The organism is Microvirga makkahensis, assembly GCF_009830105.1.
Taxonomy (GTDB): domain Bacteria; phylum Pseudomonadota; class Alphaproteobacteria; order Rhizobiales; family Beijerinckiaceae; genus Microvirga; species Microvirga makkahensis.
The window spans coordinates 54125-110989 of sequence record NZ_WURB01000014.1 but is presented as its reverse complement, the minus strand read 5'-3'; the positions used below and the strand labels follow the sequence as shown (position 1 = coordinate 110989).

Sequence of the window (56865 nt, the reverse complement as noted above, 5' to 3'; positions counted from 1 at the left end):
GAGGTCGCCAGCCGCAGGTTCACCACCGGCTCGCCGTTGTTGAGGCGGCGCACCTCCGGGTCGCGCCCCAGATTGCCCACCAAAATCACCTTGTTCACGCTGCCCGCCATCGGACCATCTCCTGTTCACATGGCCCTGTTCTGGGCCCAAACAGGGACCAGGACAAGCCCGGGATCGGCCTGTCCCCAGAAAGCCCAGGCCAGTCCGCAGCCGATCAACAAGGGAGACGACGGCCCCCGAACGCCGCTTCAGATGATGAGGAACCCGCAATCGTCCGTCCACGTCACCTTCGTCGCCCGGGAAGCCTGACGGGTCGCCTGGCACCAGATTGGTGGCTTGGCTCGTAAAGGTCACGTAACGCCCGTCGGCGCTGACGGAAGCGAAAAAGCTATTGCCGTTTCCCCCTTCGCCGCTCGCGCTGGCCGAGACCTTGACGATCGAACCGTCCGTCAGGTCCTTGCGGAAGATGTCGAAAGTCCCCGTGTCGCCGGGAACGAGGGTCGCATCGCTCTGGAAGAACACGTGACGCCCGTCGGCGCTGATCCGGTTGGCAAATCTGTGAGGTTGCTCGCTGCCCACGCCTGCCCCATTGCCCTCCGTACCCTCTTTGTTCTAAATTCCTGCGGGAATCATCCGCCGCATTGCATCCGTGGGTGAGACGTCACATATGCCGGGCTCGGCCGCTCAAGGCCGTTTCCCCCTTTTTGAAGGCACTTGAAGGCCATGGCTAAACTCGACGAGCTGTTCAACCGCGCCAGGGCGGGTGACCCGAATGCGCGCGTGATCTCCGTGCGCGGGGCGCGGGAGCACAACCTCAAGAACGTCGACCTGATGGTGCCTCGGGACAAGCTCGTGGTGTTCACGGGCCTGTCCGGCTCGGGTAAGTCGTCCCTCGCCTTCGACACCATCTATGCGGAGGGGCAGCGGCGCTACGTAGAATCCCTCTCGGCCTACGCCCGCCAGTTTCTGGAGATGATGCAGAAGCCGGACGTGGACCAGATCGACGGCCTGTCGCCCGCCATCTCCATCGAGCAGAAGACCACCTCGAAGAACCCGCGCTCGACGGTCGGCACGGTGACCGAGATCTACGACTACATGCGCCTGCTCTGGGCTCGGGTCGGTATTCCCTATTCGCCCGCCACGGGCCTGCCCATCGAGAGCCAGACGGTCAGCCAGATGGTGGACCGGGTCCTGGAGCTGCCGGAGAAGACGAGGCTCTACCTGCTCGCCCCCGTAGTGCGCGGGCGCAAGGGCGAGTATCGCAAGGAGATCGCCGAGTTCCAGAAGAAAGGCTTCCAGCGTCTGAAGATCGACGGCGAATATTACGCCATCGACGAGGCCCCTGCCCTCGACAAGAAGTTCAAGCACGACATCGACGTGGTGGTGGACCGCATCGTCGTGCGCTCCGACATCGCCGCGCGCCTGTCGGAGTCCTTCGAGACCGCGCTCGAGCTGACCGACGGCATCGCCGTCATCGAATACGCGGACGAGAAGGACGAGAAGGGACAGGCAAAGCGCATCGTCTTCTCCTCCAAGTTCGCCTGCCCGGTCTCCGGCTTCACGATCCCCGAGATCGAGCCGCGCCTGTTCTCGTTCAACAATCCCTTCGGCGCCTGCCCCACCTGCGGCGGCATCGGCCACGAGATGCGCATCGACCCGGCCCTGGTGGTGGACGAGACCCTGTCCCTGAAGCGCGGCGCGATCATGCCCTGGGCCAAGTCGACCTCGCCCTATTACGGCCAGACCCTGGAGGCGATCACCAAGCATTTCAAGGCTTCCATGACGAAGCCCTGGACCGAGCTGCCGGAGAAGGTCCGCGACGTGATCCTCTACGGCTCGGACGGCGAGCCCATCCGCATGGCCTATGACGACGGCCTGCGCGCCTACGAGGTGAAGAAGCCCTTCGAGGGAGTGATCCCGAACCTGGAGCGCCGCTACAAGGAGACGGAGAGCGACTGGGCCCGCGAGGAGATCGGCCGCTTCATGAGCGAAACGCCCTGCGAGGCCTGCGGCGGCAAGCGCCTGAAGCCCGAGGCTCTCGCGGTGAAGATCGCAGGTTCCGACATCGGCGACGCCACCGCCTTGTCGGTGAAGGATGCGCACGAGTGGTTCGGCGGCCTCTCGAAGAAACTCAACAAGAAGCAGAACGACATTGCCGGCCGCATTCTCAAGGAGATCCGCGACCGCCTCACCTTCCTGGTGGATGTGGGACTGGAATATCTCACGCTCGCCCGCTCCTCCGGAACCCTCTCAGGCGGCGAGAGCCAGCGCATTCGCCTCGCGAGCCAAATCGGCTCCGGCCTCACGGGTGTCCTCTACGTTCTCGACGAGCCCTCCATCGGTCTGCACCAGCGCGACAACGACCGCCTGCTCGGAACCCTGAAGCGCCTGCGCGATCTCGGCAACACGGTGATCGTCGTGGAGCACGACGAGGACGCCATCCTTCAGGCCGATTACGTGTTCGACATCGGCCCGGGCGCGGGCATCCACGGCGGCAAGATCGTCGCCGAGGGCACACCCGACGAGATCATGAAGAATCCGAAGTCGCTCACCGGCAAGTACCTGACGGGCGAGATGTCCGTGAAGGTGCCGGTGCAGCGCCGCAAGCGCGACCCGAAGCGCATGCTCAAGGTCGTCGGCGCGAAGGGCAACAACCTGAAAGACGTGACGGCGGAGATCCCGCTCGGCACCTTCACCTGCATTACCGGCGTCTCCGGCGGCGGCAAATCCACGCTCGTCATCGATACGCTCTACAAGGCGGTGGCGCGCAAGCTCAACGGCGCGCTGGAGCACCCTGCCCCACACGAGCGCATCGAGGGCCTGGAGCATCTCGACAAGGTCATCGACATCGACCAGTCCCCCATCGGCCGCACGCCGCGCTCCAACCCGGCCACTTACGTCGGCGCCTTCACCCCGATCCGCGAATGGTTCGCAGGACTCCCCGAGGCGAAGGCGCGCGGCTATCAGGCGGGCCGCTTCTCCTTCAACGTGAAGGGCGGCCGCTGCGAGGCCTGCACCGGCGACGGGGTCATCAAGATCGAGATGCACTTCCTGCCCGACGTCTACGTCACCTGCGACGTGTGCAAGGGCAAGCGCTACGACCGCGAGACGCTGGAGGTGAAGTACCGCGACAAGTCCATCGCCGACGTGCTCGACATGACGGTGGAGGAGGCCCGCGATCTGTTCAAGGCGGTACCCTCGATCCGCGAGAAGATGCAGACGCTCGCCCGCGTCGGCCTCGACTACGTGCATGTGGGCCAGCAGGCTACCACCCTGTCGGGCGGCGAGGCGCAGCGCGTGAAGCTGTCGAAGGAGCTGTCCAAGCGCGCCACCGGCCGCACCCTCTACATCCTCGACGAGCCGACCACGGGCCTGCATTTCCACGACGTGGCGAAGCTCCTGGAGGTGCTGCACGAGCTGGTGGACCAGGGCAACACTGTGGTGGTGATTGAGCACAACCTCGAAGTGATCAAGACCGCCGACTGGGTGATCGACATGGGCCCGGAAGGCGGCAGCGGCGGCGGCCGGATCGTGGCCGAGGGCACGCCCGAGGACATCGCCAGGTCCAAAACCAGCCACACCGGCCGCTTCCTCAAGGAAGTGCTGGAGCGCCGTCCTTTGAAGAAGGAAGCCCCGGCCAAGGACGCCCCGAAGAGGCCGAAGAGGGTGACGCGACAGGAGGCGGCGGAATAGCCGCCTCCCGGAACCGTCGAGCATCGGGCCGGAGCGGCCGGCCTCTCAGGGCGTCGGAGCGACCTTGGGCGCCTTCTTGATTTCGTCGAGGGCCGTCTCATAGGGCGTGGTGTCGACAATCGCAGGACCCGCATAGGGATGGCTCAGAGCCAGGATCGCATAGAGCGTGAGCCCCGTATACGCGCCGTAGATGGAGAGGATGGCGGCGTGCAGGGCCGAGGCCGGAAATACCAGGAAGAACCCGACGATAATCAGGAAGCCCGCGATGGCCATCCACCAGAACAGGGTGGGAAGCCCGCGATGCAGCAGTGCCAGCCGTTCCTTCCGATGATCCTGCAGGCTGTCCATATTCGCGATCAAGCGGCTGCGAAGGGATTGCTGCCGCGATGTATCGGCTCGCAGATCGAGAATTCCCTCATCGAGGTCGTAATAAGCGCGTCCCACGTCGCTGCTGCCCTGGGGGCGGCGCCCGGGCTCCTGCCACTCCGACTGCAGAACGGCTCCGACATAGGCGGCAAGCTGCTCGCGCAGGGGTCCCGCCTCGGACCCGTTCCACAGTTTCAGCTGCAGAGCGATCTGCTCGATCGTGGAAGTCTCCTTCGCAACTTCCCGCTGCAAACTGGTGTGTGTCGATTGAGCCTCCGCGAAGACGAGCGCGAGAATAAGGCCGTGGATCGCGCCGATCCGAACGGCGACCGTTTCGGCAACGTCCCGTGCCTTCGTCGGGAGCTCGTCGCTCAACCGCCTGCGGACGACGACGAAAGGCAGAGCCGAGGCGGCAACCGCCACCGCCATCGCCATGGTGGCTCCCAGCCAAACCGGAAGCTGCAAGAGGTTCGCCATGCTTTCCTCCTGGCCGGCGCCCCCGTACCTTCCGGCGCCGGTGCGCGCAAGGAGAGCACGTCGCGCCGTGCACTGCCACGGATTTTCGGGCGTATCGGACCGCCGTTTAAGCTCGGCTCTCGCTCGGAGCGCCCGGGGAACCGGATACCGTCGCCTACCCTCTTTGTGCCTATTGCCACATCACGGCGTCGGCAGGATGATTGCAGACTTTCGCGGTGGAGGAGGCCATGAACGCCACCGATGCGGCCTTTGGCGGTTCGATTCCTGCCCTCTATGAGCGGTATCTCGGATCCCTTCTCTTTAGGCCCTTTGCCGAGGACCTCGCGGCACGCCTGAGGGACGTCACTGCCGGCCGAGTTCTGGAGACAGCGGCGGGGACGGGCATTGCGACCCGTGCGCTGGCGGCCGCCCTCCCACCCCTGGTTGAAATCATTGCCACCGATCTCAACCAGGAGATGCTCGATCAGGCTCGAACCAAGCTTCAGGCCCCCAACGTGACGTGGCGTCAGACCGATGCGCAGACCCTCCCCTTCGAGGATACTTCCTTCGACGCCGTCGTGTGTCAGTTCGGCGTGATGTTCTTCCCCGACAAGCAGAAGGCTTATCGGGAGGCGCTGAGGGTGCTCAAGCCGGGCGGGCGCTTCCTGTTCAATGTCTGGGACAGGCTGGACGCAAACCCGGTGAGCAAGATCGTCTCGGACCGTATCATCGGGATGTTCCCAGAGGACCCGCCCCGGTTCATCGAACGCATACCTTTCGGCTATTTCGACGAGGACCGCATTGAAGGAGAGCTTCAGCTGGCCGGGTTCGAAAGCATCGCCATCGAGCCTGTCGACAAGGTGGGTCAGGCCCCCACGGCTCGCGAAGCAGCGATAGGTCTGACGCAGGGGACGCCCCTCCGCGGGGAAATCGAGGCCCGCGCGCCGGGCCGCCTCGAAGAGATTACGGATCAAGCTGCGCAGGCTCTTGCCGGTCGGTTCGGTGACGGGCCCATCGAGCACGGCATGAGGGCGCTCGTCGTCACGGCGCTGCGCTGAGGCTCCCGGACAAGGTTGTCGCTCCCGCGCGCGGGAGTGCCGCGGAAAATCGGGCGGCCCGTCAGGCACTGACCCGGGAGCCGGCGGAGGAGACTACGATGTTCCGGCCTCTGTCCTTCGCCCGGTATAGAGCGATATCCGCCTCGTGAAGCAGCATTTCCACGGTTGCGTCAGAGGATGCCGAGCAGCCGACGCTGACGGTGACCTCGGCACCGGCACCGAGCACGGCCTTGCCGGCCCTGGAGAACTCGTCGCGGACGGCTTCCCCGAGAGCCGCGGCACATTCCATGTTCATCGGCAGGATCGCGGCGAATTCCTCGCCCCCGAGGCGTCCGAAGGATTTCGGCGGAAGATGCCGGCTCAGCACCTGCCCGAAAAGTGTGAGGACGGCATCGCCGACATCGTGGCCATAGCGGTCGTTGATGCTCTTGAAGTTGTCGAGATCGAGGACGAGGCAGCTGACGGGCTTGCCATGCATGGACGCGGTCAGTTCGCCGGCATTCTGCATGAAGGCGCGCCTGTTGGGGATTCCCGTCAGAGGGTCGACCAGGGCAGCGAGCTTGTAACCCAGCTCCACGCTCTCCTTGGCCATGGACAGGAAGATGAAAGCGAGGCTTGGGGTGAACACCACCAGGAAAAGGGCCATCTCGGAGGACCAGCGATGGGCCAGCGCATCGAACCAGGAGATCGAAGTCGACGAAACCGCCGGCCAGATCCGCACGGTGTTGAAGACCGCCAGAAGAACCAGGAGAACCACGGCGAACCGCTGCGATGCGAGAGGTTGCCCGGCATAGCGCCAGAGTTCCCACGCGCTGAGCAGAGAATATACGCCTGTCGTGAGGGCGACCAGGATCAGCCGGTAGTCCTGCCTCTCATAGATGAAGGGGAAGGCCGCGCTCCACAGTACGACACCGGTCAGAGCCACCAGGGGGACCCCCTTGCGGCCATTGAAGATCCGGCACCCGGCATAGAGAGCCACGTAGGACAGCAGTCCGAATACGTTCCCTATCAGCAGGGCGGAATAGGAGCCGCTGGATCGTCCGAGATTGGCCACCGCGAAGCCGGTCGCGACAAGACAAAAAGCCGCTCCCCACGACAGCAGCGCGCGGACATTCCGATTGACCGTCCAGGCGAATACCAGCAGCCCGCCGAGAACCAGGGCGAGAAGGACAAAGGCAACATTGAGGGTGGCTGGATCCAGGGTCATCGTGGCGGTGGCAAGACTTCGGCTGGTCTGATGCAGTAGTAGAGGAGCCCCAGCGCACCCCTTACCCTAGGTAATGATTGCTAGTGCTATCCTCGATTGGCCATCTGATGTCCACCCCCGCACAATATGCAGCTGCGCCACACAGGCAATGCATAAATGAAAGCGGGAACAAAGCCCAGGAACGAAGCCCAGGAACGAAGCCTTGGCCGCTGCATTCTTCTTCATATTGCATTCGATGGAGAGTTTCATGGGCCGCTATCACCGTCATGGGGTAGAAAGCACGGCAGCGATTGCCGGACATCCCCTCCACCATATGTTGATTGTCTTTCCCGTAGCTTTCCTGATCGGAGCTCTGGCTACGGATATCGCCTTCGTGAGCACCAACAATCCGTTCTGGGCCGAGGCATCCTACTGGCTGTTGATCGCAGGCATTGTCACGGCGCTCGTGGCGGCGGTCCCGGGCTTCATTGATTTCGTGACCATCGATCGCGTGCGCAGTCTCTGGATATCCTGGGCGCATATGGTCGCCAACCTGGTGGTAGTGGGCCTGGCTCTCGTGAACGTCGGCGTCCGCCTCGACGATCCGGTGGCGGGCGTTCAGGGATGGGGGCTCTGGCTCTCGGGCCTCCAGACACTGCTGCTGCTCTTCAGCGGCTGGCTCGGCGGTGAAATGGCCTACCGCTATCGCATCGGCGCGATCCAGGACGACAGCCCGAAAGCCGAACAGTTCCATGTGGAGGTTAACCGCACAGGGACAGCCCAGGCCGTCAACCGCCGCAGCGGCACGGGCCCCCTCTAAACTCCCGCCTCCATCTTTGCCGCCGGGCTTCCAGCGGCTAGAGTGGGGTTCATGAAGCACTCTGCCCTTATTCTCTCGACACTCCTGCTCAGCCTGGGCAACCCGGCCCAGGCGGCTTCCTCCTGCCCTCCCGGCTTCGCCATGCTTCAGGATTCGGACACATGCGTGCGCATCGGCGGCCGGGTCCGTGCCGAGACCATCGTCCGTTCCTCCCGCACCCGCAAAGCCGATACCGGGACGAGCCAGGCGAGCGGACGCGTTCAGATGGACGTCAGGAAACAAACGGATTACGGCCCCTTTCGCGCCTTCATCAGCGTGGAGGGCGTCCGACGCTGAGTTGCCGATCTCTTGAAGACACGTTCCAGGGGGACCATCTCGACGATCCTCTGTTGCACTGAGAGCCTGCGGCCCGGGAGCCCAGCCTGGCTCTCGGCGGAACAGCCACAACAGCAGAGGATACCGTGATGCACGCCCATGAGATGATCAGCACCCATCGCCACCCGCCGGACCGGGTCCAATGAGGACGTGATCCGCCACATGCTCAACGCCTGCATGGCAGCCTCCCGATTGTGCGGAGAAGAATGCGAACGCCATGCCGGAATGCACGAGCACTGCCGTGTCTGCGCCGATGCGTGCCGCCGCTGCGAACAGGCCTGTCAGCAGGCCCTGAACAACATGGGCGCCCGCCATTAGCCGTGGCGCGCCGAGCCTTGTACGCCAATGCAGAGGGGCCGGTTTCCGGTCCCTTTGCATTGGCATAGGAAGCGCAGGTTTGTTCTGCCGTCGTAAGGAGACGACTATGAGGTATTCGTATTCGTGGCGGCCTGCGCAAAAGCCGTGCTGCTCAACGGCAGAAGGACCAGTTTCTTCATGGACTGATCTCCACTCGACTAAAACGCGGATCATGTACGCAGACGCCAAATTCAGTCGCATTCTGCTTGAGCAAGAAACGGCATCAATACTCTAGGCAACACTCTAGGCAACTTGGTGAACGGCTGTTCATCTCGCACTCCCTCGCCGTTTACGAATCACTAACCACACCAAATCTTTTCCGCACCTATGCAGCTTACATTCAGAATGGTTCGCATAGATTGCCGTTATCGAGTAACAAACCAGGATGCGCCGTCATGGCAATCTTTCAGGCGTTCAATGCAGCAGGCGTCGGCTTCAACATGTCCAGCACCAGCCCTTCCGGCTGGTCGTTCGTCAGCGCCAATCCGTATGTCGATACCGTGAACATCTATGATGATGGCGATCTTGCCGTTTTCGACGTGTACGGCAGTTCCCTCGTCGACCGATACTCGGCCTGGTACTGGAGCAACGGATACGATGTGATCATCGATGACCTGCTCTATGAGAACAACGGCTATGCCGTTCTCTCGATCCAGAACCTCAACCTCTACACGACCGTCGACGATTTGAGCGCCTACGATTGGTACGTGGCTCTCAACAGGGGCCATGATACGTTCTACGGCAACGACTACAGGGACGTGATCCGTGGCGGTTACGGCAACGACATTGTCTATTCCTACGGCGGGGCGGACATTACCCTCGGCGATGCCGGGAGCGACAAGCTGTACGGGATGAACGGAGACGACGACCTCTACGGCGGCACCGGCCGGGACTATCTCAGCGGCGGCTACGGCAGCGATTATCTCAGCGGCGGCCTCGACAGCGACGCCTTGGTCGGCGGCGGCGGACGGGACTACTTCGTCTTCGATGCGACGCCCTCACGCACGAATATCGACACGATCACGGATTTCAGCCCTGTCTACGACACGATCATGCTCGACAACAGGATCTTCACGAGGCTTGGGCCGGACGGCTGGCTCTCCTCGGCCGCGTTCCGGACCGGCTCGGCCGCGGCGGATTCCAGTGACCGGATCGTCTACAACAAGGGCACCGGCGCCCTGCTCTACGATCCCGACGGACTCGGCGGCGCGGCGGCCGTCAAGTTCGCTCAGGTGAAGGCGGGGCTCGCCGTCACGAAGGCCGATTTCTACGTGCTCTAAGTCTCGGCGGCAGCCAGACGAGTCTCAGCCCCGGTCGGACCGGGGCTCTTCTTTCAGGGAACACCTGTCCCGGCTTGGCGTTGCGATCCCATGCAGGACATCATGCTGACCCTTACCACCGCTCTTGAGCGCTGGCAGAGCCTGTGGCCGAGCTGGCTTGTTAACATCACCTTCCTGGCCGTCGCAGCCCTTCTGCTTCTCTTCCTCCACTCCCTCCTCTTCAACGGCTTGCGCCTGGCATTGAGAGGAAGGCTCGCGGAGTTCGGCCGCAAGCTGCTGCACAGAATCGGCCCGCCGGCGAGGCTCGGCATCCTGGTGCTCGGCCTCGGCCTGGTGCTTCAGGCCCTGCCGAGGCGAAGCCCCAGCCTCGATCTCTTCGAGCGGGGCCTGCTCTTCGGCTTCATCATCTTCCTGGGCTGGAGCGCGATCGCCATCGTGAACACCGCCTCGGAGATCTATCTGCGCCGGGCGCTGAGAGGCTCCGAGGACAGTGTCCTGAGCCGCAAGCTCCTCACCCAGGTGCGCCTGCTGCGCCGAACGATCGTGTTCGGCCTCGGCTTTCTCACCTTCTCGGCGATGCTCATGACAATTCCCGCCGTCAGGCAATACGGGGTCAGCCTGTTCGCCTCAGCGGGCGTCGCGGGCCTGGCGGTCGGCCTGGCGGCGCGCCCGGTGCTCTCGAACCTGATCGCGGGCGTGCAGCTCGCCGTCGCCCAGCCGATCCGGCTCGGCGACGAGGTGCTCCTTGAAGGCGAGTTCGGCACGGTGGAGGAGATCCAGACCACCTATGTGGTCATCCGCCTGTGGGACTGGCGGCGTATGGTCGTCCCGCTCTCCTACTTCATGGAGAAGCCGTTCCAGAACTGGACACGGCAGTCGAATTCCCTTCTCGGGTCGGTCTTCTGGTATGTGGATTATACCACGCCCATCGAAAAGGTGCGGACCAAGTTCATGGAGATCCTGCAGGAATCGAAACTCTGGGACGGGCAGGTCGGCGTCCTGCACGTCACCGACGCCAAGGAGACCACCATCGAGATCAGGGGGCTCATGAGCGCAGCCTCCTCGGGCGCCTCGGTGGACCTTCGCAACGAGGTTCGGGAGAAGCTCATCACCTGGCTTCTGGAGGCATATCCGCAGGCGCTCCCCCGCACTCGGACTGAATTCGTGAGCCCTCGTCCGGAGACTGTGGCGGGAGTTCGGCCACATTAATGCGAGCTTAAGACGCTATGCTACTAAAGCATAACTGACCTACATTATTACCGCTCCTCTTTTGCGGCGCACAGGACTATATGCTGCATTGCACACGCAAGAACAAAGGCCGCCGGTCACAGGGGCCGGCTAACTGACAGGAGTTCCCAATGTTCGTGTCCTACATCCTCGCTAAAGTCCGCGCCTATCTGCGCTATCGCGAAACCGTCCGCGAGCTCTCCCTGCTTTCGGACCGCGAGCTCGACGATCTCGGCATCTCCCGCTTCCAGATCGAGAGCATCGCCCGCGAGCACGCTGTCGCGTAAAAATAGCTGCACCGCAGTAAAGCCAAAGATTCTCGCCCGCCACGAGCGGGCGTTTTCTTTTTGGACTGTTGCAGTTTTCAGCACGGCCGCGTCGTGGCCGTGCCCGCCCCCGACAGGAGCAACGTGGCGCCTCTCCCATCGAGATTAAGGCACAAGGCCGGTGATGACGGAGATGGCCGGTTGTGGCCGGGGGTGGATTAGCGCCCGCCCGATACCGGCAGATCCGCTCCGGTGATGTAGGAAGCCGCGTCGGACATCAGGAACAGCACGGCCTCGGCGATCTCCTCCGGCTCCCCGATCCGCTGCATGGGAATGAAGGGCTTCAGTCGCTCCAGCCGCCCCAGGTCCTGGGTGCTGCGCTCGTGAATGTCGGTGCGGGTCATGCCAGGAGAGACGGCGTTCACGCGAATGCCGTCGAGCGCCACTTCCCGGGAAAGCCCGATCGTCAGCGAGTCGATGGCGCCCTTGGAGGCCGCATACCAGACATACTCGCCCGGGCTCCCGAGCTTGGCGGCGACGGACGAGACGTTGACGATCGAGCCGCCTTGGCCACCCCGTCGGGTCGAGAGCCGCCGCACCGCTTCGCGGGCCACGAAGAGGGCACCGGTCACGTTGATGTCCACGCAGCTGCGCAGGACCTCCGCAGGGGTGTCCTCCAGGCGGCCGGACCGACCGGTGATGCCTGCGTTGTTCACGACATGGGAGAGTGGCCCCAAGCCTGCCTCGGCCTCGTCGAACATGCGCAGCACGTCCGCTTCAACGGCAACATCGCCCTGGCAGGCGACGGCCTGTGCGCCGGAGGCGCGGCAGACGGCAAGCACAGCCTCGGCGGCCTCGCGCTCGGAACGATAGGTGATCGCCACGTCATAGCCGCGAGAGGCCGCCAACTGCGCCACCGAGGCCCCTATGCCCCGGCTGCCGCCTGTAATAAGGACCACGGGCCGCTTGGATTGCATGGCGCCAACCTCTTCAAGAACAACGGCTCACCTTGACCAGGGCTCCCATGGGAGTCAACAAGACCGCAAGCATCGGGCCCAGAAGCGGACTGCACTTTGGGGATACGTCCGATACTCAAGTCTTTAAACGGCGCACCGCTCGGCGCGAAAAACCGGACCACTTTTCGCGCGATGCGCTAGGAGAACGACCATGAGCAAGATCGATCCCATTCACGTCATCGGCGGCGGCCTTGCAGGATCCGAAGCCACTTGGCAGATCGCGCAGGCCGGCGTCCCCGTCGTTCTGCACGAGATGCGCCCGGTGCGCGGAACCGACGCGCACAAGACGCAGGGCTTGGCCGAGCTCGTCTGCTCCAACTCCTTCCGCTCGGACGACGCGGAGACGAACGCCGTCGGCTTGCTGCATCAGGAGATGCGCACGCTCGGCTCCCTCATCATGGCCAAGGGCGACGCCAACCAGGTGCCCGCGGGCGGCGCGCTCGCGGTGGACCGCGACGGATTCTCCGACGCGGTGACGGCAGCCCTCGAAGCGCATCCGCTCGTCACCATCGAGCGCGGCGAGATCGCAGGCCTTCCTCCGGAAGACTGGTCTTCCGTCATCATCGCCACCGGCCCCCTCACCTCGCCCGCCCTGGCCGAGGCGATCCTCGAGCTCACGGGCGAGACCTCGCTCGCCTTCTTCGATGCCATCGCCCCCATCGTCTATCGCGAGTCCATCAACATGGACGTCGCCTGGTTCCAGTCGCGCTACGACAAGGTCGGCCCCGGCGGCACGGGCAAGGATTACATCAACTGCCCGATGACGAAGGAGCAGTACGAGGCCTTCGTGGACGCCCTGCTGGCGGGGGACAAGACCGAATTCAAGGAATGGGAGGCCAACACCCCCTATTTCGACGGTTGCCTGCCCATCGAGGTCATGGCCGAGCGTGGCCGTGAAACCCTGCGCCACGGCCCCATGAAGCCCGTGGGCCTCACCGATCCGCGCAACCCGGACGTGAAGCCCTATGCCATTGTGCAGCTGCGCCAGGACAATGCGCTGGGCACCCTGTTCAACATGGTGGGCTTCCAGACAAAGCTGAAATACGGCGCACAGACGGGCATCTTCCGCATGATCCCCGGCCTGGAGAACGCCGAGTTCGCGCGGTTGGGCGGCATTCACCGCAACACCTATCTGAACTCGCCGAAGCTCCTCGATCCGACCCTGCGCCTGAAGGCGATGCCGCGCCTGCGCTTCGCGGGCCAGATCACCGGCTGCGAGGGCTATGTGGAGAGCGCGGCGGTGGGCCTCATGACCGGCCGCTTCGCGGCCGCCGAGCGGCTGGGCCGTCCCATTCAGCCGCTGCCGCACACGACCGCCCTCGGCGCCCTGATCAACCACATCACGGGTGGGCACATCGAGACCATCGACGAGGGTCCGCGCTCCTTCCAGCCCATGAACGTGAATTTCGGCCTCTTTCCGCCGCTGGACCGCGCGCCGAAGGCGGAGGACGGCAAGCGCCTGCGCGGCTCGGCCAAGGCCATCGCCAAAAAGAAGATGCTGACCGACCGCGCCCGCGCCGATCTCGCGGCGTGGCTTGCCGCCGCGAACATGCCCGCTGCTGCGGAGTAAGGGACCTCATCCCTTTCATTCCGGGATTACGCAGCGGAATGAAAGGGACGACATTCCTCACATGATATCCGTCCATGTCATGGCCGGGCTCGCCCCGGCCATCCCGACGCGAAAAACGCCGCGCTTCAAGAAATTGGGGTCACTGGCCCAGGGCCGGTAATCGGAAGAGCGAAACGGCGCGGGAAGGAAAGACCGGGTGGGAGTGAGCGTTCCTTCTAGAACGGCCCGCGCCAGAGCGCCCAGATCTTTCGCCATTGCGGGAGATCCACGGGCGTGTGGAGCGGATCGTAGTCGCGCTTCTCCATGACCTTGAGGTAGGGCTCGACCAGCGCAAGGGGACGGAAGGCGGGCTCGGCCGCGGGGGGAATCGTCGGCCGCAGAGTTCTCGCCTGTTCGAGATGGCGGCGGGCAATGGCGCGCATGTCGGCGAGCGCGCCCATGAGACCCGGCCCGCCGCGCCCGGAGACGATGTCGTCGCGCACCACCCCGTGGCGGGCCAGGATATCGACGGGCATGTAGAGCTGTCCCTGCCGGGCGTGGAGCGGAAAGGCGCGCAGCAGCCCCGCAATGGCATAGGCTACGCCCGCGTGGCCCGCGGCATCCGCGGTTCCGGGATCCTTGCCCTCGGCAAGGATGATGCTCGCAAGTCGAATCAGGCTTGACGAGGTCTCGCCGCTGTAGCCCTCGAGATCGTTCAGGCTCGGCATGGGATCGTCGTAGAGATCGAACATCCGGGCATCGATCAGGTCTACAAGCGATTGCCGGGGCAGCCGGAACTTGACGATGACGTCGTCGAGGGCAGCCGCGACGGGATTGGCGCGCACGTCGCCCCTCGCCTCGCCCTGCAGCGCGTCACGCCACCATTGCAGGCGGATTTCGCCGAGCATCGGCTCGCGCACGGACTCCCGCACCCGGGCGATCTCGAAATTGAAGGCATGGAGCGCGTGGAGATAGGGCCGCTTGTCCTCCGGCGCGAGAAGGCTGGCGAAATACCGGTCCGGGTCGGCCTCTCGGACGAGCGCCTCGCAATGGGCGAAGTTGGCTTGCGGATCGGCCATGTCAGCCTACGGCGATGAGCGCTGCGGCAACTTTGCGGTTCTCCGCCAGCAGGATGTTGTAGGTTCGCGCGGCCGCTCCGGTCTGCATCACGTCGAGGCCGATGCCGGCCTCGAGGAACCGCGTGCGAAAGGCGCCCGGAAGCGCCGCGATGTCGGCCCCCGTCCCGAAGAGGAGAAGATCGATCTCCTCCGCCTCGGCGAGGATGGGGTCGAGCGCCTCGCCGCTCAGCTCCTTCATGGAGCCGACCGGCCAGGCCTTGATGCCCGAGGGCAGCGCGAGGATCGAGCCGCGATGGGACATGTCCGCGAAGCGAAAGCCGCCATTGCCGTACGCATCGATCTGGTGGCGTCCCGGGACGAAACCGTCATACAGGCGGCCATCGCTCATCGCATCACTCCGCGGCTGCGGCCTTGCCCTCCGGCACCTTCACGGCCTCGGATCCGCGCAGGCCGATATAGATCAGCATGGGCGAGGAGATGCAGATCGCCGAATAGGTGCAGATCACCACGCCGTAGAGCATGACCTGGGCGAAGCCCTGGATCGCCTGCCCCCCGAAAAGCACAAGAGCCAGCAGCGAAAGCGCCGTGGTCGCCGCGGTCATGATCGTACGGGACATGGTGTGGTTGATCGAGAGGTTCAACAGCTCCTCGGTCGGCATGGTCTTGTAGCGGCGCATGAGCTCACGGGTGCGGTCGAAAACCACCACGGTCTCGTTGAGGGAATAGCCCACGATGGTGAGAATCGCCGCGATCGAGGTCATGTTGAACTCGTGCCGCGTGATCACGAAGAAGCCGATGGTGAGCACGATGTCGTGCAGCGTGCCGATGATCGACGCGACAGCCAGTTCGCGCTCGAACCGGAACCAGAGGTAGAACAGAACCGCGAGCACAGAGAGCACGACGCCGATGGTGCCGGACTGAACGAGCTCGCCCGATACGCGCGGCCCCACTGTCTCGACGCGGCGGAAATCGTATTCGTTGCTGAAAGTGTCGCGCGCCTTCTGCACCACGCCCGCCTGCGCGGCCTCGCCGCCGGGCTGGATCGGGAAGCGCAGCGAGACTTCGCCCGCAGAGCCGAATTCCTGAACCTCCACGTCGCCGAAGCCGAAGCCCTCGGCAGTCTGGCGGATCTGGGCGACATCCGCCTGGCCTGACTTGGCCTGGATCTCCATCAGCGTGCCGCCCTTGAAGTCGATGCCGAAGTTGAGGCCGACCGTGAGGAGCATGATCGCCGTCGCGATCGAGATCAGCGCCGACAGCGGAAAGGAGAAGCGCCTGAAGCGCATGAAGTCGAAGCGGGAGTTTTCGGGCCAGAGGCGAACGAGGCGCACGATACGCACTCCTTAGAACGGAAGGGCTTTGGGACGCATCCACTGATACCAGAGCGCAATCATCATGCGCGTCAGGGTGACGGCGGTGATCACCGTCGTGAGGATGCCGAGAATGAACACGACCGCGAAGCCGCGAACCGGACCGGAACCGAGGAAGAACAGGATTACGGCCGCGATGGCCATGGTGCTGTTGGAATCCACGATGGTCGCGAAGGCGCGGTCAAAACCGGCCTGAATGCCGGACACGATGGACCGCCCGGAACGGACCTCCTCGCGGATGCGCTCGTAGATGAGAACGTTCGAATCCACGGCTGTGCCGATGGTGAGCACAATGCCCGCGATGCCGGGCAGGGTCAGTGTCGCTTCGAGCACGGACATGAGACCGAAGATCAAACCCACGTGCACGAGCAGCGCAATGTTCGCGATGAGGCCGAACACGCCGTATGTGGCGAACATGAAGAGCACAACGAAGATGCCGGCGACGTAGGTCGCTATCTTGCCGGCTTCGATGGAGTCGCGACCGAGACCGGGGCCGACGGTACGCTCCTCCACGATGGTGAGCTTGGCGGGCAGCGCGCCGGAGCGCAGCAGCACCGCGAGATTGTTCACCTGCTCGACCGTGAAGCTGCCGGAGATCTGGCCCGAGCCGCCGGTGATCGGCGACTGGATCGTGGGCGCGGAGATCACCTCGTTATCGAGGACGATGGCAAGCTGCCGCCCGAGGTTTTCCGTGGTCGCCTGCCCGAAGCGCTGCGCGCCGCGGATGTTGAAGCGGAAATTCACGATGGGCTGGTTGGTTTGCGGATCGAAGGCGGCCTGCGCATCCGTCAGGTCGCCGCCTTCGGCGATCACGCGGCGCTCGACGGGAACTCGCTGGCCGCCCGCCTCACGCATGGGGAGCATATCCACATCGGTTGCTCCCGGCTGCGCCAGCAGGCGGAATTCCAGATTGCCGGTTTCGCCGAGAAGGGCCTTGAGCTGCTGCGGATCCTGAAGGCCCGGAACCTGGACGAGCACCCGGTCCGCGCCCTGGCGCTGGATGCTGGGCTCGGTGGTGCCGGTGGCGTCGACGCGGCGGCGGATGACCTCGATGGATTGATCGACGGCACGGCGCACCCGGTCGTTGATGCCCGCATCCGTCAGGGTCAGCGTAATGACCCCATCGGGCCCCTCGTTCAGCGCGATGCTGGAATCGCCTGTCTGGCCGAGAACGGCGTTGCTGATAGGCTGAGCCAGCTCCCGCAGGCGCGGCATCAGACGCTCGCGGTCGGCGGCGTCCGGAACGCGGATCTGCACCCCGCGCTGAATGGTCTGGATGCCGTTTTGGGAAGCCACGCGGGTGTCGCGCAGGATTCGGCGCACGTCGTCACGCAACAGCGTGACCTGGCCGCGCACGAGATCCGCCTCGTCCACCTGAAGAAGAACGTGGGAACCACCCTGGAGGTCGAGGCCGAGCACGATGGCGCGCGAAGGCACCAGCCAGGACGGAACCCAGCTCGGAACCGCGTCCAGATACGCCTTGCGCTGCTCGGACGACATCAGGCTCGGAACTCCCAGCAGGAGTCCGATGATGATGAACGCCAGAGTGGCGATGATCTTCGACTTCGAGAAGCGCAGCATCGTCAGCTCAACCTTTCTCAAACGCTCTGGCCACACGTACCGTGCAGCTGACCGGCCCCAGGCTTGCGCCCAGGACCGGTCGTCCATTCAGGCCTTCACCGGCTCGGTCTTGGAGCGGACCTCGGCGATCATCGTGCGGGCCACCTTCACCTTCACGTTGTCGGCGATCTCGACCTCGATATCGGCCGAGTCCTCCAGCACCTTCGAGACCTTGCCGATGATGCCGCCGGAGGTGACGACCGTGTCGCCGCGGCGCACGTTCTTGATCATCTCCTGGTGCGCCTTCACCCGGCGCTGCTGCGGGCGGATGATCAGGAACCACATGATCACGAAGATGAGAATGAACGGGACGAACTGGATGATGGCATCCATTCCGCCCCCGGCAGCGGGGGCCCCTTGTGCGAAAGCAGGTGAGATGAACAAGCGGCTCTCCATGGATAAAGGCGCGAGGCAGGCCCTCTCCTAGAGCCCACCCGCGCCATACGGGACTGAAAGTGGGCGGACTATACCGATCGACTCCACGAAATCAATGAAGTTGAAAGCCTTTCCCAAGGCTCCTGCGGGCCTTTTCGAGTCCGTCCATGGACCGGGGAGCCATTTTTGCGCTAAGCACGGCCTCGAGATTTCTTTTTCACCTTTTCTCGAAGTCAGGCGCCGATGTCCGCAGATCCCACCTCCTCCGAGTCCCTCTCCCTCCTGAAGCGCATCGCCGACGCACTGGAACGTCTGGCCCCCGTCGCGGCGCCGGTGGCGGATTTCACGGCGGCGGACGCCTTCGTCTGGCATGCGGCGGGCCGCAGGCTCTCCCCCGTGCCCAAGGTCAACCGGGTCGAGATGAACCTGCTCAGGGGCATCGACCGGGTTCGCGATCAACTGGCGGAGAACACCGCGCGCTTCGCCAAGGGGCTGCCCGCCAACAACGCCCTGCTCTGGGGAGCCCGGGGCATGGGCAAGTCGTCCCTGGTGAAGGCGGTCCATGCGGAGATCAACACCACGAAAGGGGCGGACGCCCGCCCGCTGAAGCTCATCGAGATCCACCGGGAGGATATCGAAACCCTGCCCGACCTCATGGGCCTCCTGCGCTCCGACCCGCATCGCTTCATCGTCTTCTGCGACGACCTGTCCTTCGATACGGACGACACCTCCTACAAGTCCCTCAAGGCGGTGCTGGAGGGCGGCATCGAGGGGCGCCCCGACAACGTGATCTTCTATGCCACGTCCAACCGCCGCCACCTGCTCCCCCGGGACATGGTGGACAACGAGCGCTCCACCGCCATCAACCCGGGCGAAGCCGTGGAAGAGAAGGTGTCGCTCTCCGACCGCTTCGGCCTGTGGCTCGGTTTCCACAAATGCAGCCAGGACGAATATCTCGACATGGTCTTCGGCTATGTGGACCATCTCGGCCTCGGCGGCGACCGCGACGCCATCCGGGCCGAGGCCCTCGAATGGGCGACGACTCGCGGCGCGCGCTCCGGCCGCACGGCCTGGCAGTTCATCCAGGATCTCGCCGGGCGTATGGGGAAGGCGATCTGAGCGCCCTTCGGAGCGAATAACAGCGCTCCATGTCGGGGCTGGCCTCGTCCCGAGAAACCGATGCGAAGAGCGCAAGCGCTCCAGTGGACCGTCATCATCAGCCTTGGTGTCCGGTGATGACGAGGCGGGGATGACGAGGAACGCCCCGTTGGGGGCCTCATTCGGTCTCCCCGCCCTTCACCCACCGCAGGGGGCGGGGCAACCTTGCGGGATCTGACATAACCTAAACGTCAAAGGGACGGTGGCTGAGCTCCACCGTCCCCTCGCTGATCGGCCTCGGGTCTCGAAAGCCAATCCAAACTGGAGCTGAGGTCAGTCGGCCAGATGCTTGATCGGATCGACCGGGGTTGCGCCCTTGCGGATCTCGAAATGCAGCTGCGGCGAGGTCACGTTGCCAGTCTGGCCCGCGATGGCGATCACCTGGCCGCGCTTGACCTGATCGCCGCGCTTCACATTGAGTGCGCTGTTGTGGGCGTAGGCCGTGACGTAGCCGTTGTCGTGGCGGACTAGGATGAGATTGCCGTAGCCCTTCACCTCGCTGCCCGCATAGGTCACGGTGCCGGCCTCGGCGGCCTTCACGGGCGTACCCTCGGGAACGGCGATGTTGATGCCCTCGTTGCCGCCATTGGCGCCGAATCCCGCGATGACACGGCCGCGGGCCGGCCAACGGAAATTGCCGGGCGACAGGCTCGCCGTCTGCTCGGGCTCCTTCACCGGGGCCTTAACGGTCTGGGGCTGAGGAGCGGGCTCGGGAGCCGGAGCGACCGTCTGCGTGGCGGCAGGAGCGGACTTCACGGGCTGGGGCTCGATGGCGGCCACTTTCTGAGACTCGACGGGACGTGCCGGGGACACCAGGGGACGCGCGGGCGACACCAGCGGCTCGTCCGTGGCCGAGGCGACCTGCTGGACAGGAACCGGCTTCGTCTGGACCGGAGCGGGAGCAGCAGCCGCCGTCTGCATGCCGGGGCGCGTACGCCGGACCGGCTCGACCGGGACAGGCTGGTCGGAGGTGGCGACCTTCGTCTGATCCACGAAGCGCATCTTCGGCTGAGCGGGAGGCGGCGACAGCGGCGCAGGGCGCGGCTGCTGGACCGGGGCGGCGGCCATGCGCGAGGAATGAGACAGCGGCTGAGCCTGCACCGGCGGAAGCGCCTGCGCCTGAACGGAAGGGGTCGGCAACGGAGCCGCCGCGTAGGACGGAGCCCCGGCATAGGACGGAGCATTCTGGGATGCAGTGGGCGTACCGGGCGCGATGCGCTCGCTGTTGGCGAACGGATTGGAGAACGGATTCTCCGCAAACCGCATGGTGTCGCCGCTACAGGCCGCCGCCGCAGAGCCGATCAAACTCACCAAAGCGATTCGCGACGCCGCACCCCACTGACCAGAACACACACGCAAACGCATGACTCAATTACCCCAACCGCACGCAACTTGATGAGGCCATTAAAACGCTGTTCAGGTTAAGCAACGGTTGACGCCATGAAAAATGTCGTAACCGTGTCGCGAAATTTTTTCGATTCGATCAGAGTGTTGCCGCAATGCCGGTAACCAGCCGGGAAATGCGCAAAGGCGCACCGAGTGTCTCGCTGAATTCGCCATCCTGCAGACGGTCGATCCGGATGAGGCGCGGTCCGTCTTCTTGCGCCAGCGCGCCTACGAGACGCCCTCCGGGGCCGAGCAGCGCCGTCAGCGCCGCCGGAATCTCCGGCCGCGCTCCGTTGAGCAGGATGCGATCGAACCGGTCGCGCACGCGCGCCGCGAGGCCGTCGCCGACCTCCACGCGCACCCTGCCCGCCTCGACGATCTTCAGATGCTGGACCGCGCCGTCGGCAAGGGTGTTGAACCGCTCGACACTCGTCACCTCCGCTCCGAGATGCGCCATGAGCGCGCTCACATAGCCGGTGCCCGTGCCGATTTCGAGTACGCGCTGCCCCGGCGCGACGCCCAACGCCAGGAGCATGGCCGCCACCGTGCCGGGCGCCGTCATCGTCTGTCCGCAGGGAAGCGGCAGGGCGATGTCCGTGCGCGACAAGTCACGGAAGCGCCGCGGTGCGAACACGTCCCGCGGGACGAGCTCCATGGCTCGCAGCAGCGCCGTGTCGCGAATGCCCTTCGCGCGCAAGGACAGAATGAAGGATGCGACGCCGATCGCCTCCTGCTCGTCGCGGGCTCCCGCTTCTGAGAGGAAAGGCTCCTGGGTCATCCCGGGATCTCTCACCCGAAGGCCTGAGCGTAGCGGGTGAGCGTGGGCTCGTCGGTCATGTCGATGCGCAAGGGCGTCACCGCGATCCGCTTGCGGGCAAGCGCCCAGAGATCCGTCCCGTTGCCGGGTTCGAACGGACCGCGCTCGAAGGCGATCCAGTAATAGGGATTGCCCCGCCCGTCGACGCGCGCATCGAGGCGCAGAAGCTCCTGGGTGCGCTGCCCCTGGTTGACCACCGCCGTACCCTGAACGTCGTCCGGCTCGCAATCCGGAAAGTTGACGTTGACCAGGATGCCCCTGTCGATGCCGGCATCCAGGATCTTGCGAATGACCTTGGGCCCGTGATGTTCGGCGCATTGCCATTTCAAGGCATTGCGGCTTCCGGCGCTATAAGCCTGCGAAAGCGCGATGGAGGGAATCCCGAGCAGAGTGCCTTCGATGGCTCCCGCGACCGTGCCGGAATAGGTCACGTCCTCGGCCGCGTTCTGCCCGCGATTGACGCCCGAGAGCACGAGATCGGGCCTGTGCTCGCGCATCAGCTCGCGCACGCCCATGATCACGCAGTCCGTCGGCGTGCCCTTCACGGCGAAATGCCGCTCCGAGATCTCGCGCAGGCGCAGGGGATCGTTGAGGGAGAGCGAATGGGCGACTCCGCTCTGGTCCGTTTCGGGAGCCACCACCCACACGTCGTCCGACAGGGCGCGGGCAATGGCCTCCAGGGTCTTCAGCCCCGGAGCGTGGATGCCGTCGTCGTTGGTGCAGAGAATACGCATGTCAGACCCCGCGCTCGATGCGGGCGAGACCTCCCATATATGGCTGCAGGGCCGCCGGGACCGTGACGCTGCCATCCTCGTTCTGGTAGTTCTCCAGGACCGCGACGAGCGTGCGCCCGACCGCGAGGCCCGAGCCGTTGAGCGTGTGCACGAAGCGCGGCGACTTGCCGGAGGCCGGGCGGTAGCGGGCATTCATGCGGCGGGCCTGGAAATCGGAGCAGACGGAGCAGCTCGAAATCTCGCGATACATACCCTGCCCCGGCAGCCAGACCTCGATGTCGTAGGTCTTGGTGGACGAGAAGCCCATGTCGCCCGTGCAGAGGGTCATGGTGCGGAACGGCAGCTCCAGCTTCTTGAGCACGTTCTCGGCGCAGGCGAGCATGCGCTCGTGCTCGTCGGCCGAGGTTTCCGGCGTGGTGATCGAGACGAGCTCGCATTTCACGAACTGGTGCTGGCGGATCATGCCACGGGTGTCGCGACCGGCGGAACCGGCCTCCGCTCGGAAGCTCGGCGTGAGCGCGGTGAAACGCAGGGGCAGTTCCTCTTCCGTGAGGATCTGCTCGCGCACGAGATTGGTGAGCGTGACTTCAGCCGTCGGGATCATTCCGTAGCGGGCATCCTTGATCATTTTCCGGACGGCATCGCGCGGCTGTCCTTCGAAAGCAGCGGAAACGGCCTCTTCGAGTGAAGAGCCCGAGAAAGCCCAGAACTGATCGTCCTCGAACTTCGGCAGCTGCGCCGTGCCGAACATGGTCTCGTCGCGCACGAGCAAGGGCGGGTTCACCTCCGTGTAGCCGTGCTCGGTCGTATGCAGATCGATCATGAACTGGCCGAGCGCGCGCTCCAGGCGGGCGAGCTGGCCTTTCAGGATCACGAAGCGCGCGCCCGAAAGCCTGGCGGCGGTTTCGAAATCCATCAGCCCGAGGGCTTCGCCGATTTCGAAATGCTGCTTGGCGCTGTTGATCGACGCGGGCGTGCCGAACCGGTGGAGCTCCACGTTCCCGTGCTCGTCGGCCCCGACCGGCACCTCGTCCTTCGGGATGTTCGGGATCACCGCGAGAGCCTCGTACAGGGCCTTGTCGGCGGCGCTCTCGGCCTGTTCCAGCTCGGGCATCGATTCCTTGATGCGGGCCACCTCGGCCATCAGTTCCTGCGCGCGCGCCTCGTCCTTCTTAGCCTTGGCTTGGCCGATCTCCCTGGACAGGGCATTGCGGCGCTCGGTAGCGGCCTGCAGCGCCGAGACAGCGCTTTTCCGGGCATCGTCGAGGGCGATCAGGCGCTCGGACAAGGGCTCCATGCCCCGGTTCCTGAGGCCTTTGTCGAAAGCCGCGGGATTCTCGCGGATGGAACGGATGTCGTGCATGGGACTGACTCGAAGCCTGCTGAAGTGAAGCAGCCTGCCCTTAGCACAGACCGCCCCTGTCACGCCAAGGATGGACGGCCTGTCGAGAGGCTTTGAAGCCCTACCCTTCCGCCGCGCGTGCGGCCTCGGCTTCCGCACGCCTCTTCTCGACCATGCGGACGGAGAAGATGGACGCCTCGTAAAGAAGCAAGGTGGGGACCGCAAGGGCGAACTGGCTGATCACGTCCGGGGGCGTCAGGACCGCCGCAATCACGAACACGATCACGATGGCATAGCGCCGCTTGCTCTTGAGGAACTCCGAATCGATGATCCCGGCGCGGGCCAGGAGGGTGAGGATAACCGGCAGCTGAAAGCAGATGCCGAAGGCGAAGATCAGGGTCATGATCAGCGACAGGTATTCGCTGACCTTCGGCAGGAACTCGATCGCCGGCGCGTTGTCCGTCGCCAGTTGCTGCATGCCGACCGAGAATCGCATCAGCAGCGGCATGGCAATGAAGTACACGCAGGCTGCGCCGACGGCGAAGAGAACCGGCGTCGCGACGAGATACGGCAGGAAGGCGCGCCGCTCATTCTTGTAGAGGCCCGGCGCCACGAACTTGTAGATCTGGGCGGCGATTACCGGAAAGGCCAGGAAGCCGGCCCCGAAGGCCGCCACCTGAATCTGCGTGAACAGGTACTCGAGGCCGTGCGTATACACGAGGTGGGCCTTCTCCGGAGAGCCGACCGCCAGCACATAGGGCCACACGAGGGCGTTGTAGATGTACTTCGCCACAGCGAAGCAGATGAAGAACATGATGACGAACGCCGCCATCGCCTTAATCAGGCGCGAGCGCAGCTCGGTGAGATGCTCGATCAGAGGCGCGCGCGATGCCTCGACCTCATCCTCTTCAATTGGGGCGCTGGTCATCAGGCCTTTGCGTCCTGTTTCTCGGGAGCTGCTTTTGCAGCGGCGGCCGCTTTCTGCGCCTCGACCTCTGCCTCACGGCGGAGGGATTCGGCAATGGCTTGCGCGGGGTCGTCCACCGGCGGCGGCGGCAGATCGATCAGCGGGTCGGCCGGCGCGGGAGCGCGGCCTTCCACAATGGCCTGGATCGACGCGTCGCCCGGCGGCTGCTGCCCAGGCGCTTCTGATCCGGACGTTTCGGATGCGCCCGTAGCCGGCTTCTCGACGGCGTCCTTCAGCTCATCCCGGATCGTCTGGATCGGATTGAAATTCGTATTGAGGGAGGAGACGGAGTCGTTCACGCCCTGGAGCTGCTTCTTGACGTCGTCGAGCTCGGCCTCGCGCATGGCCTCGTTGAACTGCCCCTGGAACTCCGCCGCCATCCGGCGAAGCTTGGCCGTGACCTGTCCCACCGTCCGCAGGGCGCGCGGCAGGTCCTTCGGGCCAATCACGATCAGCGCGACAGCGCCGATCACCATGACCTCACCCCAGCTCATGTCCAACATGGCGTGGCCTCGACCCTGCCTTTACTCACCGCGGCCACGCTCGTGGCCGCCACTGAAAGCTCAACCGACCTTGTGATCCGTAGTCGCGGCATTCGTCTGCGTGCCGGTAGCACCGGCCTGATGGTCGATCGTGCGCACCGGCTCGGAAGGCTGCACCGGCTTCGGGGTATCGTCCTCGGACATGCCCTTCTTGAAGGCCTTGATGCCCTTTGCGACATCGCCCATCAGGTCGGAGATCTTGCCGCGTCCGAACAGCAGGACAACGATCAGACCCACAACGATCCAGTGCCAAATACTAGCGCCACCCATGGCAATCCTCCTGCGCCTGGAAAGGCGCGGCTTTGGAATATGAACTTGCGGCCAACCTATGCGTCCGACGCGGCGAAAACAAGGACATCCTTTGGTCCAACATCGATGCCCACATCTTGCCCTTCCTTCAGGCCAACAAGATCGTGAACGCGGGCCTGGAGCGGACGGTCGAGTCCGGGAACATCGATATGCACCAGATCGACCTCGCCGAGGAAGCGGCGTGACACCACACGGCCAGGCAGGCAGAAGCCGGGCGGCTTCAGCCGCACCCCCTGCGGCCGCACGCAGACGATCGCCGGGCCGTCGGGCAGATGCGGGGCCGGGAACACGCCTACGGGGCAGGTCGCCTGCCCGTTGCGCACATGGCCTTCGATCTCGTTGAAATCGCAGAAGAAGCGCGCCGCGAACAGATTTGCCGGCTTGCGGTAGATCTCCTCGGCGGATCCCTGCTGAACGATGCTCCCTGAGCGCATCAGCACGATCCGGTCCGCGATCCGCATGGCCTCTTCCGGGTCGTGCGTGACCACGATGGTCGTGGCGCGCGTTTCCCGCAGGATCGCGACGGTCTCGTCCCGGATGGCGTCGCGCATCCGTCTGTCCAGGTTGGAAAACGGCTCGTCCATGAGCAGCACGCCGGGCCGCGGTGCGATGGAGCGCGCCAGGGCCACCCGCTGCTGCTCGCCGCCGGAGAGCGTGTGAGGAAAATCGTTCGCGTAGTGCTCGAGTCCCACGCGGGATAGAGCGCGGCGCGCGGCGATGTCGGCCTCAGAGGCCGTCAGGTCCTTAAGGCCGAACATCACGTTCTGCAGGATCGTCATGTGCGGAAACAGGGCGTAGTCCTGGAACATGAGGCCGATACCCCGCCGCTCCGGCTCAACGAAGTTCCTCTCGCCGCTGACCTCACGGCCATCCATGAACACCCGGCCCGAGGAGGGAGCCTCCACCCCCGCCGCGATGCGCAGGAGCGTGGTCTTGCCGCAGCCCGAGTGACCGAGGAGGCAGACGAGTTCCCCCGGCTCGACCGTCAGCGAGACGCCGTTGAGGGCCTGAGTGGCGTCGTAGGTCTGGACGATGTTCTCGAAGGAAAGCTGAGCCGGAATCGACGCGCCCGCCGTACCACGCTGGCCCCATCGGGGCAGCCTGAAACGGTCGCGCGCGGACACGGCGGGCCTGTCGCTCATCCCTCGCTGCTCTCCCGGGTCTCGGTCCGGTGCATTTCGAGCGGTTCCTGGACCGGATCGTCGTGCTCCAGGGGATCCTCGTCCTCGCGCAGGGCTTCCGCATCGGAGGGAACCGGCACGGACATATCAGAGGGAACGCGCCCCTCGATGAAGCCTGCGCCCTTCAACTCCTCGAGGCCGGGGAGGTCCTCGATGGCGTCGAGGCCGAAATGCTCCAGGAAGGCGGGCGTGGTGCCGTAGGTCACGGGGCGGCCCGGCACCTTGCGGCGGCCGCGGAGGCGGATCCAGCCGGTTTCGAGGAGAAGGTCGAGAGTGCCCTTGGAGGTGGCGACGCCGCGGATCTCCTCGATCTCGGCGCGGGTCACCGGCTGATGATAGGCGATGATCGACAAGGTTTCCATGGCGGCCCGGGAGAGCTTGCGCTGCTCGACCACGTCGCGGGCCAGCACGAAGGCGAGGTCGCTCGCCGTCCGGAAGGCCCATCTGCCCGCGATGCGCACCAGATTGACGCCCCGAAGCGCATAATGCTCCTGAAGATCCTGAAGGATCTTCTCGATATCCGCGCCTTCCGGCAGACGGCCCGCCAGCTCCTCGGCGCTCAGCGGCCCGGCCGAGGCGAACAGAAGCGCCTCGGCGATGCGAATCGCCTCGCCGTGATCGGGCACGAGGCGCTCGGCCGCGTCCTCCGCGGACGCTTCCGTAGCCTGCATGTCCGCTGTTTCATCCATCATGACGGGGCTCCTGTCTCGGCCGGGTCGGAGACGGGCTTGACCCAAACCGGAGCGAAGGCTTCATCCTGCCTGACCGTGAGCTTGCCCTCGCGGACCATCTCCAGGGTCGCGGACAGGGCTGAGGCCAAAACGGTCGGCCGCATGGCCGGCTCGACCATGTATTCCATGAGATAGGTTTCGAGCGTCACCCAGTCGTTCAAGTGGCCGACGAGGCGTTCCAGGGTCTGGCGCGCATCGATCAGCGACCAGACGGTCCGCTTGTGCAGGGACACTTTGCTGTTGAACTGCACCTGCCTCTGCTGCGCATAGGCCCTGAGCAGGTCGTAGAGGGTGGCCTCGTAGCGGGCATTCCGGTTGACGACCACGGGCTCGGGCGCGCCGCGGGCGAACACGTCGCGGCCCAGGAGCGAACGCTCGCCGAGCTTCTTGGCGGCCTCGCGGATGGCCTCCAGCCGTCTCAGGCGCAGGGCCAGGGCGGTGGCCAGTTCCTCTGCGCTCGGCTCCTCTCCCTTCGGTGGTTCGGGCAGCAGCAGGCGCGACTTGAGATAGGCAAGCCAGGCCGCCATCACGAGGTAATCGGCCGCGAGCTCCAGGCGCATGCGGCGCGCCTCCTCGACGAAGGCGATGTACTGTTCGGCCAGGGCCAGGATCGAAATGCGGTGCAGGTCCACCTTCTGGCGGCGGGCCAGCTCCAGCAGCAGGTCGAGGGGTCCTTCGAAGCCGTCCACGTCGACGAGGAGCGCGGGCTCGCTCTCCGCGCGATCGGCGGCGGGCTCGGCATCCTCGAACGGTAGGGGCTTGGCCATGACGGTACTCGACTGGACGGGGATCGACCTTGCGGTGGTTAGGATATCATCGCAAGTGCGGCGTCGAGCCTCGCGCGCGCATCCACAGGATCGAGCGGCTCGGGCTCGTGCCGGATGCGGGCGAGCGCCGCCTCGGCCCGGCGCCGGCTCTCGCCCTCCAGGACCGGAGAGGCCTCGGCCACGGCCGACATCTCCTCCATCTGGCCGTTGCAGTGCAGGGCCATGTCGCAGCCTGCCGCAAAGGCAGCCTCGGTCTTCTCGCGGAAGGAGCCCGACAGGGCCTTCATGGACAGATCGTCGGTCATGAGAAGCCCGTCATAGCCGATATGGCCGCGGATGATATCCCGGACGACCACGGGAGAGGTCGTGGCGGGCCGCTCCGGGTCGAGGGCCGTGTAGACAACGTGAGCGGTCATGGCGAGGGGCAGGTCGGTGAGCATGCGGAAGGGCGCGAAATCGTGCCGCTCGAGCTCCTCGCGGGACGCCTCGACCACCGGGAGCGCCAAGTGGCTGTCGGCCCCGGCCCGGCCATGGCCGGGAATATGCTTGACCACCGGCAGGACGCCGCCTGCCAGCAGTCCCTCTGCGGCGGCGCGGCCGAGCACGGCCACCTTTTCCGGCGTCTTGCCGTAGGCCCGGTCCCCGATGACGTCGTGCGCTCCCGGCGAAGGCACGTCGAGCACGGGCAGGCAATCCACGGTCACGCCGACGGCGCGCAGGTCGTGGGCAATCAGCCGCGCGCCGAGGCGGACGAGTTCCCGCTGCACGAGAGGATCGTTGGCATGAAGAGCACCGTAGGTGGCACCGGAGGGGTATTTCGGCCAATGGGGAGGGCCCATCCGCTGAACCCGGCCACCTTCCTGGTCGATCAGGATGGGGGCGTCCTCGCGGCCGACAGCCTCGCGCAGGGAGGCGCAGAGCGCCCTCACCTGCTCGGGATTGTCGATATTCCGCCGGAACAGGATGAATCCCCAGGGGGCCGCCTCCTTGAAGAAGGCAGCCTCGTCGGGGGTCAGCTCATAGCCGGAGCATCCAGCAATAAAGGCGCGGGTTTTCATGCCCGCGCCTTAAGTCGCTTGGTGTAAAGGGTCAAGAACTCTTGGCGGCCGAGCCGATTTAGTTCTTTGCCACGAAGCACTGGCCACCCTGCCCCTGCAGCCTGGAGCAGAGGGAGGAGGCCTCCTCCCGCGACATGGGTCCGACCCGGACGCGGTAAATCGTGTTCCCATTCACCTCGGCCTTGCGGATGATGGAAGAGAGGCCTTCGAGATCCGGATATTTCCGCTGATAGGACACAAAGGCGGTTTGCGCTGCGCTCTCCGAACTGGCGAGACCCAGCTGGACGGCATAGCCGCCGGTTGCCGTGTTGGTCGCATCCGCCGCGGGCGCCACGGGAACGGATTGGGCCGAGGCCACTCTCTGCGGTGCGGCGGCGGAGGGGGTTACATCGGCCGGGTTCGCGGCGACGGCTGGCGCAGGATTCGGAGCCGGAGCTGGCGTTGCCGGAGCCGCAGCGGGAGTGGCCGGGGCAGGCTTGGGCTGAGCCGCCGCCGACTGGGCCGTCGCAGGCATGGTCATGGCCGGAACGGAAGGCTGAGCCGATTGAGCCTGTGCGGGTTCCGGAGCGCCGACCACGGTGCCGTCCGGGCGGATCGTGACGGTGCGGACCTTGCGGGGCTCACCGAGATTCAGGCTGTTGGACGCGCTGCGGGACTGAGGGGCGGCGCCGGGCATGCCCGCCCCGGTCGCATCGGCCACCAGGGAACCGCCGCTCGACTGCACCGCCTGCCTCACATCGACGGGCTGCTCCTCACGATTCACCACCTTGGTTTCGGCGTTCTGGGTGCGCTCGTAGATCTGCTTGTTCTGGTTCGGGATCTCGACCCCGCCCGGGTTCTGCGGCTGGACCTTGACGGGATCCTTGGTCGCCTGGATCAGGATCGGCTCGCCGCCCGCCCCGCCGGAGGTGCTCGTGAGGAGATAGGCGCCGCCGCCGCCGATGATGATTGCGCCGACCACGCCCCCCATGGCGATCAGGCCCCTGCGGGACCGAGGCTTTTCGACGCTCGGATAATCGAGGCGCTCGGGCCGCGCGTAATCGTCCCGGCCGTAACCGTCCCCTGCGTCGCAGTACTCGTCCGCATAGGCGTCCTGATCGTAAGAGGCCGGCTGCCGAGCCGGAGCCGGCTCCTGATAGGCGGGTTCCTGATAGGCATAAGCCTGGGCTTGGCTACGGGGAGCCTCGGGCTGGGCATAGCCGCCTGGCCTGACATTGGAAGGCTCGTAGGACGGCTGACGCGCCTGGATCGGACGGGGGTGAGGCGTCACATTGTCGCGGGAGGCGAAAAGATCGTCGGCCGCGGAGGGCTGCTGCCGCGGACGTGCAGCGCCGTCATTGGCCAAAATGGCCTGAAAAGGGTCGTCCTGGCCTACGATCCGGGCCAATTCCGCCAACGGATCGTTGCTGCGCGGTGCGGCGGGCTGGGGTTGAGGGGAGCCCGCCTGGGCAAGATGCCGCTCGATCTCGTTCAGATCGACGGCAAAACGGGGCTTCGGTGATTCGCTCATGCGCCGGTTCTCCAGTTACGCGACAGGAGCCCTAAACGCTCCGCCGGCACGACGTGACAGCATCCGGCACGAACTTTCCCCAAGCGGTTGATCCGCCTGGGAAAATGTTAGCGCATTTCATCGGGTGCCGTGACGCCCAGGATTGCGAGGCCAGATGCGAGCACCCCCTTCAGGGCATGCACGAGAGCGAGCCTCGCTTTCGTTGAATCTTTATCAGTTAGATTAACAAAGCGTAATTGCGGCAAGTCTTTGCCTTTGTTCCAGAGACTATGGAACGCGCTGGCGAGGTCGTAGAGGTAGAATGCGACCCGGTGCGGCTCGTGCGCCTCGGCCGCGGCTTCCACCATGCGCGGGAACTGGGCGATGCGATGGATGAGGTCCATCTCCGCCTCGTCGCCGAGAATCGCGAGATCGGCCTTCTCGAGCGCAGCCGCGGAAAAGTCCTCCCCCGGATAGGCCTCGGCCGCCTGACGGAAGACCGAGGCGCAGCGGGCATGGGCGTACTGCACGTAGAAGACCGGGTTGTCCTTGGACTGCTCGACCACCTTGGCGAGGTCGAAATCCAGCGGCGCGTCGTTCTTGCGGAAGATCATCATGAAGCGCACCGCGTCGCGGCCCACCTCGTCCACCACGTCGCGCAGGGTCACGAAGTCGCCGGAGCGCTTGGACATCTTCACCGGCTCGCCGCCGCGCAGGAGCTTCACGAGCTGGCAGAGCTTCACGTCGAGGTCGCCCTCATTGTCCGTGACCGCCTTCACGGCCGCCTGCATGCGCTTGACGTAGCCGCCGTGGTCGGCGCCCCACACGTCGATCATGGAGCTGAAGCCGCGCTCGTACTTGGAGCGGTGATAGGCGATGTCGGACGCGAAATACGTATAGGAGCCGTCCGATTTCAGCAGCGGGCGATCCACCTCGTCGCCGAAGGCGGTCGCACGGAACAGGAGTTGCTCGCGATCCTCCCAATCCTCGTCCTTCTGGCCCTTGGGCGGAGGCAGGCGGCCCATATAGACCAGGTCGCGCGTGCGCAGGTCCTCGATGAGCTTGCTCACCTGGTCCTCGGGGCCGAGCTGCAGGGAGCGCTCGGAGAAGAACACGTCGTGGTGGATGTTGAGCACTGCGAGGTCGTTGCGGATCATCTCCATCATGGCGTCAATGGCAGCTTCGCGGACCAGGGGCAGCCACTCGGCCTCCGGCTTGTCGAGAAGGCTTTGGCCATGCTCCCGGGCGAGGCGCTCGCCCACGGGCTTGAGGTAGTCCCCCGGATAGAGGCCCTCGGGGATCCCGCCGATGTCGTGGCCCAGGGCCTCCTTGTAGCGGAGATGGGCCGAGCGGGCGAGCACATCGACCTGCGCGCCTGCGTCGTTGATGTAGTACTCGCGGGTCACCTTGTAGCCCGCGAAGTCGAGAAGGCCAGCGAGGGCGTCCCCGAACACGGCGCCACGGCAATGGCCCACATGCATCGGGCCGGTCGGATTGGCGGAGACGTATTCCACGTTGACGGGAGCTCCTGCCCCCTGCCCGCTCCGCCCGAAGCCGGCGGTGTCCATGACGGCGGCGCGGAGCACCTCGTGCAGGACCTGGTGGGCGAGTCTGATGTTGATGAAGCCGGGCCCTGCGATATCCACCCTCGTGATGCGCGGGTCGTCCCTGAGGTCGGCCACGAGCAGCTCGGCGAGGGCCCGCGGGCTCATGCGCGCTTCCTTTGCAAGCACCATGGCGGCGTTGGTGGCGAGATCGCCGTGGGAGGGATCGCGCGGCGGCTCGACGACCACGCGGCTCACGTCCAGCCCCGAGGGAATCTTAGCCTGTTCGGCCAGACGGCCAAGCGCATCGGCAACCCGCTTCTCAAACAACCCGAAAATGTTCATGGTACTTTATCTCTGAAGGGCCCCTGGCCCTGAATGCTGCCGTGCCGCCTAGCGCAGGTCCGGCGTTACGTCAAACAGGCGGCGGTGCTCGAGGATCGCATAACGGTCCGTCATGCCCGCGATGTAATCCGCCACGCGGCGGGCGAGGCGCGGCTCGTCGTCCTTCGGCAGATCCGCCTGCCACTCCTCGGGCATCAGGCGCGGCTCGTGCTTGAAGCGGCGGAACAGGTCCCGCAGCACCTGATCGGCCTGGGCGCGGACCCGCATGACCTCGGGATGCCGGTACATCCGGGCGTAGAGGAAGCGCTTGATGGAGGCGTCCGCCTCGCGCATCTCCCTGGAGAAGCAGAGCGCCGTCTCCCCTGCCCTGCGGATGTCGTCCGCACTCTCGGGCGCCAGCGCCGCGATTCGGCGCTCGCCCTCAGCCACTACGTCCTCCACGAAGCGCGTGATGACTCTGCGGACCAGCTCGTGAATGCGCCGGGACAGCTCGAGGCCCGGCCAGCGCCCGTCGATCTCGGCCAGGATTTCGTCGAGGAGCGGCACCTCGCGCAGGTCGTCGACCCCGAACAGCCCTGCTCTCAGGCCGTCGTCGATGTCGTGGGCATCATAGGCGATGTCATCGGCAATCGCGGCGGCCTGGGCCTCGCCGCTGGCGAAGGTGGCGAGCTCCAGGTCCTGCACCGCATCGTATTCCATGATGGCGAGCGGCACGCCGCGCTCGGCATAGCGCAGGGTCGGCCGCCCCTGAGCATCCAGCAGCGGACCGTTGTGCTTCACCAGACCTTCCAGGGTCTCCCAGGTGAGATTGAGCCCGTCGTAATCCGGATAGCGGCGCTCGAGGCGGGTGACGATCCTGAGCGCCTGGGCATTGTGGTCGAAGCCGCCGAAGCCCGCCATGCACTCCTCGAGGGTATCTTCGCCCGTATGGCCGAAGGGCGTGTGGCCGAGGTCGTGGGAGAGCGCCAGCGCCTCCGCCAGATCCTCATCGAGTCCCAGCGACCGGGCGAGCGCGCGGGCGATCTGGCTCACCTCAATGGTGTGGGTCAGGCGGGTGCGGAAGTGGTCGCCTTCGTGGTAGACGAACACCTGCGTCTTGTGCTTGAGACGCCTGAAGGCCGAGGAATGGATGATCCGGTCGCGGTCACGCTGGAACTCGCTGCGGGTCGGGGAAACCGGGGTGGGGTAAAGCCGGCCGCGGGTCGCCTGCGGGTCGCAGGCATAGGGTGCTCGCCATCTCTCGCCAAAAGGCCGCACGATTGTCCCCGGGTTGAAGCCTTGTCAGGGCGCACTTACCTTGCTCTTGAGAGCTTGTCCAAGATTTATGTCCTCGTAAGGACCGGAAGCATCCATGACTGGAATTTCCCTCACCGAACGCGCCGCCCGCCGCATCAACGAGATCATGGCCTCGGAGCCCGAGGGCTCGATGCTGAGAATCAGCGTCAACGGAGGCGGCTGCTCGGGGTTCCAATATGCCTTCGACGTGGACCGGACACGCCAGGACGACGACCTCCTCATCGAGAAGGACGGGGCCAAGGTGGTGGTGGACGAGGTATCCATCCAGTACATGGAAGGCTCCGTGATCGACTTCGTGGACGACCTGATCGGCCAGTCCTTCAAGATCGAGAACCCCCATGCCACGGCGTCATGCGGCTGCGGCACGTCGTTTTCCTTGTGAAACCCTGCCTCCCGTTCTAGCCTCCGCGACGATATTCCGGCCCGTGGGATTTGACCTTTCCGGGCCCTTTCTCCTGCGGGGACCAAGATGAAGCCTCTCCACCGTTCGGGCATGTGCGCCCTCGCCCTCATGGCCGGAACGGCAGCCATGCATTTTGAGCCCGCGGCCCTTCGCGGTCTCGCCGTTGGGAACGGAGCACAGCAGCTTTCCATCGGGGCCGTCAGGACCTCCCTTTGGAGCATGGCCTTCGCGCAAGCCGCCGACAGCTTCACCCTCGACGATGTCCGCTTCACCTGGGGCGGCGCCACCTATGAAGCGAAGCAGGTCTCGCTCAGCGGCGTCTCCGTGGCGCGCGGCGAGATCGAAAGCCTGTTCTCCTCCACGGCCGGATCTCTGGCGGACAAGCTCGCCGGAATCGACGCCAAACGGGTGACCATTCCCGAACTGAAGGTCACGCAGGCGATCGGCCAGGAAACTCAGACGGCCTACTACCGGAACATTTCCCTCGACGACATCGTCCGCGGCCGGATCGCTTCGCTGACGGTCGAGACCACGGCCATCGAGGAGACGGGCGGCACGGACACGACCCTCATCAGCTACGGTCGGACCGCTCTCAGCGACTTCGACGTTCCCGCCTTCGCGAGGCTCTACGATACGAAGGACGCTTTCGCTCCCCTCACCCGGATCTACGGTGCCTTCTCCATCGAAACGATCGACATGGCCGACGGCGCGGGCACCTTCAGCACCCGGATCGATCGCCTCGAGGGCCGGGACATCATGGCGCGGCCGACGAAGGATTCCTGGAACGGCACCATCTCCGCCATCAGCGAGCTGGCCCAGAAGGAGACGACCTCGCCGGAGGAGCAGACCAGGCTCATGCACATGGTCGCCGACCTTCTCGGCGCTTTCGACGCCGGTCTCGTCGAGGCGACCGGCATCACTTTCAAGGGCGACGGGAAGGAAGATAAGGGAGCCGGCTCCGTCGCCCTCATCGCCTATACGGGAGCCTCCGGCTCGCGCCCGTCGGAGGTGCGCATGGAAGGCCTCGACGTCGCGGATGGGGAGGCCCGGGTGAAGATCGGCACGATCAGTCTGTCCGGCTTCTCTTTCGCTCCCACGCTGGAGGGGCTCAAGACGCTCGACAGCAAGTCGCTGGCGGAGCTGGACAGCGCGGCGTTGCGCAGCCTCATCCCCACTCTCGGAACGCTGCGCATCACCGACATGGACATCGAGGCTCCCACCTCGGAGAACAAGCCGGGCGAGCGCATGCGCGTCGCTCTGGGACTCATGGAGATGACGGCAGACAAGCCCGTGAACGGCATTCCGACCAACGTCCGCTTCGAGCAGCGCAACCTCTCGGCGATGCTTCCCGACGACAGCGACGACGAGCTTGTACAGCAGCTCAGGGCCCTGGGGTACAAATCCTTCGACGGCTCCTTCGTCGTCGCGGCCACCTGGAACGAAGCTTCGCAGGAGATCGCGGTCAGGGAATTCTCCGTGAACGGCAAGAACATGGGAAGCCTGCGCCTGACCGGCCTCATCGGCAATGCCAGCCCGGATCTCTTCAGCCCCAACGAGGCGACCGCCTCGGCGGCGGTGATCGGCGCCAAAGCGAAGTCGGCGGGCATCGTGATCGAGAACCACGGCCTGGTGGAGCGCTATCTGGAAAGCGCCGCGAAGGAGGAAGGCACGACCCCCGATGCGCTGCAGAAACTCTATGCGGGCGCCACGCCGCTCGTCGTGTCGAGCATGATCGGCAATTCCGAGCAATCCCGGACCTTGGCTCGAGCCATCGCGCAATTCATCGAAAAGCCCGGCAGACTCACCATCGATGCAGAGCCGAAGAATCCGTCGGGCTTCGGCCTAATGGACGTGATGCTCGCCTCCGATCCGAAGGCGATCCTGGGCAAGCTCAACATCACCGCGAAGGCCGAGTGATCCCCGTCGTCCCCGGAAAATGGCGGGGACTGATCCCCGGATCAAGTCCGGGGACGGCCATGGTGAAGGGCGTAGCCTAGATCAGCACCGGCTGGTCCTGCTCGGCAGCCTGTGCTTCCACCACCGCGATTGCGGTGAGGTTCACGATGCCGCGCGCGGTCACGGACGGCGTGAGGATGTGCGCGGGCTTGGCGGGGCCGATCAGGATCGGGCCGACGGGCAGCGAGTCCGCCAGGATCTTCGTGAACTGGAATGCGATGTTGGCCGCATCCAGATTCGGCATGATCAGCACGTTCGCCTCGCCCGTCAGGCGCGAGCCTGGGTTCACGCGGTCGCGGATCATCTGGGAGAGAGCGGCGTCAGCCTGCATCTCGCCGTCAACTTCAAGGTCAGGCGCGCGCTCGTTGATGCAGGCGAGCGCCTCGCGCATCTTCAGTGCCGAGCGGGTATCCGCCGCGCCGAAATCGGCGTGCGAGAGCAGCGCTATCTTCGGCTCCATGCCGAAGCGGCGCACGTGGCTCGCGCAGGCGATCGCCATGTCGGCGATCTCTTCGGCGCTCGGGTCGAACTGCACATGCGTGTCGGCGAGAAAGTAGGCGCCCTTCGAGGTGATGACGAGCGACAGCGCTGCCATCTCATGGACGCCGGGAGCAAGGCCGATGATGTCCTTGATGTGCTTCACGCGGGACTGGAAGCGCCCCTCGAGGCCACAGATCAGCGCATCCGCATCGCCCCGCCGCACGGCCAGCGCACCGATGACGGTGGAATTCGTGCGAACGAGGGTCTTGGCCGCATCGGGCGTGATGCCCTTGCGTCCCGCCGCCTCCACATAGGTCGCGACGTAGTCGCGGTAGCGCGGATCGTCGTCCGGATTCACGAGTTCGAACTCGCGTCCGATGCTCATGGACAGGCCGAAGCGCTTGATGCGCGCCTCCACCACGTTGGGGCGGCCGATCAGGATCGGCCTGGCGAGGCGCTCCTCCGCGATCACCTGCACGGCGCGCAGCACGCGCTCGTCCTCGCCTTCGGCATAGATCACCCGCTTCGGGTTGGCCTTCGCCTGCGAAAACAACGGCTTCATGATGAAGCCGGAGCGGAATACGAAACGGCTCAAGGATTCGGCGTAAGCCTCCAGGTCGTCCAGCGGGCGCGTCGCGACGCCGGAATCCATGGCGGCCTTCGCCACCGCCGGCGCGATGCGCAGGATCAGGCGCGGATCGAAGGGGCTCGGGATCAGGGACTTGCGCCCGAAGGGATGCGCCTCGCCGCCATAGGCGCGCGCCACGACCTCTGACGGAGCCTCGCGGGCGAGCGCCGCGATGGCCCTCACGGCGGCGGCCTTCATCTCCTCGTTGATGGTGGTCGCATTCACATCCAGAGCGCCCCGGAAGATGTAGGGGAAGCACAGGACGTTGTTGACCTGGTTCGGATAGTCGGACCGGCCCGTGCAGATCATCGCATCGGGACGGACGGCCTCCGCCTCCTCGGGCATGATCTCGGGGTAAGGATTGGCAAGCGCCAGGATCAGTGGGCGCGGCGCCATTTTCTCGACCATATCGGGCTTGAGGACGCCACCGGCCGAGAGGCCGAGGAACACGTCCGCGTCGGGGATCACGTCGGCGAGGGTGCGTGCGTCGGTCTTCTGCGCATAGGCCGATTTCCAGCGGTCCATGAGCTCGTTGCGGCCCTCGTGGACCACGCCCTCGATGTCCGTAACCCAGATGTTCTCGCGCCTGGCACCCAGCGACACCAGAAGATTGAGGCAGGCGAGCGCGGCCGCGCCTGCGCCGGAGGTGACGATCTTGACCTCGTCGATGCGCTTGCCCGCGAGTTCCAGGGCGTTGGTGACGGCGGCGCCCACGATGATGGCGGTGCCGTGCTGATCGTCATGGAAGACCGGGATGCCCATGCGGGCCTTCAGGCGTTCCTCCACCTCGAAGCATTCGGGCGCCTTGATGTCCTCCAGGTTGATGCCGCCGAAGGTGGGCTCGAGCGCCGCGATCACCTCGACGAGCTTGTCCACATTGGTCTCGGCCACCTCGATGTCGAACACGTCGATGCCGGAGAACTTCTTGAACAGGACCGCCTTGCCCTCCATCACAGGCTTGGAGGCGAGAGGGCCGATATTGCCGAGGCCCAGCACCGCCGTGCCGTTGGAGATCACGGCCACCAGGTTCTGACGGGAGGTCAGGTTGGCGGCCTGGGCCGGATCGGCCGCGATGGCCTCGCAGGGAGCGGCCACGCCGGGGGAATAGGCGAGCGCCAGGTCGCGCTGGTTGCCGAGGGGCTTGGTGGGCTGAATCTCGAGCTTACCGGGGCGCGGGTGCTGGTGGTAGAACATCGCCCCTGATTTCAGATCCTGCGAGATGTTATCTCCCATCCCCAACGCTCCTTGCACAAGCCGTTATGTCGTCGGCTCTTGTGCGCGCCCTTGCCCTTTGCGTCAATGTTCTTCTCTCGCGGCCAAATGAACTCAGGGATGCGCGGAGAGCAGGGATGGTCGGAGCGATGCGGCTTTCAGCATCTCCACGTCCTCACCGTCGCAAGGCCGGTGTAGACGTGCATCTCCGCGCCTTTCATTGTCGGGATGGCCGGGACGAGCCCGGCCATGACAGAGGAGGAAGACAGAAGGATAGCCATGCCGGGATGACGTAATCCCGCGGCCTGCGCACAACGCGCCTTATTTCTCCGGGAGGTTCGTCCGGATGTGAAGCTCGCGCAGTTGCTTGGGCGTTGCTTCGGAGGGGGCGCCGAGCAGCAGGTCTTCCGCCTTCTGGTTCATGGGGAAGAGCGTGATTTCACGCAGGTTGTGCGCGCCACAGAGCAGCATCACGATACGGTCCACGCCCGCCGCCATGCCGCCGTGGGGCGGCGCGCCGTACTGGAAGGCCCGGTACATGCCGCCGAAGCGCTCCATCACTTCCTTCTCGCCGTAGCCGGCGATCTCGAAGGCCTTCACCATCCGATCGGGGCGGTGGTTGCGGATCGAGCCCGAGGCCATCTCGTAGCCGTTGCAGACCATGTCGTACTGAAAGGCCGTGATCTTGAGGATCCTGTCCTTCTCCGCCGGGTCGAGCGCCATGAACTCCTCATGGCTCATATTGGCCATGGAGAACGGGTTGTGGGAGAAGTCGATCTTCTTCTCGTCCTCGTTCCACTCGTATTGGGGGAAGTCCACGATCCAGCAGAAGGCGAACTGGTCCTTGTTGCCGAGACCCAATTCGTCGCCGATGCGCACGCGCGCCTTGCCGGCGAGAGACGCAGCCTTGTCCTCCGCTCCGGCCGAGAAGAACACTGCGTCGCCCGCCTTGATGCCGGCCTTCTCGCGAATGACGGCCTGGGCGGCCTCGGGGATGAACTTGGCGATGGGACCCTTGGCCTGGATCTGGCCGCCCTCCTCCTCGAACACGATGTAGCCGAGGCCGGGCGCGCCTTCCGAGCGGGCCCAGTCGTTGAGCTTGTCGAAGAAGGAGCGCGGCTGCGAGGCGGCGCCCGTGGCCGGGATGGCGCGCACGACGCCGCCGGACTTGATGACGTTCTTGAACGCGTTGAAGGTCACGTCCTCGCGCTCGAACACCTCCGACACATCGGCGATGACGAGCGGGTTGCGCAGGTCCGGCTTGTCCGTGCCGTATTTCAGCATGGCCTCGAAGAACGGGATGCGCGGGAAGACCTCCGTAACCGGCTTGCCGTCGGCGAATTCCTTGAATGTGTCGCGGATCACCGGCTCCATGGTCTGGAACACGTCCTCCTGCGTGACGAAGCTCATCTCCACGTCGAGCTGGTAGAACTCGCCCGGCAGGCGGTCGGCGCGAGGGTCCTCGTCGCGGAAGCAGGGTGCGATCTGGAAATACCGGTCAAATCCGGAGATCATGATCAGCTGCTTGAACTGCTGCGGGGCCTGCGGCAGCGCATAGAATTTGCCGGGATGGATGCGCGAGGGCACCAGGAAGTCACGCGCGCCCTCGGGCGAGGACGCCGTCAGGATCGGGGTCGTGAACTCGAAGAAGCCGCTCGTCTTCATGCGGGTGCGAAGCGAGTCGATGATCGCGCCGCGCTTCATGATGTTGTTGTGCAGCTTCTCGCGGCGAAGATCCAGGTACCGGTACTTGAGACGGGTCTCCTCCGGGTAATCCTGTTCGCCGAAGACCGGCATCGGCAGCTCGTCCGCCGGGCCGAGCACCTCCATGTCGGTGATGTAGACCTCGATCATGCCGGTGGGCAACTCCGGATTCTCGGTGCCAGCCGGGCGCTTGCGCACCTTGCCGTCCACGCGGATCACCCATTCGGAGCGGGCGGTCTCGGCCAGCTTGAAGGCCGGGGAATCCGGATCGACCACGCATTGCGTCATGCCGTAATGGTCACGCAGGTCGATGAAGAGCACGCCGCCATGGTCGCGGATGCGGTGGCACCAGCCGGAAAGGCGCGCGACCTCGCCGACATCGGATTCGCGGAGCGCGCCGCAGGTATGGGTACGGTAACGGTGCATGGAGGCGGACATGGAAAAAGCCTGCTGGTTCGGTGTTCCGCGCAACATCCATGGGAGGCCGGGGAAGTCAAGGAGGAAGGATGAATGAGGGCTCCGTTCGAGAGCCCCGCCCCTTTGGGCGAGCGGCTGACGGCCCGTCCTGGCTCTGTCCTCGAAGGGCGGGGAATCGGTTCGGCCTCCCCTCGAGAGCGCGCCTCGCCCCGGACGGGCGTGGCGGAGTGGGCTTCCTCGGGTATCTCATCCTCCCACCGCGTGCCACCGCTCTCCTCGAACGGCTGCGGGCGGGCCCGCACCCCTGTCGCGCGGTCGTTCGCTGCGGGCGGAAGCCTGGGGGGAGCACAGCTCCGGGAAGCGACAGACGTCACGACTGAAGAAGCCGGCGTTCGGTCGGAAAAGTCGCCGGACCTGGCCCGGCCAAACAATGGCCACATGGAAAGCCCAAGCTCGAAACCGTGAGTTGACGGGCTGGCATTCCAGAGTTTCAAAATTGCTGTCCGCTGTACATCTCGCCGCATGGTCGAGGTGTGCCGCGCGCCATGAAAGTGATCGCCATGACGGCAAGAGGAAGACGCTGCCGTTTCCAGGCCTCCGCTAGCTGCATCCTGCTTGGGCTGCTGATAATCGCTCCCGTGGGCGCCAGGTCGGAGAACGACGATGTCATTGCTGCGGAGGTTCCGCGGACCGAGGAATATGTCCCTGTCCCGGTGGCCGGACCATTCGAGTTTCCCTGGTCGATCGGCTTTCTGCCCGACGGCGGCATCCTCGTGACGGAGAAGCCCGGGCGGCTCCGTGTCGTTCGCCCGGGTCAGCCCATCAGTCAGGTGGGCGGCGTGCCCAAGGTCGTCAGCGGGAGCCATGCAGGGCTGCTCGACGTGGCGGTCGCCCCCGACTTTGTCCGGACGGCAACCCTGTACCTCTCGTATACGCACGGCACTGAGGAGGCGCTGACCATCCGGGTGCTCAAGGCCCGCTACGACCGCACGCGGAACATCCTCGTGGACAAGAAGGTCATCTTCGAGAGCGATCCCCCGATGCCCGGCATCGACCAGCTTGGCGGGCGTCTTGCGCTGTCCGGCGACGGGCACCTGTTCCTGACCCTGGGCGACCGATGGCAGCCAAGCATGGCGCAGGACCTGACGAACCACACCGGAACCATCATCAGGATCAGGACGGATGGGTCCGTTCCCGAGGGCAATCCCTTCGTGAGCGTGCCCGGTGCCAAGCCCGAGATTTGGAGCTACGGCCATCGCAATCCACAGGGCCTCGTCGTGGACGCGGTCACCGGACGCATCTGGTCAACGGAGCATGGTCCCCAGGGGGGCGACGAAGTGAACCTGATCGAGCCCGGTCGGAACTACGGCTGGCCTGTGATCACCTACGGCATCGATTACAGTGGCGAACCCATCGGAAACGGCACACACACGCCTGGCATGGAGCAGCCGCTCCACTATTGGGTGCCGTCGATCGCCCCATCTGGACTGGCGCTGAAGCGCGAGGGCGAGAGCGTCTCGCTCTGGTCGGGTGCCTTGGTGGGGCAGATGGTGGCCCGCCTCCAGCTCGGGCAAGACCGGATCCTCTCCGAGGAGCGGCACCTCAATGGTGAGCTGGGCCGTATCCGCGACGTGCGGGAGGGGCCGGATGGAAGCCTCCACGTGATCACCGACGACCCGGAAGGAAACCTGTACAAACTCGTTCCGGCAACGGAGTCCGCCGGCACGATGGATTCGAGGAAGCCGCTCTGACGTATTTCAGCGCGGGGACGGGATTCCGGATCGGGGAGCTGTGCGCGAACGGCCAGGCGTCTGGTTCGATAAGCCTCCGAGCCTCCCCGAAGGCTTATCGAACCAGAGGCATCCAGGGCATGGTGGCTTTGCTGCCGAATGCCCGAAGGAGCCGTTCCCTGATCCGCAGGGGAGCCGCTCAGACGGCCGCGAAGCGCCTTGTGCGGAGCCCTGATTTTTCATTGTCCCATAAGGGTTTTTTCGCCGTTCTCAGGCTCCGGAATCCTTGAAGAACAAAGCGTGAATACCCATATCCGCAACATGACACTCACTCATGCGACAACCCTGCTGAAGCACGGCCGGAACGCTCCCTTCGAGGAGCGGATCGAGGGCAACTGGCATGTCTATCCCTTCGACGGCGCGCTCGAGATCGATTACGTGGACCAGGTCGGCAACCCGACCCGGCGCTGGGTCATCGCGCGCGAGCTGAAGGTCGGTCCCGGTAAGATGCTGCTCGGCGGCATCGACATGTCCGACGACGGCTATCGCGGCTTCCGGGTCGACCGGATCGAGCGGCTCGAGGATGCCGAGACCGGGCTCGTGGTGGACCGGAACATCCTGGACTGGCTCCTGAAGCGCGCCGAAAGACAGGCAAAAGAGCGGAGGAAAGCCCTGCGCGGAGCGTAAGGAGGGGTCGCCTGTATCATCAGGTTCCGCTAAAAGACCTTTCCATGAATTTGATCACGACAACCGAGGCGCTTTCCGACGCCTGCTCCCGCCTGAGCCAGCATCCGTTCGTCACCGTCGATACGGAGTTCCTGCGCGAGACCACCTATTATCCGAAGCTCTGCCTGATCCAGATGGCGGGGCCGGACCCCGCGGACGCCTTCCTCATCGATCCGCTGGCGGAGGGGATCAGCCTCGATCCTTTCATGGCGCTCATGGCCGACAGAGCCGTGGTGAAGGTTTTCCATTCCGCCAGGCAGGATCTGGAGATCGTCTGGAATTTGGGGAGAATCGTGCCCGAGCCCCTGTTCGACACCCAGGTCGCCGCCATGGTCTGCGGCTATGGCGATTCGGTATCCTATGAGCAATTGGTCAACGACCTCGCCAAGGCGAAGATCGACAAGTCCTCCCGATTCACGGACTGGTCGCGCCGTCCCCTCTCCGACGCCCAGCTGACCTATGCCCTCTCCGACGTCACTCATCTGGTGAGGGTCTACGAGGCGCTGATGGCTCAGCTCCAGAAGAACGGACGCCTCGCCTGGCTCGCCGAGGAGATGTCCGTTCTCACGGCCCCGGAGACCTATCAGGCCGACCCGCAGAATGCCTGGCGCCGCCTCGCCGGGCGCCTGCGCAAGCCGAAGGAGGTCGCCGTCCTGATGGAGGTCGCCGCTTGGCGCGAGCGAGAGGCCCAAGCGCGCGACGTCCCCCGCGGTCGCATCCTCAAGGACGATGCGATGATCGACATCGCCACCTCCGCGCCCCGCAGCGTGGAGGCATTGGGACGGCTTCGCTCCATTCCCAACGGCTTCGAGCGTTCCCGGACAGGCGCCGACATTCTCGAGGCGGTCGAGCGAGGGCTCGCCCGCGATCTGTCCGCCATCGCCATGCCCGAACGCAGTCGGGGACGCGGCAATACCGCAGCGGTCGTCGACCTGCTGAAGGTGCTGCTCAAGGCCGTGGCCGAGCAGGAAGGCGTCGCCCCCAAAATCGTCGCCACCGTCGAGGAGCTCGAGGCCATCGCGGAGAGCGACACGGCGGACGTTCCCTCCCTGCACGGCTGGCGGCGCGCCCTGTTCGGCGAAAAGGCGCTGGCGCTCAAGAACGGCCAGCTCGGCCTCGTGCTGGAACGCGGCCGGGTGAGGTTGCGGCCAATCACACAGGCCTGAAAACCGTTTCTCTTAGGCTTGTTCGCCGCGCGCGCTCCTCGCATCGGGAGGGCCAGGACCGATCCCCGGATCACGTCCGGGGACGGCCATGACGAGTGCCGGAAACTCCCTTGTCCAGGGGCCGCAGCCCTCGATGACGGGAGCCCTCTCGGACTGTCGCTCTATCTCTCGATTTCAATGACGGGCTCCATGCCGAGGAGCTTGCCCAGGGCCTTCATACGGCCCGCCAGCCGCTCGTTCGCGAGGTCCTGCAGATGAAGGGGCAGTTGCAGGACGACCTGCTTGCCCCTCACCCGCAGGGGCGCCTGCGGCAGGATTCCCTCCATGGAAACCGAAACGGGGTAGGCGACGCGCATGAGCGCCGCGAGCAGGCGCGCGCGCTCCAGATAGCGCGGCCCGGCCAGATTCCTGATGCGCGACCCCACCTTGTCGGGAGAAAGCCCCTCGTGCCGGAAGAAGATCGACAGCGCGAGATAGGCCCGGCCCGGATGGTCGAGGCCGGCGAAGGCGCCATAGGCGATGAGGTTGAGGCTCTGCTCGCCCCGGTAGTCGGGATGGGCGCGCCAGCCGATATCGGCGAGAAGGCAGGCGGCACGGCGCAGCCGGGTCTCGTTTTCCGTTTCCGCGATCCCGAGGCTCCTCATAAAGGCTTCCGTCCACTCGCACAGCTCCTCACCGTGGCGGGGGGAGCGGGAGCGCAGCAGGTTCAGGTCGCTGGCCGCGGCCAGCAGCGGATCGCGCCTCCGCGTGTCGGGATCGAGCTTGTCGAAGAGGACGCCCTCGCGCACGCCGAAAGCTGAAATCGCCACCTCCTTCGGCTCGCCGAGACGGATGATCTCCTCCAGCACGATGGCGCCATAGGCCAGCAGCGGACGCCGGGCCTCGGAAATGCTCTCGATATCCTTCAGGGTCTTGGCGTCCGCCTCCTCCACGAGATGCAGGAAGTCGAGCCCGTCCTTCGGATTGAGGATGTAGCTGTGCATCACATGGAGCGGGTAGTCGGTTGCCGCCTGATGCAGGCGCGCCAGCGCGCGCCAGGTGCCGCCGACCGCATAGAAGGTGCGCCCCTTCAGGTTCTCCAGGTATTCCGGCGCACGCTCCAGCGCGGCGCACACGATCTTCTGCGCCTTCTTCAGGGAGCCGCCGCTCACGTCCTGCAGGGCGAGGCCGCCCAGGGCCATGGTGATGCCCTTGCCGACGGTCGCGCCCTTCACGTCCACGAGTTCGAGACTGCCGCCGCCCATGTCGCCCACGATGCCGTCCGGCTCATGGAAGCCCGCGACGATGCCGAGGGCGGAGAAACGTGCCTCCTCGCCCCCCGAGAGCAGGCTGATCGGGCGCCCGCAGGCCTCTGCCGCGGCCTCCAGGAAGGCGGGGCCGTTGGTGGCGTCCCGCGCGGCGGCGGTAGCCAGCACGAACACATCGGAGACCTGCATCGTGTCGCACAGCACCCGGAACCGGGCGAGCGCGCGAAGCGCCCGATCCACCGCGTCCTCGTCGAGGCGGCCAGTGGTGGCGACGTGGCGGCCGAGACCGCAGAGAACCTTCTCGTTGTAGATGGGGGTCAGGGCACGGGCCAGGCCCTCGTAGGCCACGAGGCGCACCGAGTTCGAGCCGATATCGATGATGGCGACCGGACGGCCGATCTTGAGTCTTCCCTGGGCTTCTCGCACGATGGTCTGCATGTCAGCGCTGTCCCCGCTTCGCAAGGGCCTTGGGGCTCGACGTCTTGAGGGACTTGCCGCGGCCGGAGAGGCTCGGGTTCGTCATGAAATACTTGTGGGCGTTGAACGGCTCCTCGCCCTTGGCGGGCACGATCCGCTGGCTGGTGCCGTCGGGAAGAACGGCCCAGCTCTGCTCGTTGTCGAGCAGGTTGGCCAGCATGATCTGGTCGAGGACCTGCTGATGCACCGTGGGATTGCTGATCGGCAGCAGGGCCTCGACGCGCCGGTCGAGGTTGCGCGTCATCAGGTCGGCGGAGGAGATGTAGACGTGCGCCGTGGGGTTCGGCAGCCCGGACCCGTTGCCGAAGGCGTAGATGCGCGTGTGCTCGAGGAAACGGCCGACGATGGACTTCACCCGGATGTTCTCCGACAGCCCCTTGATGCCGGGCCTCAAGCAGCAGATGCCACGCACGATGAGGTCCACCTGCACGCCCGCCGCGCTCGCGTCGTAGAGAGCGTCGATGATGTCGGGATCGACCAGCGCGTTGCACTTGCCCCAGATCGCAGCGGGACGTCCGGCCTTGGCGTGGGCGATCTCCTCCTCGATGTGCTGGAGCAGGCGCTTTCTCAAGGTGAGAGGCGATACCGCCATGCGCTCCAGCTCCGCCGGCTCCGCATAGCCCGTCACGAAATTGAAGATGCGCGACACGTCCCGGCCGGTCACCGGATCGGCGGTGAAGAAGGACAGGTCCGTATAGATGCGCGCGGTGATCGGGTGGTAATTGCCCGTGCCCACATGGCAATAGGTGATGAGCTGGCTGCCTTCGCGCCGCACGACCATGGAGAGCTTGGCGTGGGTCTTCAGCTCGATGAAGCCGTAGACCACCTGGGCGCCCGCGCGCTCCAGGTTGCGCGCCCAGCGGATGTTCGCCTCCTCGTCGAAACGGGCTTTCAGCTCGACGAGGGCGGTGACGGACTTGCCCGCCTCCGCCGCTTCCGCGAGGGCGGCGACGATGGGTGAATCCGAGGAGGTGCGATAGAGCGTCTGCTTGATCGCCACCACGTTGGGATCGCCGGCGGCCTGCCGCAGGAACTGCACCACCGCGTCAAAGGATTCGTACGGGTGGTGGACGATGATGTCCTTCTCGCGGATGGCCGCGAAGCAGTCGCCGCTGTGCTCGCGGATGCGCTCGGGAAAGCGCGGATTGTACGGCTTGAACTTGAGATCGGGCCTCTCCAGCGCGACGAGCTGCGACAGGTCGCGCAGGCCCATCATTCCCTCGACGACGAAGACCTCGTCCCTGGAAACCTCCAACTCCTCCGCCACGAAGAGGCGCAGGTCCTCCGGCATGGCAGCCTCGACTTCGAGACGGATGACGCTGCCGCGGCGGCGCTGCTTGAGCGCCGTTTCGAACAGGCGCACCAGATCCTCGGCTTCTTCCTCCACCTCGATGTCGGAATCGCGGATGACCCGGAACGCACCCTGCCCCTGAACCTCGTAGCCGGGGAACAGGCGGCTCGTGTAGAGCACGATCATCTGCTCGAGGGCGATGAAGCGCGCCGAGCTCGTCTCGGAGAAATCCGGCAGGCGCACGAAGCGCTCGGCGCGCGAGGGCAGTCGGATCAGCGCGTTCAGCACCTTACCGTCGCTCTGGCGTACGAGCTTGAGCGCGATGGACGAGCCGAGATTCGGGATGAAGGGAAACGGATGAGCCGGATCGATGGCAAGCGGCGTGAGCACCGGAAAGATATGGTTGAGGAAGTAATCCTCGAGCCATGACGCTTCCGGCTTCGTCAGACCCGTTCCCTCGACGAGGACGATCCCCTCCTCCTGCAGCGCTTCCCTGAGCTCCCCCCAGCGGCGCTGCTGGTCGGAGGCGAGATTGGACACCTCGACGGCGATTTTCAGCAGCTGCTCCTGAGGCGTTAGACCGTCCTGGGAGATGGTGGAGACGCCGGAGCGCACCTGCCCGCGCAAGCCCGCGACGCGGACCATGAAGAACTCGTCCAGGTTCTCGGCCGATATGGAGAGGAAGCGCAGCTCCTCCAGCAGCGGATGGTTGCGGTTGGAGGCCTCCTCCAGCACCCGGCGGTTGAACTGGAGCCAGGAGAGCTCGCGGTTGATGAAGCGCTGCGGGAACTGGCGCAGGACCGCGCCGTCCAGCTCGATGTCAGGCGGGGCCTTGGGCAAGGGAGCCTCGCTGACGGTCTCCACGTCTCTCAGGGCTATAGCGTCGCGCACTTCGATCTCCGCCGCCTCCTTCTTCGGCATCCGTTTTGCTCTCGACTTCGTGACATTTTCACGACGGTTCAAAGACAGGGCGGTAGGTTCAGACGTCACTCGTTTTCATCCGTTTCCTGCGGGGCTCCGAGGATCTCGGCGGCGATCGCACGCGAGACGCGCCTTCCCCGGCTGAGCGCCTCCTTGTCCAGAAGCGCCACCAGTTCCGAAGCCTTGGCGAGTGACCGTTCAATCCGGAGCGAAATATAGTCGACAACGGAAGTGTCGACCACGAGTTGCCTATCGACGAACAGCTTTACCAGGACCGCCTTGAGCAGGGCGTCGTCCGGTGCGTCGAGAGACACGCTCGGGGCGAGGCGCAGGCGGGACAGCAGGTCCGGCGTCCGGAGGCCCCAGCGGTCGGGGGGCGTCTCGCTGGTGATCAGGACCGAGGCTCCCCGCTCCCGGGCCAGGTTGAGGAGGTGGAACAAGGCCGCTTCGTCCCGCCCGGCCCCGTCCATGTCCTCAATGGCGAGCGCTCCGTTGGAGATCAGGTGCGGAACGTTGTCGTGCGTGATCTCGCGGGCATCGACGGTCCAGGCATGGGCGTTCGAGGCCCAGATCGAAGCGAGATGGCTCTTGCCGCTGCCGCGCGGACCGATCAGCAGGAGGATCGTGTCGGGCCAGTCGGGCCAGGTCTCGATGAGGCTGTAGGCCTGCTCGTTGGAGGGGCTGACCAGAAAGTCCTCCGCCCCGAAGCGCGGATCCAGGGCCAAGTCGAAGATCAGCTGCTTGGGTGCCTCACGCATCGAGATCGGCCTTGTCCTCGATCTTCGGGTGGATGATCACCGGCCCCCCGCCACGGTACAGAGGGCTCGCCAGGTATTGCTGCAGAGCGAAACGCGCAATCACGCCGATGGCGGCGGCAAGGGGCACGGCGAGGAGGAGGCCCACGAAACCGAACAGGGCGCCGAAGGCCACAAGGGCGAACATCAGCCAGACCGGATGAAGTCCGACGGAATCCCCGACCAGCTTGGGCGAGAGGATGTTGCCTTCCACGAACTGGCCGAACACGAAGATGCCGAGGGTTGCCAGAATCATGGTCCAGTCGGGCCAGAACTGCACGATGGCCACGCCCATGGACAGGATGAGGCCCGTGAGCGAACCCACATAAGGGATGAAGCTCAGCAGGCCTGCGGTCATGCCGATCAGCCCCCCGAAGTTCAGCCCGATCAGGGAGAGCCCCAGCGCATAGAAGGTGCCGAGGATGAGGCAGACGAGCGCCTGCCCGCGCACGAAGCCCGCGATCGCCCGGTCGATGTCACCGGCGATGGTGCGAATCGTGTCCCGGTGACGCAGGGGCATCCAGGAATCCACCGTCTTCACCATACGGTCCCAGTCGACCAGCATGTAGAAGGCGACGACCGGCGTCACGACCAGAAGCGAGAAGATGCCCATCAGAGCCTGTCCTCCCGACCACAGTCCCTGCAGGAAGGCCGTGATCCAGGCGATGCCCTGGCTGATGAGGTTGCCCACGGATGTCGGGGCGGCGGGCAGCGTGTCCTCGATGCCGAGCCTCCTTACGAGCGGCCCCAGCTGCTCGGCTCCCAGTTCCTGAAGCCGCGCCACGTAGCCGGGCAGCCTTTCCACGAAGGCCCCGACCTGCTGTGCCGCGAAGGGCACCAGGATCATCAGGGAGGTGATGAAGACCAGGACGAACAGGACCAGGATGAGAAGGCTCGCCCCGAGGCGCCCGACACCGATCCTCTGCAGCCGGTCGGCCAGCGGATCGAGCAGATAGGCCAGCGCGAAGCCGGCCACGAAGGGCAGGAGGATGCCGCGCAGCACGAACAGCAGCAGCACGGCGACGACCAGCGCCGCAATCCAGAATCCGATCTGCCGTTGGACCGTCATCGATACTCCATACCCGAAACCCGCAGGGGCCCTAAGCAGCCATGTGCCGCAGCCAGCCCCCGAGATAGGCACCTGCGGAAGCTACGGTCAAGGTGGCGACGGCCAGCATCGCAATGTCCTCGAGCTTCCCCAGCTCGAGGCCATAGGCGTTGGCGGCGAGCGCGAAGGCCGCGAAGCCGATCTGCGCCGCGGTGTTAAGCTTGCTCACCATGATCGGCTTGATCTCCACCGGCCGGCTCATGACCCAGGAGAGGAGCACGGCAGATACGATCATCGCATCCCGCGACACCACGACGATGGCCAGCCAGCTCGGAATCGCGCCTACGATCGCCAGCGACACATAGATTGAAACCAGCAGCGACTTGTCGGCCAGGGGATCGATATAGGCCCCGAACTCGCTTCTCATGTTGAAATGGCGGGCGATGAAGCCATCGATTCCGTCCGAAATGCCGGCCACGACGAACAGGATGAAGGCCGCCGCCCACCGCTGCTGCATGATCATGACGATCACGATGGGGACCATGATGAGGCGGGCAATGGTGATCAGGTTCGGGATGGTCATCGTGCCAGGATGATGCCGGGTCGGAAGCCCAAGTTCAATGTCCGGAGGTCCTGCTGGGATGGGCCGCCGCCGAAAATGCATGGCCACCCCGATGAGGAAGGGCGGCGATCGAGGGATCGGGATCCCCGGCACAAGGCTGGTAACGACGGCAGGGTACGCGCATGAGAAGCCCAAAAGGCCTTGCCTCCCGCTCTATCTCGTCTTACTGCCCACCCCAACACGGGGTGTGCCCATGAGCGAGAAGCAGACGAACGGCCTGACCTATGCCCAAGCGGGCGTCGATATCGACGCGGGCAATGCCATGGTCGACCAGATCAAACCCCTGGTGCGGTCCACGCGCCGCCCTGGGGCGGACGCAGAGATCGGCGGGTTCGGAGGCCTCTTCGACCTGAAGGCCGCGGGCTTCAAGGACCCGATCCTGGTGGCCGCCAACGATGGCGTCGGAACCAAGGTGAAGATCGCCATCGATACCGGCATCCACGACACGATCGGCATCGATCTCGTGGCCATGTGCGTGAACGACATCATCGTGCAAGGCGCGGAGCCCCTCTTCTTTCTCGACTATTTCGCGACCGGAAAGCTCTCGCCCGAGGTCGGCGTCCACATCGTGAAGGGCATCGCCGAAGGCTGCCTCCAGGCCGGCTGCGCCCTGATCGGCGGCGAGACGGCGGAGATGCCGGGGCTCTACGCCAAGGGTGACTACGACCTCGCTGGCTTCGCGGTGGGCGCCGCCGAGCGCGGCACCCTGCTGCCGAAGGACGTGAAGGCGGGCGACGTGCTCATCGGCCTGCCCTCCTCCGGCGTTCATTCCAACGGCTTCTCGCTGGTTCGCCGAATCGTGGAGAGTTCCGGGCTCGCCTGGGACGCCCCCGCTCCCTTCGCGCAAGGTAAAACCTTGGCCCAGGCTCTCCTTGAGCCGACCCGGATCTATGTGAAGACCCTTCTCCAGGTACTGAAGGGCGGCGACGGGATCCATGCGTTGTGCCACATCACCGGCGGCGGCTTCCCCGACAATATCCCGCGCGTGCTGCCCGACGGGGTCGGCGTGCGGCTCGACCTCGACGCCATCGCCGTACCGCCCGTGTTCGGCTGGCTCAGCCGGACCGGCGGCGTCGCAGAGGCGGAGATGCTGCGCACCTTCAATTGCGGCATCGGCATGATCGTGGTGGCGGATGCCGCCAAGGCCGACGAGGTCATCGAGCGGCTCCGTCAGGCGGGGGAGAGCCCGGTGCGCATCGGCCAGACCGTCGCCCATGCGGAGGGCGAGCGCGTCCGGACGGCAGGATCGCTCACGCTCTGATGACCCGCCGAGCCGCCGTTCTGATTTCCGGACGCGGGTCCAACATGGTCTCGCTGATCGAGGCCGCCTCCGCGTCCGGTTTCCCGGCGGATATCGCCCTCGTGCTGTCGAACCGTTCCGACGCGGCCGGACTCCAGCGGGCGCGGGCAGCGGGCATCGCGACGGCCATCGTCGATCACAGGAGCCATCCCACCCGCGAAAGCTTCGAGCAGGCGATGGACGCGGTGCTCGTCGAGCACGGCATCGAGTTCATCTGCCTCGCCGGCTTCATGCGCGTGCTCACCGATTGGTTCGTGGAGCGCTGGGCCGGACGGATGATCAACATTCACCCGTCCCTCCTGCCCCTGTTCCGCGGCACACACACGCATCGCCGTGCGCTCGAAGAAGGCGTGCTCATCCATGGCTGCACGGTGCATTTCGTGGTGCCGGAACTCGATGCGGGTCCCATTATCGCCCAGGCGGCGGTCCCGGTCATTCCCGGTGATACGGAAGAGAGCCTCGCAGCCCGTATTCTCGTGCAGGAGCATCGGCTTTACCCGCACGCCCTTCGCATGATCTGCGACGGCAGCGCACGCCTCGAAAACGGGCGCGTGGTGTTCTCAGGCGACTGGAGCGGCGAAGGCGCGCTGCGCTCGCCGGCCTAGGCGCTCCACTCCCCGTCACGGCCTCCCGCCCTCATGCCCGGGCCCCTCCCGGTTATCCCGATCGGAAGGGCCCAGCGCTTGAAAAATCGGGATCACCGGCACAGGGCCGGCGATGACGGGGCGTTTCCTCGAGCCTCCCGTAGGGAAAGGAAGCTCCACGTGTTCAGCCGGCGACCGGCTCGGCTCTGTCACGAATGGTGACGGACGGGACCTCGACCGTCAGATCCGCATCCACCTTCTCCAGCGCCACCCGGTTATCGTGGAAGGCCGCGCCGCCATAGGGCGCCACCTGGTCGCCACCCGTCAACGTATTGATGCCCCGGCCCAGTGGATGGGCCTTGTTGGGCCAAATTCCTTCCGCGATCAGCACCCCGCGCCGCACGCCGTCGAAGAGCCTGGCGCGCAGGAAAACCTCGCCCCGATGGTTCCTGAGCTTTACCCAGTCGCCATTGGCGATGCCCTGCGGCGCGGCATCGAGAGGATGGATCATCACCTCCGGCCGGCCCTCCTTGGCGACGGAGCCGGGCGTCTCGGTGAAGGAGGTATTCAGGAAGCTGCGGGCCGGACTCGTCGCGAGGCGGAAGGGATGCTCCTCCGTCTGAGCCTCGATGACGGCCCAGTGGTCCGGGAAGGCGGGCATGTGGGCATGGGGCCCCATCGGCCCGTTGTTGTAGGAGGGCACAGCGGTCCAGTCCGGCTTGAAGCGGAACTTGCCGTCCGGATAGCCGAAGCCTTTCAGGTAATGCGCCTCCTCGAAGGGCGGCTGCACGTCCTTGTGAACGACCGCTTCCAGTTCCTCGATCCCGCCCCAGCCGGACTGGCGCAGGGTCCAGTCGATGATCTCGCGCGGTTCCATGTGGAAGGCGCGGTGCTCCGCGCCCAGGCGCTCGGCGAGCGCGCGGATGACGTCGTGGTTCGACCGGCATTCGCCCGGAGGGTCGATGAGCTTCGGTCCGATCTGGAAATGCTGGTGCCCGCCGCCGGAATAGAGATCGTCGTGCTCCATGAACATGGTCGCGGGCAGCACGATGTCCGCCATCATCGCCGTCTCGGTCATGAACTGCTCGTGCACGCAGACGAACAGGTCCTCGCGGGAAAAGCCCCGCTTCACCAGCTCCTGCTCCGGAGCCACGGAGACGGGGTTGGTGTTCTGGATCAGCAGCGCTTTCACGGGAGGGCCGCTGCGGAGCGCATCCGCGTCGCCCGTCAGCACGCGGCCGATCTGCGACTGATCGAGCTGACGGATCGAGGGGTCGATCGCGTCGTGTCCCTCGATGAGCGCCTTGTTCCAGCGGAAGATGCCGCTGTTGGAGTGGAACGCACCGCCGCCCTCGACCTGCCAGGCGCCCGTCACCGCCGGGATGCACGCCGCCGCGTGCATGTTCACCGCGCCGTTGCGCTGCCGGCCGAAGCCGTAGCCGAGGCGGAAGAATGTGCGCTTGGTCTCCCCTACGAGCTTGGCGAAGGCCTCGATCTCTTCCACCGGCAGCCCGGTGATCGCCGAGGCCCAGGCGGGGTCTCGGGTCTTCAGATGCGCCTCAAGTCCGCGGGGATGATCGGTGTAGCGCTCCAGATAATCCCAATCCGCGTAACCGTCCCGGAAGAGCACGTGCATGACCGCGCAGGCGAGCGCCCCATCGGTGCCGGGCTTCACCAGGAGCGCCATGTCCGCCTGCTTCATGGTGGCGTTCATGTAGATGTCCACGGCGACGATCTTGGCCCCGCGCTCCTTGCGGGCGCGCATGGCGTGGGTCATCACGTTGACCTGGGTGTGAACCGGGTTCGTCCCCCAGATCACCACGCAGTCCGACACGGCCATCTCGCGCGGGTCCGCACCCGCCAGCTTGCCGGTGCCCGCCACGTAGCCGGTCCAGCCCATGGGCGTGCAGATGGTGGAATACTGGCCGGAATATTTCTTCACATGACGCAGGCGGTTGATGCCGTCGCGCATCACGAGGCCCATGGTGCCCGCGTAATAATAGGGCCAGACAGCTTCCGAACCGAACTCGCCTTCAACCTTCAGGAAAGCCCTGGCGACCGTGTCGAGCGCCTCGTCCCAGGAGATGCGCTCGAACCGGCCGGACCCTTTCGGACCCGTACGCCTCAAGGGGTAGAGCAGCCGCTCCGGATGGTGGATGCGCTCCGCGTACCGCGCGACCTTCGCGCAGATCACGCCGGCCGTGTAGGTGTTGGTCTTTGCCCCGTGCACGCGCCCGATGCTGCGCCCGTCGATCACCTCCACGTCGAGGGAACAGACGGAGGGGCAATCATGCGGGCAGACGGAGGGGCGGCGTTCGATGCGGGGAACTTGGTTCATGGCCGGCGCATGATGACCGAGTGGGAGCGCAAAGAAAAGGCCGCCCGAAGGCGGCCCGATTATTTTGCTCGGAAAGCCAAGGAAAGCTCAGCCGACGATCTCGTTGCCAGAAAAGAACTGGGCGATCTCGATCTTGGCGTTCTCGACGCTGTCGGAGCCGTGGACCGAGTTCTCGCCGATGGACTTGGCGTAGAGCTTGCGGATGGTGCCCTCGGCGGCGCTCTCCGGGTTTGTGGCGCCCATGATCTCACGGTAGCGGAGAACGGCGTTCTCTCCTTCGAGAACCTGCACCACGACCGGGCCGGAGATCATGAAGTCCACGAGTTCGCCGAAGAAGGGACGCTCCTTGTGGACCGCATAGAAGGTCTCGGCCTCGCGGCGGGACATGAGGACGCGCTTCTGGGCGACGATGCGCAGACCGGCGTTCTCGATGACGGCATTGATGGCGCCGGTCAGGTTACGCTCGGTCGCGTCGGGCTTGATGATGGAGAAAGTACGCTCGATGGCCATGAGAGGTCACCCTTTGAGAAGAGAAATCGGGAAAGTCCGGCGCTTATAGCGGCGAGCCCCCTCCCCCTCAAGCGCGTTTTCGCACCTGCGAAGGTTATCACCTGATCAGAATGCCGGACCGTATCCTCCGGTCCTTTCCGACTGGTCCGCTGAAGACCGATCAGGAGGGAACCTGTGAAATCTCCGATCCTCGTTGCCTTGGGGCTTTGCCTGCTGGCCGGGGCGGCCCATACCCAGGCTCAAGAACCAAGCGGCACTTGCCTGAGCGGGACCGGCGGAACCCGGGTGCGGATCGCCCGATGAGGGCAGGCCTGTTGCGGAACCATCGTGCCCGTTCGGAGCGATGCCAAGGCCACAAACAATCCCGACGCCGGACTGAGAGAGCGCAGCCTCGTCGGTGGGCCGGATGATCTCCGTCATCCGGCCCACCGGGAAGGGCATCACGGGCCGGCTCGACAATGAACTGAGGGAACGCTTCCTCGCGGCTGGAGCGCTCCGATGGATCGGGTCCCCGGCACGAGGCCGGGGATGACGCAGGAGGGTGCGGGAACGGCTTACCGCGCCTTCTGACCGAAGAGGATGGCCTGAACCGCCGGATCCTTCATGTCGTAAGCGCCGCGATCCTCCGTGTTGACCTCCAGCGCCCGCACCACCGCCGGACGCTCGAGCACGGTTCCGAGCCAGCGCTTCACGTGGGGAAAGTCCTCGATGTTCTGGCCCTGGCGCTCCCACAGCTTGGCCCAGGGCGCGATGGCCATGTCGGCGATGGAGTATTCGCCTGCCACGAACTCCCGATCCGCGAGGCGCTTGTCGAGCACGCCGTAGAGGCGGTTGGTCTCGTTGGTGTAGCGATCGATGGCATAGGGCACCTTCTCCGGCGCGTAGATGCGGAAATGATGCGCCTGGCCGAGCATGGGGCCGAAGCCGCCCATCTGCCAGAACAGCCATTGTTCGACCTCCACGCGCCCGCGCTCGTCCTGCGGATAGAACCGGCCGGTCTTGCGGCCGAGATATTGCAGGATCGCGCCGGACTCGAACACGGAGATCGGCTGCCCGTCGGGTCCCTCGGGATCGACGATCGCGGGCATCTTGTTGTTGGGCGAGATCGCCAGGAACTCAGGTGTGAACTGGTCGCCCTTGCCGATATTCACCGGGTGAACCGAATAGGGAAGACCGCATTCCTCGAGCATGATGGTGATCTTCCATCCGTTCGGCGTCGGCCAGTAATAGAGATTGATCGGTTGCTGGGTGGATGCCGCCATGGCAGGCCTCTCCTTCTGTAGCGATGCGGATCTGACGTTAGTTAAGGTATCCCGCCTCCGGCTGCACCCTCCAAGCCCGCCCTTTGCGGTGGATAGCGCGCATGGCTGCCCCCGGCACCTTGCATGTTCCAATATTTCATCGTGAGATGCCGTCTGCGCCGTTCGGGCGCTTTGGGGGGACCTCACGATGAACCGTCTTTTGAGCGCGGCCCTCGCCGCAACCCTGGTCCTGGCTTTCACCGGCGCCAGCGCCGCCCAGGCTCAGACGAAGCCGAAGAAGGAGCCGACCG

At 65.3% G+C, this 56865-nt stretch carries 51 protein-coding genes (1 of these 51 running past the window's edge); 18 read left to right on the top strand and 33 right to left on the bottom strand.

The genetic code is table 11. The features are described from left to right. On the bottom strand, positions 1–110 hold a 110-nt coding region (locus GR328_RS17870), incomplete at its 3' end, for a single-stranded DNA-binding protein (RefSeq protein ID WP_160886137.1). Between the two features lie 613 nt (positions 111–723). On the opposite strand from GR328_RS17870, the gene uvrA reads away from it, so the two are divergent. Next, positions 724–3693, top strand: coding sequence for an excinuclease ABC subunit UvrA (gene uvrA, locus GR328_RS17865; RefSeq protein ID WP_160886135.1), 2970 nt, complete (start codon positions 724–726; stop codon positions 3691–3693). Positions 3694–3738: 45 nt separating this feature from the next. Here uvrA and GR328_RS17860 read toward each other — a convergent pair whose 3' ends face one another. After that, positions 3739–4536 (bottom strand): bestrophin-like domain, encoded by a 798-nt coding sequence (locus GR328_RS17860; protein WP_160886133.1) that lies wholly within the window; start codon positions 4534–4536, stop codon positions 3739–3741. A gap of 227 nt (positions 4537–4763) precedes the next feature. Here GR328_RS17860 and GR328_RS17855 point away from each other — a divergent pair, with 227 nt between their 5' ends. After that, a complete protein-coding gene (locus GR328_RS17855) occupies positions 4764–5573 on the top strand; it encodes a class I SAM-dependent methyltransferase (protein WP_160886131.1) in 810 nt (269 codons plus the stop codon). Between the two features lie 61 nt (positions 5574–5634). Here the strand turns inward: GR328_RS17855 and GR328_RS17850 are convergent, their stop codons facing one another. Beyond that, positions 5635–6780, bottom strand: a complete 1146-nt coding sequence (locus GR328_RS17850; protein ID WP_160886129.1) for a GGDEF domain-containing protein — start codon at positions 6778–6780, stop codon at positions 5635–5637. Between the two features lie 247 nt (positions 6781–7027). On the opposite strand from GR328_RS17850, the gene GR328_RS17845 reads away from it, so the two are divergent. The 6 genes from GR328_RS17845 to GR328_RS17820 all read left to right on the top strand — a co-directional run bounded on the left by GR328_RS17845 (position 7028) and on the right by GR328_RS17820 (position 11105). Then, positions 7028–7579: a DUF2231 domain-containing protein gene (locus GR328_RS17845; RefSeq protein WP_160886127.1), complete on the top strand. Its 552-nt coding sequence runs from the start codon at positions 7028–7030 to the stop codon at positions 7577–7579. A gap of 51 nt (positions 7580–7630) precedes the next feature. Then, complete coding sequence (locus tag GR328_RS17840) at positions 7631–7915, top strand: porin (RefSeq protein ID WP_160886125.1); 285 nt, start codon at positions 7631–7633, stop codon at positions 7913–7915. Positions 7916–8071: 156 nt separating this feature from the next. Next, on the top strand, positions 8072–8272 hold the full coding sequence (locus GR328_RS28305) for a four-helix bundle copper-binding protein (protein WP_484502540.1): 201 nt from the start codon (positions 8072–8074) through the stop codon (positions 8270–8272). A 434-nt stretch (positions 8273–8706) separates the two neighbouring features. After that, positions 8707–9591 carry a calcium-binding protein gene (locus GR328_RS17830; RefSeq protein WP_160886123.1) on the top strand — a complete coding sequence of 295 codons (885 nt, stop codon included), beginning with the start codon at positions 8707–8709 and terminating at the stop codon, positions 9589–9591. Positions 9592–9693: 102 nt separating this feature from the next. Next, on the top strand, positions 9694–10800 hold the full coding sequence (locus tag GR328_RS17825; RefSeq protein WP_160886121.1) for a mechanosensitive ion channel family protein: 1107 nt from the start codon (positions 9694–9696) through the stop codon (positions 10798–10800). A 149-nt stretch (positions 10801–10949) separates the two neighbouring features. Then, positions 10950–11105: a DUF1127 domain-containing protein gene (locus tag GR328_RS17820; protein ID WP_160886119.1), complete on the top strand. Its 156-nt coding sequence runs from the start codon at positions 10950–10952 to the stop codon at positions 11103–11105. 197 nt (positions 11106–11302) lie between these two features. On the opposite strand, the gene GR328_RS17815 is transcribed toward GR328_RS17820, so the two are convergent. Beyond that, on the bottom strand, positions 11303–12061 hold the full coding sequence (locus tag GR328_RS17815) for a glucose 1-dehydrogenase (protein ID WP_160886117.1): 759 nt from the start codon (positions 12059–12061) through the stop codon (positions 11303–11305). Positions 12062–12251: 190 nt separating this feature from the next. Between GR328_RS17815 and trmFO the strand changes: the two genes are divergently transcribed. Next, a complete protein-coding gene (gene trmFO, locus GR328_RS17810) occupies positions 12252–13670 on the top strand; it encodes a methylenetetrahydrofolate--tRNA-(uracil(54)-C(5))-methyltransferase (FADH(2)-oxidizing) TrmFO (RefSeq protein ID WP_160886115.1) in 1419 nt (472 codons plus the stop codon). A 215-nt stretch (positions 13671–13885) separates the two neighbouring features. Here the strand turns inward: trmFO and GR328_RS17805 are convergent, their stop codons facing one another. The 5 genes from GR328_RS17805 to yajC form a co-directional block, all read right to left on the bottom strand. Further along, entirely contained in the window at positions 13886–14728 is an 843-nt protein-coding gene (locus tag GR328_RS17805) for a phytoene/squalene synthase family protein (protein WP_160886113.1), read from the bottom strand. Between the two features lies 1 nt (position 14729). Beyond that, positions 14730–15116 carry an Mth938-like domain-containing protein gene (locus GR328_RS17800; RefSeq protein ID WP_160886111.1) on the bottom strand — a complete coding sequence of 129 codons (387 nt, stop codon included), beginning with the start codon at positions 15114–15116 and terminating at the stop codon, positions 14730–14732. Positions 15117–15120: 4 nt separating this feature from the next. Then, entirely contained in the window at positions 15121–16059 is a 939-nt protein-coding gene (gene secF, locus GR328_RS17795) for a protein translocase subunit SecF (RefSeq protein ID WP_160886109.1), read from the bottom strand. Between the two features lie 12 nt (positions 16060–16071). Then, positions 16072–17679, bottom strand: a complete 1608-nt coding sequence (gene secD, locus GR328_RS17790) for a protein translocase subunit SecD (RefSeq protein ID WP_160886107.1) — start codon at positions 17677–17679, stop codon at positions 16072–16074. 87 nt (positions 17680–17766) lie between these two features. Then, entirely contained in the window at positions 17767–18051 is a 285-nt protein-coding gene (yajC, locus tag GR328_RS17785) for a preprotein translocase subunit YajC (protein ID WP_246215950.1), read from the bottom strand. A 285-nt stretch (positions 18052–18336) separates the two neighbouring features. Between yajC and GR328_RS17780 the strand changes: the two genes are divergently transcribed. Then, the gene (locus tag GR328_RS17780) at positions 18337–19212 is read left to right on the top strand and encodes an ATP-binding protein (protein ID WP_160886103.1); all 876 of its coding nucleotides are present in this window, start codon (positions 18337–18339) and stop codon (positions 19210–19212) included. Between the two features lie 312 nt (positions 19213–19524). Here GR328_RS17780 and GR328_RS17775 read toward each other — a convergent pair whose 3' ends face one another. The 14 genes from GR328_RS17775 to GR328_RS17710 form a co-directional block, all read right to left on the bottom strand. Then, a complete protein-coding gene (locus GR328_RS17775) occupies positions 19525–20562 on the bottom strand; it encodes a M23 family metallopeptidase (protein WP_343039416.1) in 1038 nt (345 codons plus the stop codon). A gap of 172 nt (positions 20563–20734) precedes the next feature. Further along, positions 20735–21415, bottom strand: a complete 681-nt coding sequence (locus GR328_RS17770; RefSeq protein WP_160886099.1) for a protein-L-isoaspartate O-methyltransferase family protein — start codon at positions 21413–21415, stop codon at positions 20735–20737. 11 nt (positions 21416–21426) lie between these two features. After that, positions 21427–22188 (bottom strand): 5'/3'-nucleotidase SurE, encoded by a 762-nt coding sequence (gene surE / locus GR328_RS17765; RefSeq protein WP_160886097.1) that lies wholly within the window; start codon positions 22186–22188, stop codon positions 21427–21429. A gap of 1 nt (position 22189) precedes the next feature. Next, on the bottom strand, positions 22190–23551 hold the full coding sequence (serS, locus tag GR328_RS17760) for a serine--tRNA ligase (protein WP_160886095.1): 1362 nt from the start codon (positions 23549–23551) through the stop codon (positions 22190–22192). 100 nt (positions 23552–23651) lie between these two features. Continuing rightward, complete coding sequence (tatC, locus tag GR328_RS17755; protein WP_160886093.1) at positions 23652–24458, bottom strand: twin-arginine translocase subunit TatC; 807 nt, start codon at positions 24456–24458, stop codon at positions 23652–23654. Further along, positions 24458–25000 (bottom strand): Sec-independent protein translocase protein TatB, encoded by a 543-nt coding sequence (tatB, locus tag GR328_RS17750; protein WP_160886091.1) that lies wholly within the window; start codon positions 24998–25000, stop codon positions 24458–24460. Before tatB ends, tatC begins: the two co-directional genes overlap by 1 nt. Before the next feature lie 60 nt (positions 25001–25060). Then, on the bottom strand, positions 25061–25309 hold the full coding sequence (locus GR328_RS17745; RefSeq protein WP_160886089.1) for a twin-arginine translocase TatA/TatE family subunit: 249 nt from the start codon (positions 25307–25309) through the stop codon (positions 25061–25063). 56 nt (positions 25310–25365) lie between these two features. Further along, a complete protein-coding gene (locus GR328_RS17740) occupies positions 25366–26490 on the bottom strand; it encodes an ABC transporter ATP-binding protein (RefSeq protein WP_160886087.1) in 1125 nt (374 codons plus the stop codon). After that, positions 26487–27221 carry an SMC-Scp complex subunit ScpB gene (gene scpB / locus GR328_RS17735; RefSeq protein ID WP_160886085.1) on the bottom strand — a complete coding sequence of 245 codons (735 nt, stop codon included), beginning with the start codon at positions 27219–27221 and terminating at the stop codon, positions 26487–26489. Before scpB ends, GR328_RS17740 begins: the two co-directional genes overlap by 4 nt. Next, positions 27218–28027, bottom strand: coding sequence for a segregation and condensation protein A (locus GR328_RS17730; RefSeq protein WP_160886083.1), 810 nt, complete (start codon positions 28025–28027; stop codon positions 27218–27220). Before GR328_RS17730 ends, scpB begins: the two co-directional genes overlap by 4 nt. Before the next feature lie 38 nt (positions 28028–28065). Continuing rightward, a complete protein-coding gene (nagZ, locus tag GR328_RS17725; protein WP_160886081.1) occupies positions 28066–29085 on the bottom strand; it encodes a beta-N-acetylhexosaminidase in 1020 nt (339 codons plus the stop codon). A gap of 58 nt (positions 29086–29143) precedes the next feature. Then, positions 29144–30595 carry an SPOR domain-containing protein gene (locus tag GR328_RS17720; protein ID WP_160886079.1) on the bottom strand — a complete coding sequence of 484 codons (1452 nt, stop codon included), beginning with the start codon at positions 30593–30595 and terminating at the stop codon, positions 29144–29146. 107 nt (positions 30596–30702) lie between these two features. Next, positions 30703–32463, bottom strand: a complete 1761-nt coding sequence (gene argS, locus GR328_RS17715; RefSeq protein ID WP_160886077.1) for an arginine--tRNA ligase — start codon at positions 32461–32463, stop codon at positions 30703–30705. Positions 32464–32511: 48 nt separating this feature from the next. Further along, positions 32512–33720 carry a deoxyguanosinetriphosphate triphosphohydrolase gene (locus GR328_RS17710; protein WP_160886075.1) on the bottom strand — a complete coding sequence of 403 codons (1209 nt, stop codon included), beginning with the start codon at positions 33718–33720 and terminating at the stop codon, positions 32512–32514. A 94-nt stretch (positions 33721–33814) separates the two neighbouring features. Here GR328_RS17710 and erpA point away from each other — a divergent pair, with 94 nt between their 5' ends. Together erpA and GR328_RS17700 are read left to right on the top strand one after the other, a co-directional pair. After that, the gene (gene erpA / locus GR328_RS17705; RefSeq protein WP_160886073.1) at positions 33815–34141 is read left to right on the top strand and encodes an iron-sulfur cluster insertion protein ErpA; all 327 of its coding nucleotides are present in this window, start codon (positions 33815–33817) and stop codon (positions 34139–34141) included. An 87-nt stretch (positions 34142–34228) separates the two neighbouring features. Beyond that, a complete protein-coding gene (locus tag GR328_RS17700; protein ID WP_160886071.1) occupies positions 34229–36079 on the top strand; it encodes a hypothetical protein in 1851 nt (616 codons plus the stop codon). 76 nt (positions 36080–36155) lie between these two features. On the opposite strand, the gene GR328_RS17695 is transcribed toward GR328_RS17700, so the two are convergent. Both GR328_RS17695 and aspS read right to left on the bottom strand, forming a co-directional pair. Continuing rightward, the gene (locus tag GR328_RS17695) at positions 36156–38459 is read right to left on the bottom strand and encodes an NADP-dependent malic enzyme (RefSeq protein WP_160886069.1); all 2304 of its coding nucleotides are present in this window, start codon (positions 38457–38459) and stop codon (positions 36156–36158) included. Positions 38460–38759: 300 nt separating this feature from the next. After that, positions 38760–40568: an aspartate--tRNA ligase gene (aspS, locus tag GR328_RS17690; RefSeq protein WP_160886151.1), complete on the bottom strand. Its 1809-nt coding sequence runs from the start codon at positions 40566–40568 to the stop codon at positions 38760–38762. A 536-nt stretch (positions 40569–41104) separates the two neighbouring features. Between aspS and GR328_RS17685 the strand changes: the two genes are divergently transcribed. The 3 genes from GR328_RS17685 to rnd all read left to right on the top strand — a co-directional run bounded on the left by GR328_RS17685 (position 41105) and on the right by rnd (position 44181). Next, on the top strand, positions 41105–42310 hold the full coding sequence (locus tag GR328_RS17685; RefSeq protein WP_205790102.1) for a PQQ-dependent sugar dehydrogenase: 1206 nt from the start codon (positions 41105–41107) through the stop codon (positions 42308–42310). A 279-nt stretch (positions 42311–42589) separates the two neighbouring features. Further along, positions 42590–42976 (top strand): hypothetical protein, encoded by a 387-nt coding sequence (locus tag GR328_RS17680; RefSeq protein WP_160886065.1) that lies wholly within the window; start codon positions 42590–42592, stop codon positions 42974–42976. Positions 42977–43020: 44 nt separating this feature from the next. Next, on the top strand, positions 43021–44181 hold the full coding sequence (gene rnd / locus GR328_RS17675) for a ribonuclease D (RefSeq protein ID WP_160886063.1): 1161 nt from the start codon (positions 43021–43023) through the stop codon (positions 44179–44181). Between the two features lie 161 nt (positions 44182–44342). Here the strand turns inward: rnd and ppx are convergent, their stop codons facing one another. The 5 genes from ppx to GR328_RS17650 form a co-directional block, all read right to left on the bottom strand. Continuing rightward, positions 44343–45866 carry an exopolyphosphatase gene (gene ppx, locus GR328_RS17670; protein ID WP_160886061.1) on the bottom strand — a complete coding sequence of 508 codons (1524 nt, stop codon included), beginning with the start codon at positions 45864–45866 and terminating at the stop codon, positions 44343–44345. Between the two features lies 1 nt (position 45867). Continuing rightward, a complete protein-coding gene (locus tag GR328_RS17665; RefSeq protein ID WP_170304135.1) occupies positions 45868–48117 on the bottom strand; it encodes an RNA degradosome polyphosphate kinase in 2250 nt (749 codons plus the stop codon). Between the two features lie 65 nt (positions 48118–48182). Further along, a complete protein-coding gene (locus tag GR328_RS17660; RefSeq protein ID WP_160886057.1) occupies positions 48183–48875 on the bottom strand; it encodes a P-loop NTPase family protein in 693 nt (230 codons plus the stop codon). Continuing rightward, a complete protein-coding gene (locus GR328_RS17655) occupies positions 48868–49980 on the bottom strand; it encodes an AI-2E family transporter (protein ID WP_160886055.1) in 1113 nt (370 codons plus the stop codon). The genes GR328_RS17660 and GR328_RS17655 overlap by 8 nt, the downstream gene beginning before the upstream one ends. Positions 49981–50011: 31 nt before the next feature. Next, positions 50012–50542: a CDP-alcohol phosphatidyltransferase family protein gene (locus tag GR328_RS17650; protein WP_160886053.1), complete on the bottom strand. Its 531-nt coding sequence runs from the start codon at positions 50540–50542 to the stop codon at positions 50012–50014. 232 nt (positions 50543–50774) lie between these two features. On the opposite strand from GR328_RS17650, the gene purM reads away from it, so the two are divergent. Both purM and purN read left to right on the top strand, forming a co-directional pair. Beyond that, positions 50775–51842 (top strand): phosphoribosylformylglycinamidine cyclo-ligase, encoded by a 1068-nt coding sequence (gene purM / locus GR328_RS17645; protein ID WP_160886051.1) that lies wholly within the window; start codon positions 50775–50777, stop codon positions 51840–51842. Further along, positions 51842–52486 (top strand): phosphoribosylglycinamide formyltransferase, encoded by a 645-nt coding sequence (gene purN, locus GR328_RS17640; protein ID WP_160886049.1) that lies wholly within the window; start codon positions 51842–51844, stop codon positions 52484–52486. Before purM ends, purN begins: the two co-directional genes overlap by 1 nt. 163 nt (positions 52487–52649) lie before the next feature. On the opposite strand, the gene GR328_RS17635 is transcribed toward purN, so the two are convergent. From GR328_RS17635 to GR328_RS17625, 3 genes are all read right to left on the bottom strand, one after another. Then, complete coding sequence (locus tag GR328_RS17635; protein ID WP_160886047.1) at positions 52650–54803, bottom strand: molybdopterin-containing oxidoreductase family protein; 2154 nt, start codon at positions 54801–54803, stop codon at positions 52650–52652. Positions 54804–54890: 87 nt separating this feature from the next. Beyond that, a complete protein-coding gene (gene ndk, locus GR328_RS17630; protein WP_160886045.1) occupies positions 54891–55313 on the bottom strand; it encodes a nucleoside-diphosphate kinase in 423 nt (140 codons plus the stop codon). A 554-nt stretch (positions 55314–55867) separates the two neighbouring features. Continuing rightward, complete coding sequence (locus GR328_RS17625) at positions 55868–56575, bottom strand: glutathione S-transferase N-terminal domain-containing protein (protein ID WP_160886043.1); 708 nt, start codon at positions 56573–56575, stop codon at positions 55868–55870. A 187-nt stretch (positions 56576–56762) separates the two neighbouring features. On the opposite strand from GR328_RS17625, the gene GR328_RS17620 reads away from it, so the two are divergent. Then, positions 56763–56865, top strand: the 5' end (the start) of a protein-coding gene (locus GR328_RS17620; RefSeq protein ID WP_160886041.1) for a hypothetical protein. 149 nt of this gene lie beyond the right edge of the window; only the first 103 of its 252 coding nucleotides appear in the window; it begins with the start codon at positions 56763–56765; its stop codon lies off the right edge, out of view.

Bases quoted from the DNA above. Each gene is read 5' to 3' on its own strand.
- GR328_RS17625 (WP_160886043.1), bottom strand. From the start codon at position 56,575: ATGGCGGCATCCACCCAGCAACCGATCAATCTCTATTACTGGCCGACG.
- aspS (WP_160886151.1), bottom strand. From the start codon at position 40,568: ATGCACCGTTACCGTACCCATACCTGCGGCGCGCTCCGCGAATCCGAT.
- tatB (WP_160886091.1), bottom strand. From the start codon at position 25,000: ATGTTGGACATGAGCTGGGGTGAGGTCATGGTGATCGGCGCTGTCGCG.
- GR328_RS17780 (WP_160886103.1), top strand. From the start codon at position 18,337: ATGTCCGCAGATCCCACCTCCTCCGAGTCCCTCTCCCTCCTGAAGCGC.
- GR328_RS17845 (WP_160886127.1), top strand. From the start codon at position 7,028: ATGGGCCGCTATCACCGTCATGGGGTAGAAAGCACGGCAGCGATTGCC.
- tatC (WP_160886093.1), bottom strand. From the start codon at position 24,458: ATGACCAGCGCCCCAATTGAAGAGGATGAGGTCGAGGCATCGCGCGCG.
- yajC (WP_246215950.1), bottom strand. From the start codon at position 18,051: ATGGATGCCATCATCCAGTTCGTCCCGTTCATTCTCATCTTCGTGATC.
- GR328_RS17850 (WP_160886129.1), bottom strand. From the start codon at position 6,780: ATGACCCTGGATCCAGCCACCCTCAATGTTGCCTTTGTCCTTCTCGCC.
- serS (WP_160886095.1), bottom strand. From the start codon at position 23,551: ATGCACGACATCCGTTCCATCCGCGAGAATCCCGCGGCTTTCGACAAA.
- GR328_RS17700 (WP_160886071.1), top strand. From the start codon at position 34,229: ATGAAGCCTCTCCACCGTTCGGGCATGTGCGCCCTCGCCCTCATGGCC.
- secD (WP_160886107.1), bottom strand. From the start codon at position 17,679: ATGCTGCGCTTCTCGAAGTCGAAGATCATCGCCACTCTGGCGTTCATC.
- purM (WP_160886051.1), top strand. From the start codon at position 50,775: ATGAGCGAGAAGCAGACGAACGGCCTGACCTATGCCCAAGCGGGCGTC.
- GR328_RS17745 (WP_160886089.1), bottom strand. From the start codon at position 25,309: ATGGGTGGCGCTAGTATTTGGCACTGGATCGTTGTGGGTCTGATCGTT.
- GR328_RS17720 (WP_160886079.1), bottom strand. From the start codon at position 30,595: ATGAGCGAATCACCGAAGCCCCGTTTTGCCGTCGATCTGAACGAGATC.
- GR328_RS17830 (WP_160886123.1), top strand. From the start codon at position 8,707: ATGGCAATCTTTCAGGCGTTCAATGCAGCAGGCGTCGGCTTCAACATG.
- GR328_RS17770 (WP_160886099.1), bottom strand. From the start codon at position 21,415: ATGACCCAGGAGCCTTTCCTCTCAGAAGCGGGAGCCCGCGACGAGCAG.
- GR328_RS17740 (WP_160886087.1), bottom strand. From the start codon at position 26,490: ATGAGCGACAGGCCCGCCGTGTCCGCGCGCGACCGTTTCAGGCTGCCC.
- GR328_RS17805 (WP_160886113.1), bottom strand. From the start codon at position 14,728: ATGGCCGATCCGCAAGCCAACTTCGCCCATTGCGAGGCGCTCGTCCGA.
- trmFO (WP_160886115.1), top strand. From the start codon at position 12,252: ATGAGCAAGATCGATCCCATTCACGTCATCGGCGGCGGCCTTGCAGGA.
- argS (WP_160886077.1), bottom strand. From the start codon at position 32,463: ATGAACATTTTCGGGTTGTTTGAGAAGCGGGTTGCCGATGCGCTTGGC.
- GR328_RS17800 (WP_160886111.1), bottom strand. From the start codon at position 15,116: ATGAGCGATGGCCGCCTGTATGACGGTTTCGTCCCGGGACGCCACCAG.
- GR328_RS17695 (WP_160886069.1), bottom strand. From the start codon at position 38,459: ATGGGAGATAACATCTCGCAGGATCTGAAATCAGGGGCGATGTTCTAC.
- uvrA (WP_160886135.1), top strand. From the start codon at position 724: ATGGCTAAACTCGACGAGCTGTTCAACCGCGCCAGGGCGGGTGACCCG.
- GR328_RS17840 (WP_160886125.1), top strand. From the start codon at position 7,631: ATGAAGCACTCTGCCCTTATTCTCTCGACACTCCTGCTCAGCCTGGGC.
- GR328_RS17655 (WP_160886055.1), bottom strand. From the start codon at position 49,980: ATGACGGTCCAACGGCAGATCGGATTCTGGATTGCGGCGCTGGTCGTC.
- rnd (WP_160886063.1), top strand. From the start codon at position 43,021: ATGAATTTGATCACGACAACCGAGGCGCTTTCCGACGCCTGCTCCCGC.
- nagZ (WP_160886081.1), bottom strand. From the start codon at position 29,085: ATGAAAACCCGCGCCTTTATTGCTGGATGCTCCGGCTATGAGCTGACC.
- GR328_RS17855 (WP_160886131.1), top strand. From the start codon at position 4,764: ATGAACGCCACCGATGCGGCCTTTGGCGGTTCGATTCCTGCCCTCTAT.
- GR328_RS17820 (WP_160886119.1), top strand. From the start codon at position 10,950: ATGTTCGTGTCCTACATCCTCGCTAAAGTCCGCGCCTATCTGCGCTAT.
- GR328_RS17660 (WP_160886057.1), bottom strand. From the start codon at position 48,875: ATGCGTGAGGCACCCAAGCAGCTGATCTTCGACTTGGCCCTGGATCCG.
- GR328_RS17815 (WP_160886117.1), bottom strand. From the start codon at position 12,061: ATGCAATCCAAGCGGCCCGTGGTCCTTATTACAGGCGGCAGCCGGGGC.
- GR328_RS17685 (WP_205790102.1), top strand. From the start codon at position 41,105: ATGAAAGTGATCGCCATGACGGCAAGAGGAAGACGCTGCCGTTTCCAG.
- scpB (WP_160886085.1), bottom strand. From the start codon at position 27,221: ATGATGGATGAAACAGCGGACATGCAGGCTACGGAAGCGTCCGCGGAG.
- GR328_RS17665 (WP_170304135.1), bottom strand. From the start codon at position 48,117: ATGCCGAAGAAGGAGGCGGCGGAGATCGAAGTGCGCGACGCTATAGCC.
- GR328_RS17825 (WP_160886121.1), top strand. From the start codon at position 9,694: ATGCTGACCCTTACCACCGCTCTTGAGCGCTGGCAGAGCCTGTGGCCG.
- GR328_RS17730 (WP_160886083.1), bottom strand. From the start codon at position 28,027: ATGGCCAAGCCCCTACCGTTCGAGGATGCCGAGCCCGCCGCCGATCGC.
- ndk (WP_160886045.1), bottom strand. From the start codon at position 55,313: ATGGCCATCGAGCGTACTTTCTCCATCATCAAGCCCGACGCGACCGAG.
- surE (WP_160886097.1), bottom strand. From the start codon at position 22,188: ATGCGTATTCTCTGCACCAACGACGACGGCATCCACGCTCCGGGGCTG.
- purN (WP_160886049.1), top strand. From the start codon at position 51,842: ATGACCCGCCGAGCCGCCGTTCTGATTTCCGGACGCGGGTCCAACATG.
- erpA (WP_160886073.1), top strand. From the start codon at position 33,815: ATGACTGGAATTTCCCTCACCGAACGCGCCGCCCGCCGCATCAACGAG.
- GR328_RS17650 (WP_160886053.1), bottom strand. From the start codon at position 50,542: ATGACCATCCCGAACCTGATCACCATTGCCCGCCTCATCATGGTCCCC.
- GR328_RS17635 (WP_160886047.1), bottom strand. From the start codon at position 54,803: ATGAACCAAGTTCCCCGCATCGAACGCCGCCCCTCCGTCTGCCCGCAT.
- ppx (WP_160886061.1), bottom strand. From the start codon at position 45,866: ATGCAGACCATCGTGCGAGAAGCCCAGGGAAGACTCAAGATCGGCCGT.
- GR328_RS17860 (WP_160886133.1), bottom strand. From the start codon at position 4,536: ATGGCGAACCTCTTGCAGCTTCCGGTTTGGCTGGGAGCCACCATGGCG.